The organism is Paenibacillus sp. SSG-1, assembly GCF_002224835.1.
Lineage (GTDB): Bacteria > Bacillota > Bacilli > Paenibacillales > Paenibacillaceae > Paenibacillus_AQ > Paenibacillus_AQ favisporus.
The window spans coordinates 2,623,584-2,681,254 of the sequence record NZ_MBRK01000001.1 but is presented as its reverse complement, the minus strand read 5'-3'; the positions used below and the strand labels follow the sequence as shown (position 1 = coordinate 2,681,254).

The 57,671-nt window shown below is 50.9% G+C and carries 50 protein-coding genes (2 of these 50 cut by a window edge); 13 read left to right on the top strand and 37 right to left on the bottom strand.

What is annotated here, in order from left to right:
* The 10 genes from BCV73_RS12390 to BCV73_RS12345 form a co-directional block, all read right to left on the bottom strand.
* Positions 1-746, bottom strand: the 5' portion of a protein-coding gene (locus BCV73_RS12390; RefSeq protein ID WP_076165466.1) for a carbohydrate ABC transporter permease. 121 nt of this gene lie to the left of the window's left edge; only the first 746 of its 867 coding nucleotides appear in the window; the start codon lies at positions 744-746; its stop codon lies off the left edge, out of view.
* Positions 747-767: 21 nt separating this feature from the next.
* Entirely contained in the window at positions 768-2,099 is a 1,332-nt protein-coding gene (locus tag BCV73_RS12385) for an ABC transporter substrate-binding protein (protein ID WP_089547328.1), read from the bottom strand.
* A gap of 167 nt (positions 2,100-2,266) precedes the next feature.
* Positions 2,267-3,781, bottom strand: coding sequence for a response regulator transcription factor (locus BCV73_RS12380; protein WP_179231977.1), 1,515 nt, complete (start codon positions 3,779-3,781; stop codon positions 2,267-2,269).
* On the bottom strand, positions 3,756-5,585 hold the full coding sequence (locus tag BCV73_RS12375) for a cache domain-containing sensor histidine kinase (RefSeq protein ID WP_089547326.1): 1,830 nt from the start codon (positions 5,583-5,585) through the stop codon (positions 3,756-3,758). Before BCV73_RS12375 ends, BCV73_RS12380 begins: the two co-directional genes overlap by 26 nt.
* Before the next feature lie 291 nt (positions 5,586-5,876).
* Positions 5,877-7,289: an MDR family MFS transporter gene (locus BCV73_RS12370; protein ID WP_089547325.1), complete on the bottom strand. Its 1,413-nt coding sequence runs from the start codon at positions 7,287-7,289 to the stop codon at positions 5,877-5,879.
* A 156-nt stretch (positions 7,290-7,445) separates the two neighbouring features.
* Positions 7,446-7,913: a MarR family transcriptional regulator gene (locus BCV73_RS12365; RefSeq protein WP_089547324.1), complete on the bottom strand. Its 468-nt coding sequence runs from the start codon at positions 7,911-7,913 to the stop codon at positions 7,446-7,448.
* 94 nt (positions 7,914-8,007) lie between these two features.
* On the bottom strand, positions 8,008-8,439 hold the full coding sequence (locus BCV73_RS12360) for an SRPBCC family protein (RefSeq protein ID WP_076165478.1): 432 nt from the start codon (positions 8,437-8,439) through the stop codon (positions 8,008-8,010).
* Positions 8,440-8,498: 59 nt separating this feature from the next.
* Positions 8,499-9,413 carry a tetratricopeptide repeat protein gene (locus tag BCV73_RS12355; RefSeq protein ID WP_089547323.1) on the bottom strand — a complete coding sequence of 305 codons (915 nt, stop codon included), beginning with the start codon at positions 9,411-9,413 and terminating at the stop codon, positions 8,499-8,501.
* Positions 9,414-9,621: 208 nt separating this feature from the next.
* On the bottom strand, positions 9,622-10,359 hold the full coding sequence (locus BCV73_RS12350) for an SDR family oxidoreductase (RefSeq protein WP_076165482.1): 738 nt from the start codon (positions 10,357-10,359) through the stop codon (positions 9,622-9,624).
* 118 nt (positions 10,360-10,477) lie between these two features.
* Positions 10,478-11,194 carry a MerR family DNA-binding transcriptional regulator gene (locus tag BCV73_RS12345; protein ID WP_089547322.1) on the bottom strand — a complete coding sequence of 239 codons (717 nt, stop codon included), beginning with the start codon at positions 11,192-11,194 and terminating at the stop codon, positions 10,478-10,480.
* A gap of 203 nt (positions 11,195-11,397) precedes the next feature.
* Between BCV73_RS12345 and BCV73_RS12340 the strand changes: the two genes are divergently transcribed.
* Positions 11,398-12,474: a GntR family transcriptional regulator gene (locus BCV73_RS12340; protein ID WP_089547321.1), complete on the top strand. Its 1,077-nt coding sequence runs from the start codon at positions 11,398-11,400 to the stop codon at positions 12,472-12,474.
* Positions 12,475-12,673: 199 nt separating this feature from the next.
* On the opposite strand, the gene BCV73_RS12335 is transcribed toward BCV73_RS12340, so the two are convergent.
* Positions 12,674-13,240, bottom strand: a complete 567-nt coding sequence (locus BCV73_RS12335) for a dihydrofolate reductase family protein (RefSeq protein ID WP_089547320.1) — start codon at positions 13,238-13,240, stop codon at positions 12,674-12,676.
* Positions 13,241-13,321: 81 nt separating this feature from the next.
* Positions 13,322-14,296: a ketopantoate reductase family protein gene (locus BCV73_RS12330; protein WP_089547319.1), complete on the bottom strand. Its 975-nt coding sequence runs from the start codon at positions 14,294-14,296 to the stop codon at positions 13,322-13,324.
* 162 nt (positions 14,297-14,458) lie between these two features.
* Between BCV73_RS12330 and BCV73_RS12325 the strand changes: the two genes are divergently transcribed.
* Positions 14,459-15,013 (top strand): TetR/AcrR family transcriptional regulator, encoded by a 555-nt coding sequence (locus tag BCV73_RS12325; RefSeq protein ID WP_076165501.1) that lies wholly within the window; start codon positions 14,459-14,461, stop codon positions 15,011-15,013.
* Between the two features lie 102 nt (positions 15,014-15,115).
* Here BCV73_RS12325 and BCV73_RS12320 read toward each other — a convergent pair whose 3' ends face one another.
* Positions 15,116-15,973, bottom strand: coding sequence for a LysR family transcriptional regulator (locus BCV73_RS12320; protein ID WP_089547318.1), 858 nt, complete (start codon positions 15,971-15,973; stop codon positions 15,116-15,118).
* A 151-nt stretch (positions 15,974-16,124) separates the two neighbouring features.
* On the opposite strand from BCV73_RS12320, the gene BCV73_RS12315 reads away from it, so the two are divergent.
* Positions 16,125-17,000, top strand: coding sequence for an NAD(P)-dependent oxidoreductase (locus BCV73_RS12315; protein WP_089547317.1), 876 nt, complete (start codon positions 16,125-16,127; stop codon positions 16,998-17,000).
* A gap of 388 nt (positions 17,001-17,388) precedes the next feature.
* Positions 17,389-18,672: an MFS transporter gene (locus BCV73_RS12310; protein ID WP_089547316.1), complete on the top strand. Its 1,284-nt coding sequence runs from the start codon at positions 17,389-17,391 to the stop codon at positions 18,670-18,672.
* A 107-nt stretch (positions 18,673-18,779) separates the two neighbouring features.
* Here the strand turns inward: BCV73_RS12310 and BCV73_RS12305 are convergent, their stop codons facing one another.
* From BCV73_RS12305 to BCV73_RS12220, 18 genes are all read right to left on the bottom strand, one after another.
* Entirely contained in the window at positions 18,780-21,092 is a 2,313-nt protein-coding gene (locus BCV73_RS12305) for a beta-L-arabinofuranosidase domain-containing protein (RefSeq protein ID WP_089547315.1), read from the bottom strand.
* A gap of 1 nt (position 21,093) precedes the next feature.
* Positions 21,094-22,338, bottom strand: coding sequence for an NAD(P)/FAD-dependent oxidoreductase (locus BCV73_RS12300; RefSeq protein WP_089547314.1), 1,245 nt, complete (start codon positions 22,336-22,338; stop codon positions 21,094-21,096).
* On the bottom strand, positions 22,338-22,670 hold the full coding sequence (locus BCV73_RS12295) for a (2Fe-2S)-binding protein (protein ID WP_089547313.1): 333 nt from the start codon (positions 22,668-22,670) through the stop codon (positions 22,338-22,340). The genes BCV73_RS12300 and BCV73_RS12295 overlap by 1 nt, the downstream gene beginning before the upstream one ends.
* The gene (locus BCV73_RS12290) at positions 22,670-22,942 is read right to left on the bottom strand and encodes a (2Fe-2S)-binding protein (RefSeq protein ID WP_089547312.1); all 273 of its coding nucleotides are present in this window, start codon (positions 22,940-22,942) and stop codon (positions 22,670-22,672) included. Before BCV73_RS12290 ends, BCV73_RS12295 begins: the two co-directional genes overlap by 1 nt.
* A gap of 10 nt (positions 22,943-22,952) precedes the next feature.
* Positions 22,953-24,392 carry an aldehyde dehydrogenase family protein gene (locus BCV73_RS12285; protein WP_089547311.1) on the bottom strand — a complete coding sequence of 480 codons (1,440 nt, stop codon included), beginning with the start codon at positions 24,390-24,392 and terminating at the stop codon, positions 22,953-22,955.
* Positions 24,393-24,420: 28 nt separating this feature from the next.
* Complete coding sequence (locus tag BCV73_RS12280; RefSeq protein ID WP_089547310.1) at positions 24,421-25,320, bottom strand: dihydrodipicolinate synthase family protein; 900 nt, start codon at positions 25,318-25,320, stop codon at positions 24,421-24,423.
* Positions 25,321-25,363: 43 nt separating this feature from the next.
* The gene (locus BCV73_RS12275; RefSeq protein WP_089547309.1) at positions 25,364-26,362 is read right to left on the bottom strand and encodes a proline racemase family protein; all 999 of its coding nucleotides are present in this window, start codon (positions 26,360-26,362) and stop codon (positions 25,364-25,366) included.
* A 27-nt stretch (positions 26,363-26,389) separates the two neighbouring features.
* Positions 26,390-27,391 (bottom strand): proline racemase family protein, encoded by a 1,002-nt coding sequence (locus BCV73_RS12270; protein ID WP_089547308.1) that lies wholly within the window; start codon positions 27,389-27,391, stop codon positions 26,390-26,392.
* Entirely contained in the window at positions 27,388-28,584 is a 1,197-nt protein-coding gene (locus BCV73_RS12265) for an NAD(P)/FAD-dependent oxidoreductase (protein WP_089550219.1), read from the bottom strand. The genes BCV73_RS12270 and BCV73_RS12265 overlap by 4 nt, the downstream gene beginning before the upstream one ends.
* Positions 28,585-28,606: 22 nt before the next feature.
* Complete coding sequence (locus BCV73_RS12260) at positions 28,607-29,677, bottom strand: M24 family metallopeptidase (protein WP_089547307.1); 1,071 nt, start codon at positions 29,675-29,677, stop codon at positions 28,607-28,609.
* Positions 29,678-29,805: 128 nt separating this feature from the next.
* Positions 29,806-30,636, bottom strand: coding sequence for a carbohydrate ABC transporter permease (locus BCV73_RS12255; RefSeq protein WP_089547306.1), 831 nt, complete (start codon positions 30,634-30,636; stop codon positions 29,806-29,808).
* Between the two features lie 5 nt (positions 30,637-30,641).
* Positions 30,642-31,532: a carbohydrate ABC transporter permease gene (locus BCV73_RS12250; protein ID WP_179231975.1), complete on the bottom strand. Its 891-nt coding sequence runs from the start codon at positions 31,530-31,532 to the stop codon at positions 30,642-30,644.
* 39 nt (positions 31,533-31,571) lie between these two features.
* On the bottom strand, positions 31,572-32,951 hold the full coding sequence (locus BCV73_RS12245) for an ABC transporter substrate-binding protein (protein WP_089547305.1): 1,380 nt from the start codon (positions 32,949-32,951) through the stop codon (positions 31,572-31,574).
* A 112-nt stretch (positions 32,952-33,063) separates the two neighbouring features.
* Entirely contained in the window at positions 33,064-34,854 is a 1,791-nt protein-coding gene (locus BCV73_RS12240; protein WP_143811851.1) for a cache domain-containing sensor histidine kinase, read from the bottom strand.
* Between the two features lie 32 nt (positions 34,855-34,886).
* Positions 34,887-36,410, bottom strand: coding sequence for a response regulator transcription factor (locus BCV73_RS12235; protein ID WP_179231974.1), 1,524 nt, complete (start codon positions 36,408-36,410; stop codon positions 34,887-34,889).
* Between the two features lie 158 nt (positions 36,411-36,568).
* Complete coding sequence (locus tag BCV73_RS12230) at positions 36,569-37,114, bottom strand: helix-turn-helix domain-containing protein (RefSeq protein WP_076165536.1); 546 nt, start codon at positions 37,112-37,114, stop codon at positions 36,569-36,571.
* 246 nt (positions 37,115-37,360) lie between these two features.
* Positions 37,361-38,287 carry a VanZ family protein gene (locus BCV73_RS12225; protein ID WP_089547302.1) on the bottom strand — a complete coding sequence of 309 codons (927 nt, stop codon included), beginning with the start codon at positions 38,285-38,287 and terminating at the stop codon, positions 37,361-37,363.
* Positions 38,288-38,480: 193 nt separating this feature from the next.
* A complete protein-coding gene (locus BCV73_RS12220) occupies positions 38,481-40,613 on the bottom strand; it encodes a GMC family oxidoreductase (protein WP_089547301.1) in 2,133 nt (710 codons plus the stop codon).
* 327 nt (positions 40,614-40,940) lie between these two features.
* Here BCV73_RS12220 and BCV73_RS12215 point away from each other — a divergent pair, with 327 nt between their 5' ends.
* Positions 40,941-41,552 (top strand): nitroreductase family protein, encoded by a 612-nt coding sequence (locus BCV73_RS12215; RefSeq protein WP_089547300.1) that lies wholly within the window; start codon positions 40,941-40,943, stop codon positions 41,550-41,552.
* A 154-nt stretch (positions 41,553-41,706) separates the two neighbouring features.
* On the opposite strand, the gene BCV73_RS12210 is transcribed toward BCV73_RS12215, so the two are convergent.
* From BCV73_RS12210 to BCV73_RS12195, 4 genes are all read right to left on the bottom strand, one after another.
* A complete protein-coding gene (locus BCV73_RS12210) occupies positions 41,707-42,093 on the bottom strand; it encodes a RidA family protein (RefSeq protein ID WP_089547299.1) in 387 nt (128 codons plus the stop codon).
* Between the two features lie 112 nt (positions 42,094-42,205).
* Positions 42,206-43,732 carry a Na+/H+ antiporter NhaC gene (nhaC, locus tag BCV73_RS12205; protein ID WP_089547298.1) on the bottom strand — a complete coding sequence of 509 codons (1,527 nt, stop codon included), beginning with the start codon at positions 43,730-43,732 and terminating at the stop codon, positions 42,206-42,208.
* Positions 43,733-43,766: 34 nt separating this feature from the next.
* Entirely contained in the window at positions 43,767-44,942 is a 1,176-nt protein-coding gene (locus BCV73_RS12200) for a MalY/PatB family protein (RefSeq protein WP_089547297.1), read from the bottom strand.
* Positions 44,943-44,983: 41 nt separating this feature from the next.
* Complete coding sequence (locus tag BCV73_RS12195) at positions 44,984-45,655, bottom strand: helix-turn-helix transcriptional regulator (RefSeq protein WP_089547296.1); 672 nt, start codon at positions 45,653-45,655, stop codon at positions 44,984-44,986.
* A gap of 464 nt (positions 45,656-46,119) precedes the next feature.
* Here BCV73_RS12195 and pdxR point away from each other — a divergent pair, with 464 nt between their 5' ends.
* The 8 genes from pdxR (at position 46,120) to BCV73_RS12155 (ending at position 56,493) form a co-directional block, all read left to right on the top strand.
* Positions 46,120-47,538, top strand: coding sequence for a MocR-like pyridoxine biosynthesis transcription factor PdxR (pdxR, locus tag BCV73_RS12190; RefSeq protein ID WP_089547295.1), 1,419 nt, complete (start codon positions 46,120-46,122; stop codon positions 47,536-47,538).
* A 145-nt stretch (positions 47,539-47,683) separates the two neighbouring features.
* Positions 47,684-48,562 (top strand): alpha/beta fold hydrolase, encoded by an 879-nt coding sequence (locus BCV73_RS12185; RefSeq protein WP_089547294.1) that lies wholly within the window; start codon positions 47,684-47,686, stop codon positions 48,560-48,562.
* A gap of 260 nt (positions 48,563-48,822) precedes the next feature.
* On the top strand, positions 48,823-49,779 hold the full coding sequence (locus tag BCV73_RS12180; RefSeq protein ID WP_089547293.1) for an ABC transporter permease: 957 nt from the start codon (positions 48,823-48,825) through the stop codon (positions 49,777-49,779).
* Positions 49,780-49,792: 13 nt separating this feature from the next.
* A complete protein-coding gene (locus tag BCV73_RS12175) occupies positions 49,793-50,722 on the top strand; it encodes a carbohydrate ABC transporter permease (protein ID WP_076165561.1) in 930 nt (309 codons plus the stop codon).
* 82 nt (positions 50,723-50,804) lie between these two features.
* Positions 50,805-52,301, top strand: coding sequence for an ABC transporter substrate-binding protein (locus tag BCV73_RS12170; protein ID WP_089547292.1), 1,497 nt, complete (start codon positions 50,805-50,807; stop codon positions 52,299-52,301).
* Positions 52,302-52,460: 159 nt separating this feature from the next.
* Entirely contained in the window at positions 52,461-54,221 is a 1,761-nt protein-coding gene (locus BCV73_RS12165) for a sensor histidine kinase (RefSeq protein WP_089547291.1), read from the top strand.
* Positions 54,196-54,957: a response regulator transcription factor gene (locus BCV73_RS12160; protein ID WP_089547290.1), complete on the top strand. Its 762-nt coding sequence runs from the start codon at positions 54,196-54,198 to the stop codon at positions 54,955-54,957. The genes BCV73_RS12165 and BCV73_RS12160 overlap by 26 nt, the downstream gene beginning before the upstream one ends.
* Before the next feature lie 36 nt (positions 54,958-54,993).
* Positions 54,994-56,493 carry an ABC transporter substrate-binding protein gene (locus tag BCV73_RS12155; protein ID WP_089547289.1) on the top strand — a complete coding sequence of 500 codons (1,500 nt, stop codon included), beginning with the start codon at positions 54,994-54,996 and terminating at the stop codon, positions 56,491-56,493.
* An 89-nt stretch (positions 56,494-56,582) separates the two neighbouring features.
* On the opposite strand, the gene BCV73_RS12150 is transcribed toward BCV73_RS12155, so the two are convergent.
* Together BCV73_RS12150 and BCV73_RS12145 are read right to left on the bottom strand one after the other, a co-directional pair.
* Positions 56,583-57,134: a GNAT family N-acetyltransferase gene (locus tag BCV73_RS12150; RefSeq protein ID WP_089547288.1), complete on the bottom strand. Its 552-nt coding sequence runs from the start codon at positions 57,132-57,134 to the stop codon at positions 56,583-56,585.
* A gap of 138 nt (positions 57,135-57,272) precedes the next feature.
* A protein-coding gene (locus BCV73_RS12145) for a WD40/YVTN/BNR-like repeat-containing protein (protein ID WP_179231973.1) crosses the window boundary here: on the bottom strand, positions 57,273-57,671 show its end. The gene runs 1,611 nt beyond the window's last position; the window shows 399 of its 2,010 coding nt (coding positions 1,612-2,010); its start codon lies off the right edge, out of view; the stop codon is at positions 57,273-57,275.

The window sequence follows — 57,671 nt, the reverse complement described above, 5'->3', positions numbered from 1 at the left end:
TTGTAAATAATGGAGGCGATCAGGTCGGTCGTAAAACCGGGTCCGCCCTTCGTCATCGCCCAAATCAAATCGAAGGAGCGCAGGCCGCCGATGAATGCAAGAATAATGACGGAGTTCATGGCCGGCCGGCTCAGCGGCAGCGTAATGTTCCAAAAAGCGGAATAGTTGTTCCCTCCGTCGATCTTCAAGGCTTCGTAATATTCCTGGGGAATCGCCGATATCCCTGCGATATAGATGACCGTAGCGACGCCGACGCCCTTCCAGACATCGACCATCGCAACGGACAATAACGCGATTTTTGTATTGCCCAGCCAATCCGGACCGGTGATGCCGAGAGAGGCCAGGACGGTGTTGAACATCCCGTGCGATGGGTGCATCATCGTGGAAAATGCGATCCCCACAGCGATCGTACTTAACAAGGTCGGAAAGAAAATAACCGAACGCAAATAGTTTTTGAACAAAATCCTGGACGTAAGGAAGGCACCTAGCAGAAGACCAAGCACGACTTTTAACCCGCAGGTCACGACGGCATACACGAGCGTGTTCCGGAATCCGATGCTCAGCGACGTTTCGGAGAAAAACGTGGCATAGTTCTCAAAGCCGATATACGTCCATTTTGTTAAGGTCCATCTCGTCATGCTGAAGAAAAACGACAGGATGGTAGGGAGCAAATAAAAGACGAAGTAAATGATGCCGGCTGGCAGTAAAAAGAAATACGAATACGTTCTCATCTTGGTTTTGGTCATGAAGTTCTCCTTTCTCGGCGGTTACCAGCCAGGAAGGTTCAGCTGCTGCGCCTGTTTCTCCACGTCCTTGTCGTAGTCTTCGGCCCCTTTCTTGCCTGTGCTGATGCCGCTGCCGACAGCGACCGTAATGTTTTCGAGGTTCGGCCCTTTGACCGGGGAAACGAATTCAAGCGCTGGAGCAGTGTGCCCCTCGTCGAAATAATGCTGCATGTCTTTCACGGCACCGTAAGAATCGTCCGGCAGTGTGGCGCCTTTGATCACGTATGGTCCCGCCGCTTTCACCTTGGAAGCGAATACGGCCTGACCTTCCGGAGAGACAAAATAGTCCACCCATTTCTTTGCCGCGTCGGCATTTTTAGTGTCTTTGTTGATATACAGGCCGCTCGGCATCCATATGGTCAGCCCGTTTACGTCCACGCTGTCGCTCGGCTGGGCGAAAAATCCGATGTCGTCGATCTGGTCCGGCGTATTGGCCATGATCGTGTCGAGTCCGCTGGACAGCATCGGGTAATGCACGCCTTCGCCGGTGGCCAGCATTTTCAGCGCCACGTCATAGGTCGTTGCCAGAAAATCCTTATTCATATAGCCCTTCTTGTACACTTCTTCGATCTTTTCGAAGCCGCGAAGAGCCGCAGGCGTGGTTGCATACTTGACCTTGTTGGCCGTGTAATCCGTCGCGAAATTCGGCACTTGCGCCTGAACGTTATAGAAGTCGGCCAGCACAAACAACTGTGAAGTCCAAGTATCCTTGTAGGAAGCGAGAACGGCGGTTTTACCGGCTGCTTTGATCTTCTCGTTGTTAGCCATGAATTCATCCCATGTTTTCGGTACGGATAAGCCAAGGTCGGCGTAAACCTTTTTGTTGTAAAGAATGCCCCCTGCATTGGTGGAGCCCACAGGAGCACCGTATACTTTACCGTTGGATGTGACGACCGTCTTGAAGGAATCGAGCACATTCGCCATAAAAGGTTCGCTCGTAACATCCATGAAGTGCTCTTCCGGATTTAGCGCCAGAAAAAGCGATCCGGTGTTATATACGAGCAGATCATCCATATCGCCGGTGGCCAGGCGCGTCTTGACCAGATTGTCGCCTTCCCCGCCGTCCGGTTTAATATCGAATTCGATAGCGATATTCAGCTTTTTCTCGGCCTCTGCCGCTACGGCTTTCAGCGCCTCCAGGGTTGTACCTGTATTGCCGACCATCAACGTCAGCGTCGTCTTTTTCGAAGTCGAACCGGCGGTTCCAGTATCGCCTTCGGCGGCATTGCCCCCTCCCCCACAGCCTGCAAGCAGCGTCATCATCAACACGATACTGGTAACGAATGCAAGCGGTTTGCTCTTCGTCGTCTTCATGTTTATACAACCTCCCTAACTGATTCCTTCATTGGATCCTGCGGATTGCTCAAAGGTTGAATGCGTTTTCGATGGGAGAAACGATGCAGCATCAAGGGCCCGGGTTCCCTCGTAAATTAAGATTAGATGGATTACGGATGGGTGAACACCTGTGCTTTTGCCCATTTTTAGGGGGTGAATTTTCTTTTTTGCATTTGAGCGTATGTTTTAGGGGGGGCGCCGACGATTCGTTTGAATACTTGGCTGAAATGCTTTGGATCCTCATAACCGACAAGTCTGCTGACATCCGTGATGCGGGCTCCCTCACTCAGCAGCGTTTTGGCTGCTTCGATCCGGTGCCTGATCAAATAGTCTGAGAAGGTGTACCCCGTTTGGGTTTTAAACAGGCGTGACAAATAACCAAGGCTTACGTGATGTTCCGCGGCAAACTGCTGAAGTGAAAGATCATGCTCATAATTCAAATGGATATGATTTAACAGAATGGGGACAAGTTCCTTGGGTTTCTGATCTAAAGGTGTCTGCCCGCCGAACAGCCCGAATACTTTACGGGTGAGCCAGCCGGACAGTTCATCATACGTAGTGAATTCGTGAAGTACATGCATGTCGTCATGGTGCGCTGCGATCCGGGTGTCCCGCTTGGTAGAAGCATGAAGGTTATATTTGAGCGAATAGAAAAGATCACTAATGAACAATGTCAGCTGCTTCAAAGTCAGTTGATGATGCTTCAATTCATGAACTATGCTCTGAATCGTATCTTTCCCCTTTTGAATTTCTCCCTGTGCGATAAAATTTTGGAGCAGCCTGGCACGATCCCATATTTCGCCGATTTCAGCCTCTACACTGCGTGTGTCCGGCGTTACGTATGTGGACATCCCGAACTTCCTCTGCTCCTCGATCATTTTGTTCAGTGCCGTATAGCTGGAGTGCAGGGACTCCCCCTTCATCTTGATGACGTAACCCATGTGCACTTGAATTCCGGAACGGATCAATTGTTGATAGAGCATTTGAAGGCAGGACGTACAATATGCAATAAGCTGTTCATCCTCTAAGGCTGCAAGCAGAACCTTCCGCTTCGCGCCAACGTCGATGCCGTAGAGGTCTTGTTCCCGCAGCCGCTTGAGAAATACCGATCGTACGCTGCCGAGCGCCGTATCCTTCCCGCCCTCTTCCGAAGCATGACCATCTATTTGCAGTAATGCTGCAAAATATAGGCTCCCGGTAACCGATGCCGTATACTCATTCTCCGGGGTCTCTGAAGACAAGAGCATCTGTGTGACGGCTGCATGCATACGTTCGGTTTTTCTTTTCGTATCGTTTGTAATTTGAAGAAGCGTTTGATCGATGGCCGCGTATAAAACCTCCTTGCGCACAGGCTTCAGCAAATAGTCGATGACTCCCATTTTCATTCCCTGCTGGGCATAGGTAAACTGGTCATGTACGCTCAGCACGATCGCTTTGAGGTCTGGGTGGACGCCGATTAACGCTTTGATCAATTCCAGCCCGTCCATTCCCGGCATCGTGATGTCGGTCACTACCAGGTCGGGCGTGTTCTCATAGGCCGCGGCCAACGCTTCATCTCCGCTGCCAAATGCAAAAATGCGGTGCTGCGCCTCATAGATCCGGAACAATTCGACGAGCTCCGCAAGCGCCCAATGCTCATCCTCCACCAGAAATATATTCATCCGAACCCTCCTCCTTATTCCAGCTGTCGTGATCCCTAAACGGTAACGTAATCCGGACGATCGTCCCTCCACCCTGGCTGCTCTCCAGCTCCATCCCGTATTCAGCCCCATAGAACAACCGAATCCGTTCACGGATATTGCTGAGTCCGATGCCATACGGCTGGTCTTGAATGCGGCGGCTCGATTGTGCAGCATGCTGGAGTGCGCTCCGCAGCCCTTCCAGCTGCTCCTTGTCCATGCCTTGGCCGTTATCGGACACCTCGATGACGAACGAGCTGCCGTTTTGCATCGCCCGAAGGTCAATCCTTCCGCCGGACTTCATGTTACCCAGTCCATGGATGATGGCGTTTTCGATCAGAGGCTGTATCGTTAATTTCAATACCGATGCATGGAGCAGATGCTCAGGGACGGACACGTGAAGCTCGAACCTGCTGCCGAAACGGTGATGCTGGATGTTCATGTAATTTTCGATATGGTTCAGTTCCTCTTGAAGGGGGACCGGGTGCTGTAAATTTTTCATGCTGTATTGGAACAGCTCTGCGAGCGATTCCGACATTTCGGCAACCTCCTCGATACCCCGGACACGGCTGATTGACTTCATGATGTTCAGGGTGTTGTACAAAAAATGAGGATTGATCTGCGCCTGCAGCGCCGATAACTGGGCATTTTTCTCCGCCAATTTGGATTCGTATACTTCGTTGATCAGGCGGGAAATGCTGTCCAGCATGTTGTTGTAAATCCGGCTCAGCCTGCTGATTTCGTGATTTCCTGTTACGGACATATACTGGCTGAAATCGCCCTGCTCGACCCGCGTCATTTTCTTCATCAAGTTACGCAGCGGAATCGTGATCTGGTGAGACAAAACATAAGACACCAAGGCGATCAGGACTGTGGCGAGCAGCCCGGCAAGAGCGAGAATATACTGCGACTTCTTCTGCTTGGACAATAAAAAGTCTTTCGGCGTAAGAATAACCGTATTCCATTTGGTATAATCCGAATGCTCGATCGTGTACAGGTAACGCTGCCCCATCCACGTCAGTTCCCCCGAGTGAGGCGAATTCTGAAATGCGGACTTGCCCAGTCCCGAATGGGTGTTTCCGGTCAGTTCGTCCTTGTCGTCGTAAACGATGTCTCCCTGGTCCGTCACAATGAGAACCCTCATGCTCCGTTCAAATTCGTTGGCATCGGACATGACGAGCATGTCGTTAATCACGTTCACATTGATGTTGATCTTCATATACGCGAGGGTGTCCCGATAAGGGATGCGGTTGATGTTCCGCACAAATGAGATAACCTTCTCCCGGCGGTCTCCTCCGGTATTTTCCTCACAGACAGGCAGTAAAATGAACTTGTTTGTCATGATTTCGGCTGTCCGGGGATACCAGATTTCATCTTCCAGATGAAAACTGACTTTAGGTCCGCTGGCTTTCGATACAAAATAAGCATTATGGTCCAAAGTAAACAGGTAAATGCTCTGCAATTGGGATCTCGACTGTAGATGCGTGAACAGCCGATTGTTGATCGTGAGCTCGATTTCGTTCTGTTCCACAGGATCGTCGGTATGGTAATGATCGATCAGGCTGTTTTGGATGATGGAATCCCCGATGATCGACACGGATAATTTTTCAATGTCCTGAACATACAGCTCGAACGTCCTGCTGAACTGCCTCGTAATCGTATCCGATAGTGCGAACGTTTGGCTTTTGATATCGCTTACATTTTTGTAGTCAAACATCAGGCAGGTCAACGTCACGATAAACAGGGATACCGCCGAGAATGCGATAAACATTTTTGTTTTCAGCAAATAGTCGTTCCACCGTTTGATAGGGCTCTCCTCCCTTTATCCATGCCATGTTCTTGAGGAAATCCTTGTGGAAATCCTCCGGTTCAGATCGTTCTGATCAGATCACCGCCTTCCTCCAAATACTTCCGGTTGTCTTTCTTTGGATGCCTATGCGCCGGATGATTGTCCTGTATTCGCTAACCGCCGTCTGGAACCCTTGTCACGCAAAAAAACGAATGCCAGGTGGCATCCGTTCCTTATGGAAGCTGTCTGAATGGCATGCATCCGCCTTTGAATGTGAAGAGATGATCGTTATGATGCGCTTTTTTTATGGGTAAGGAATAGACCCGGGATGCAGATTACCGCAAGGACAACGGCGGATACCAAAAATCCTGTATGATAACCCTTTAATCCGTTCGCTATCGTTGGCTGCATTCCTTGCAGGGCCGCTGCGACGACAGTTGCGATAACCGCTGAACCAAAGCTTGAACCCAGGTTTTCAATCATATTGATTCCGACACCTGCTTGCGGAAGTTGTTTGCTGTCCAGTCCTGTATAAGCGTCACTCGTAAGCGGAAGCATAATTCCTCCAAAACTGGTACCCCGGATAAACAATACGATGGAAATCCAGATCATGCTTGTATGATCGGTGATAAAGATCAGCGGAATGGAACCAATAAGCGATATGACAAGGCTGACCAGAACTACGTATTTCGCGCCGATCTGATCAATCATTTTTCCGATCAGCGGCCGGGTAATGAGCATCCCGACACCTTGGGGAATTAACGCAAGCGCGGCCTCAATGGCGGTAAAATGCCGGAAGTTTTGGAAGAACAACGGCAGGATGATCATCGGACCCATGACGGCAATATTCGCCAAAAACAAGCCGATACTCGCAGCCGCGAAGCTCTTGTGTGCAAATAAATTCATTGGAAGCACGGTTTGATTTTTTCGGATCCGATTATATACGAAGTAAAAGACGGCTAAGGCAAGACCCATGCCCACCCACAGGATAGTTTCACGATTGTTAAAGGATGCATGGTCCGCTGCTTTCGTAATGCCGTAAATCAGGGCCGCACTCATGAAGGACAAATCAATAATTCCAACAACATCGAGTTTACTGTCTTTGTCAAACGGTTCAAAGTCGGGAATCTTTTTCATCATCAGGGGCGCAGCAATCAGAACAATAAACACATTGATAAAGAATATCCAATGCCAAGAGGCGCCTTGAACGATAAAGCCCCCGATGACTGGCCCTAGAATTGGTCCAAAAATCATAGGCGTGCTGACGATGGCCATCACTTTCCCCACATTTTCAGGACCTGCTGTTTGAACCAACAGGGTGGACATGAGCGTCGTTATGATTCCCGCGCTGAACCCTTGAAGCAGACGAAAAAAGATGAAACTGGAAATATCCCAGCTTACGCCTACTAACACCGAAATGACACCAAAAGCGATGACTGCTCCGATAAAGATTTTCTTTCCGTTACATGTATTCATAAGCCATCCGGATACCGGAACCCCAATCGCAAGGGCTAAAACATACCCTGTAATGGACCAATGAACGATATCCAGCGTCGTATTGAAATCCTTGGTTAGCTGGTCGATGGCGATGTTCACCATCGTTGAGTCCAGCATTGGGGCAATGGCTCCGAGAGCAATCGCCCAGGCGGCAATAAGCATTTCTTTGGGCAATCCTGGTTCCTTGGCTTTGACTTTTGCCATGTTCATCACCTCACAGAAGGTTGTTGTTTGTTTCCTTGTCAACAATAACGCAACTTTGTTTCCCTGTCAACAAAATAATCATAACAAAAAAGCAGCCATGCTCCATAGAGCCCGACTGCCTGCGGTTTTCTTATTCATTATTCGAATGGGTCCATCTTAATGAATACTAATACCCTGTTTCATAATTTCGGCATCCAAATGCCTGCTGTACGTTTGGATGAAGCGAAGCATAGCGTCAAATTGCTCCTCGGTTACCTGCTCAAACACGGCTTGATCCCGCTCTTGAAACTCTTGGTGCAGTACCTCATGGATGTTAAAAATGACCTTCCCCTGCTCCGTAAGCCTAAAATAGATTTCTTTTTTGTTATCCGGCTTCTGGTAGCTTTCGATCAGGCCTTTTTCCATAAGCTTCTTCGTTAATTTACTTAGGGCACCTCTCGTCATATAAAGGGATTCCGCAAGTTTGGTTACGTTGGGATCGTCGTTTTTTCCGATGGCTTCGATGCAATGGACTTCAGAGGGCTTATAGCCCTTAAGACTGTCTTCCATCTTGGATTTATTAAGCCAAGCCATCTTGTTAAATAAGTCCCTGAAATCCATCATGACCTGTTCTTGTTTATTCATGGTCTGCCCTCCCGCCCGTTGGTGCATGACCCTATTATATGGAGATTTTGTTTCTATTTCAACAATATCGGCGGCTGTGCAAGCATTTGGCTAACTATTTGATCAGGGAGGCTCTCAATTGAACGCCATATTCCAAATACCCTTTTAAACAAGTCAACATATAGACCCATCCTTCTTTATTATCCACTAATTGACGTATCCAGTTCTGCTCGTTTTCGTTAAACCCTTCTTCCGTCACCTCGACGATACTTTCGGAAATTCCCGATTCAGCAATCGTAATGGTAACTTCATGCCCTTCTCCATCGGCGCCCCATTGAAACACGATTTTTTGGTTTTCTTTGATTTCCATGATCTTGATATCGCCCCGGGCATCGTATTCGTCGTAACTTAATGTAATCGTTTTGCCTTGTTCCCATCTTTCAGAGCTTGAAGTAAACCAGAAATTCCCTATTTTAGCTGGATCAACAAAAGCTTCAAACACCTCACTGACCGGTTTGCCGATCTTCATTTTGGTAACGTTGTTCATGCGACCCGTTTCCTTTCATTTTGGAGTTTGTCCACATCATTATAGCCTGATTTCTCATTTCATTCATGATACTCGGGATGTTGATGGCGCTCGCATCCGAACAAGTAACAGCCGGACCGCAAGGAAGTATCGTATTTCATGGGAGGAATATAGCCTGCCGAAATACGCTGGAGCAGCCCCTCATACGCCATCTGTTCCTCAGCCAGTTTCTGAATATACTCGGCCTTTTCTTCCTCCGTCCAATCGTCGTCAAAGGCCTCTTTGTTTGCGTCGCGGATGTCCTCAGCTTTTTGCTGAATGACCTCACTTAGGACTTCATGTGCGCGTGCGACCTTGTTGATTTTCAGTAATGTGTACACAAAGCGGCTGACCCAGTCGGGTGTCTTCCAGTATAACTTCCATCCTTTTTCAAACCATTCTACAGCCTGCTCAAAACAGCCCAGTTCAACATACAATTCTGCCATTTCAACCTGGCCGACAAATTCTTCGTCTTCTTCGGAAAAGGCGTCCAGTTTCCTTTTGGCCTCCTCCACTCTCCCAAGCTCGATCAAGCATTTAATGTGGCTGTACATCGCATAATCAGAGGGCTGAGCACTACGCTGAAAATAGTCGGCAGCGCTCTGAATATCTCCCAAATGATACCTCGCGATCGCCAGGTTATTGTACGCTTCCTCCGAAGGTTGAATCGCTAGGGACCGGGCCAGTATATCCGATGCCTCCGGCCACTTTTCCATGACAATATAAACCTCACCCAACAAATTATATGGAAAATAAGATGCCGGTTTTAAAGCGATGACCTCTTGGAGCAATGCCAAGGCTGCCTCGTGATCTTCCTCTTCATGCACATAGATCCACGCAAGATTGGTCAAAGACTGAACGTCCCGTGACTCTTCCACAGCTTGTTTGAAAAGCGCTAGCGCTTCGTCGTATTTATTTTGTTCAAGGCACGCGATGGCCCTTTGATTCGTGTTCAATGGGTATTTCTCCTTTGGTCTTAGGTGATAGTCATCATGCAGCAAATCGATCGCTACACAAAAATGTTATGCGCTATGTCCCTCTGTGACAAGCTAAAAAATGATTATAGATAGAATGAACCAAATATAGCCAACAAGGAAAAAAGCTCCCGCTGCCGGAAGCTTTAATCGCCAAGTCCATCCGCTAGCGCGGATGACTCATCATTGTTCAGTTGAAACCGCCGTTAACGCGAATCGTCTGTCCCGTAATCCACCGTGCTTTGTCACTGACCAGCAGCTCGACCGCATTCGCAATGTCGTCCACTTCTCCAAGTCGACCGAAGGCGTTCATGCGGCGAAAGGAATCGATCAGTTCCTCGGATTTTCCGTTCAAGAACAGATCCGTTGCTACCTGTCCAGGGGAAATGGTGTTAATCGTGATTCCTTTAGGACCGAATTCTTTGGCCAATTGTCGGGTGATCTGCTCTACGGCACCCTTGGTTGCCGCGTATATGCTGTAACCCGGGAGCATGGCTCCTGCAATCGAAGTTGAAAAATTGATGATCGTCCCGCCTTGCGCCATATGCAAGTTCGCTTGCTGACAAGCGAAGTACGTTCCTTTCACGTTGATTTCGAAATGCCGGTCAAACATGTCTTCCGTCACTTCCGCGATTGGTGCCAGTCCCATGATCCCGGCATTGTTGACCAGAATGTCCAGGCGTCCAAACCGCTCCAGCGTCTCCGTGAACAGCGCTTCGACTTCATTCAAACGGCCTACATTGGCGCGGATGGCAGCCGCTTCGCCGCCGGCCTGCTCAATCGCCTGTACCACCTCAACCGCTTTTGCCTCATTGGAGGAGTAATTCACGACGACCTTCGCGCCGGCATCTGCCAATTGTAACGCAATTTGTCTCCCGATCCCTCTCGATGCTCCAGTAACGATGGCAACTTTTCCATTCAAACTCATATCCGTTTCTCTCCTTTAGAATGTATTGGCCGTGCCGTTTCTCCCGTGCCCGACCTTATGTACTCATTATAGGAAAAGGGGGGTGGGCATCGTTAGAACATACCTATTCAATTCTTGCCTAATTCTCTTCGAAGAAAGAATGGAGCTCAATGTATCTCATCATTTCGGATATGCCGTTCATTTGGTTTTTCAACTGCTCATTCAGCTTTTGCAGTGCCACTTTGAAAGAGCGTTCAATCGCAGCGAGATCAGATGTCTCTAAAGCGGCGAGCAGCTGCTTCATATTTTCGATAAAATAGACGGTTTTCCTTAGACTGCTCAGTACGATGATCTTTTTTAATTCCCCTGACGTAAAGACCCGATACCCGTTTTCCGGGTTCCTTTTGGAGCGAATAAGCCCCTCCTTTTCCCAATGGCGGATGGCGGAGGGGTTTACACCAGCAATCGCGGCCACTTCCCCGATTTTCATTTCTTCTGTTACATGTACATTTCTGTACTTGGTGAAATCGGTTTTCTGGATTAGGCCCATGATTTCTTCCACGCGTTGTTTCTCTACTTGAATATGGTATTGATGGAGATTGATTGTCCATAGTGCCTGTTCGACGTGCCCTTTTTTTAGCAAACTCATGACATCGTAACTGACCGGTATTTCGAATCCTTTGATTAAGGCGCGTAAAGCAATGAAAGCTTGTACATGCAGCGGCGTGTAATATCTTCGATTACTGGCTGTGCGAGGCACATCCGGCACCAAATCGAGTTCTTCATATCTCCGCAAGGTGGTGGTGCTGACATGAAGTCTCGTGGCCATCTGCTTCGGCGAGTAGTTTTTGTCCATGGACGGTCCCTTTCCTTAATGTAAAACCTTAAACTAGGGTAACCATATTATAAGAATTACGGGCCGGACCTACAAGGAAAGTTGGGATATCAGCATGCATACGGTATCTGTCGCAACTTGTTTCAAGCCTTGCAGTGCAGAACCATATATTTTACCCCGATGTACGATATAATTAGGGATATGTCTATAAGAGGTGAACCTACATGAGCAAGAACGACTCAACACTGCCGAAGTACCAGTTAGTGAAGGATTATGTGCTTTTGCAAATAGAAAATAAAGAGCTTGGCACCCATGACCGAATTCCGAGCGAATCCGAGTTCTCCAAACTGCTTGACGTCAGCTCGATTACGGTGCGAAAGGCGCTGGCGGAGCTGGTCAATGAAGGAGTCATTTACCGCATTCGGGGAAAAGGGAGCTTTGTCGCCGATCCGGCCGTTTCTGTACATAAAACATCCAGTTACGTCACTTTTATGATTTCCGGCAACGAAATGTATGACGCTTCGTATATGCAGATCATTAAAGGGATTCAGTCGTTCGTAAACCAGCAGGACTGCAGGCTCATCATTGAATTTGTGGAAAACGACGTCGATCAGGAGCGTGAGGTCATTCAAAAGCTGATCCAATCCGAGAACCGGGGACTGCTTATTTATTCCGCGCATCCGGAGTTGGCCAAGGGATATCTGAACGAGATTCGCCGACAGTCGATTCCCTTTGTCATGCTCGATCGTATTCCTGCAGGTTATCCCGTCAATTGCATTACGTGCAACAACCACGACGGCGCCTACGAAGCCGTGGAGTATTTGATTGCCCAAGGTCATCGGAAAATCGGATTTGCGGCCTATGATTTTCATTTGAGCACCGAGGTTGACCGGTTCAACGGGTACCGGAATGCCATGACTCACGCCTCCCTTGCCCCGGCTGACGAACTGTTATACCTGGAGCGGGATTTGGACTATACGAAGCTATGCAGACAAATTCAGCAGGGCGAGCTGACCGCACTCTTCTGCGTGAACGACCGGCGGGCGCTCGAAATGATCGGGCAGCTTACCCAGCGGGGAGTCAACATTCCCGATCAAGTATCCATCATGGGCTTCGACGACATCGAAAGCGCCAAATACGCCAAAGTATCGCTGAGCACCGTCAAGCAGAATTTTGAGGAACTCGGCTACGAGGGGGCAAAGCTTCTGTTCGAGAACAGCAGCAGTGAAACGCTCAACAGTTACAAAAAGATCTTGCTGTCCACTCAGCTTGTCATACGCGAATCGGTCAAGAAGCTATAGTCTTCCTGCGGCCGGCTCCTAAAAAAATAACAACCCGAACGGCTAAAAGCAAGGGTTGTTGTTTTTTTGTTCATATAAGGTGTGCCTTATCAATTTAATCCGCTTGACCGACGTGCCTGCCGCGTTTGTGAAAAATAGCTGAAAAACACACGAATGGAACTCGGCCTGAAAAGGAACCTGCGGATTTTCTGCTTATTCATTAAATATGTTCCGTTTTGTACTGTAAACCAACGACTCCGTTGGAATAGGTTTTGGTTTGCGTCAACTGCAGCGACTGCCGCTGTCCGGCCTGTGCGAATAAATGCTCGCCTTGGGATGCGACGACCGGATGAACCAGCAGCCATAATTTGTCGTAAAGCCCGTGCTCGATAAACGTTTGCCACGTTTTCACGCCGCTTTCCACTGAAATTCGCTGCACGGCTTTCTTTCGGGCTTGGAGTTCTTCATGAAGGGAGTGCTCGTCTTTCACCAGCAATAATTCCGAGTTTCTCCAGGATAATTCCACATCGGCGTGCGATACCACCAGTTTAGGAATGTCGTTCATCTTTTTGGCAATGGCCTGCTCCAATGCATCGGATGAGTTCTCCGCCTGCTGCCAGTATTCGGCTAATGAGGCGTACGAGTTTCTGCCGACGATGATCGCGTCGATCGTCTGATAATAATCCAGATAATCTTCAAGAATTTCCCTGCTAAGCGTCATCCAAAGATGCTCGTCCGACACAATGCCATCCAGCGAGACCTGCATGGTAAGAATGATTTCACCCATATCAATAACAACCTCCTATAAAAGCGTTGTAATTAAATGCATTATATCAGTGATCCCAGGAGCATGTTTCTCACCGATTGCTCATTCTCCAACTCGGTCAATTGAAGACAGTTGGAGGTGTTGGCTGTCAGTATTTTTATCGAAGAAAAACTGTTTCTCAAGATCGTCCAGCCGGGGAGTAGGTATGCCCGCATTACGCTTCCAATCACCGAACGCTTCGAAGAAGGCGGCGATTTCCTCGAAAGATCCGTCCACCAATCGGGCTACCGGCACGCTGTGGTAAATTTTCAGCGCCAGGCTGGCCGTCCGTTTATGGTTGCGGAAAAATGCTGCTTGACCGGCAGGTGTAATCGTATATCCCAAGGCTTCAAGCACCCCGAAACCTTCATCAATCGCCGCAATGATCTGCGTACGTATTTCTTTATCCTTCGCTATTTCTTGCAGCCTTCCGCCTTTGGCAAACAAGGCAGCATTCATCGCCAAAATTGGAACGATGTGGCTCTTTAACCAAGCGTCCATATCCTTGTGAAACACCAGCTTGTATTTGGTGCTTTCGAACGCTTTTTCCAGCAATGACCGAAAAGAAACCGGCCCGTCAATCCCGCCCAGTACCATTTGCCCGCCTGCGCGGATGCAGACGATGCGTCCATTTTCCCTCCGCCCCGCGCTAATCTGAAAACCAAAGGCGACCTGTTTATCGGTCCGGCTCATTTGCTGCAGTTCATGCTGCATCCTGCGAGAATCCGCATTATTTCCTACCAGAACGATATGACGGCTCTGATTCGCAGCCAGTACAGGCAGCACGGATGGAAAATCCGGATAGGTCATGACGACAAAGATGAGATCGAAGCTCTCCTCTGCGTCCAAAGAACGAATAACCCGGATCCGGTCGACCGTCGTTTTGCGCTGAAAATAGTGGCGGATGACGAGGCCGCTCTGCTCCAGTTCCTCCGCCCGTTTGCCTCTGGCCAATACAGTCACATCATGACCTCCGCGCACCAGTACGTGCGCCAAGTAGCTGCCTAAGACGCCTGCCCCGTAAACCAATATGTTCATAAATACTCCTCCGCTCCATTATTTTTAACAAATATTGATTTATCAACAAATGTTGATTAGACTTAGCATATCAATGCGATAAGACGGCATCAATCGGTAATGTTCTTGCTTTTGTCGATAAATCAACAAACACATATCGAGTGTTCAAAAAAAGGAGAAACGATGGATAGACGGATTGCAAAAACGCGGGAAGCGATACTCAAAGCCTTCGTCGAATTATTGGAGGAGAAAAAAATCGAGCATATTACGATCAACGAAATTGCGGATCGGGCCAATGTGAACCGGGGGACCATTTATTTGCACTATGCCGACAAATACGACTTGCTGGATCAGTGTATCGACAGCTACTTGAAGCAATTGTACGAGACCTGCATGCCTGGAAAAGACACAACCTTGTTTGCGTCCGATGGCCCGCTGCTTGAAACGTTTGAATATTTGGAACGGCATGCGCACATCTACGAAACGTTGTTGACAAGAAAAGGAACCCACGCGTTCAGAGGCCAAATGATGACTTTCATCATCAGGGGTGTCGAGGAGCAGGTCCAAACTTATGGCCTTCCGCAAGGAGCGAATCGGGAGATCACGGTACAATTTGTGGCGGCTGCAATCACGGGGCTGGTGGAATGGTGGATCGTAAATTCGATGCCGTATCCGCCAGAAGTGATGGTTAAACAATTGGTGATGCTGCTGGAACAGCATCTGCCGACGGTATCCTGATGCAAACCAGACACGCATACAAGCAGCAAAAAAGCCGCCTGATTGGCGGCTCTTCGTGTGTACCTCCTATAAGGACGCTGTCTGATTTTTTCCCCTCCATCATTACACAGCCATGGATTCGAGTATCAACTTGGAGAATGCTACGAAAGCTTTGCTGGAATAACGATCTTTGCGGCGGATAAGACAGGTCTGCGTATATCTGTACTGTTCCGGAATCGGAAATGCCCCAAACGCCGAGTAGTCCCCTGCTAAGACGGAGGCCGGCAGCAGCGTGGCAGCAAGTCCGGAGCGTACGCACCCGATCAGCGTCTCCAGCGAGCTGAATTCGATGATATTATCGAAAGAAACTCCCTCGCTTCGCAGCCAATCCTCCAATGCCCGCCTGAATGGACAACCTGCCGGCGACACGGCCCATCTCGTCTGTGACAAATCCGGGAACCCGCGCATATGTGACGGGGTTACCAAAGTTAACTCTTCGCGCTGGATATGTTCAGATACCAGGTGCGGAGAAGCAAATTCGCCGGTCACGAACGCTCCATCCAATTGATGGTCCAGCACTTTAGTCAGAAGATCCGGTGACGTCCCGGACCAAATGGACAGCGAAACATCGGGATACCGGCGTTGAAATTCTGCCAGGGTATCCATGAAATCCAGACAAGTTACGCTGTCCACCACGCCGATCGCAAGCGGTCCGCTGGGAAATTCCGTTTCTTTAACGACTTGCACCGCTTCTTCCGACAAATTCAGAATACTCTTCGCGTATTCACTGAAGGTCACTCCTTTATCGGTCAACGTTACTCCTTTAGGATGTCTGTAAAATAAGGGAAGACCTAGCTCTTCTTCCAACTTGCGAATCCTTGCCGTCACATTCGATTGTACATAGCCCAATCGTTCGGCAGCCCGGGAAATGTTCCCTTCTTCTGCGATGGCCAGAAACACCTTCATATCCGATAGCTCCATGTACGACCAACCCTCATTTCGGTATCAATAATAATGATGCTTGTATGATTTTCAATCATTATACGCCAAATCGATCCTGCCTTACAATGAAATAGCCGAGGGATTACAAACACGAATAACGGCAAAAAATCATGGGGAGGAATGAACAAACATGAGTGATATAACGGTTATTGGGGCGGGTCCTATGGGTTCAGCGTTAGCCCGGACCTTGCTGCGCAGCGGCAAGAAGGTGACGGTCTGGAACCGGACAAGCGAGAAGGCAGAGGCTCTCGTTCAGGAAGGAGCGGTTTTTGAACCCAATGCCGCACTTGCTGTGAATGCCAGCCCAATCATTATCGTATGCGTGGCAACCTATGAGATATCGCGGAGCATCTTGGGATCAGAGGATGTCGCCGCTAGAATGGCCGGTAAGTTAGTGGTGGAACTCAGCACGGGGACTCCTCAAGACGCAAGGAACAGCGAGACGTGGGCTCATGAGCAGGGTGCCGATTATCTGGACGGTGCCATTATGGCAACACCTCCTCAGATAGGAATGCCTGATACACCTTTATTCCTGTCAGGCTCGGAAAGCGCATATCGGCGGAGTGAGCCGGTTCTTAGAATCTTGGCCGGAAACCTGATATATCTGGGCGAATCGGTTGGATCCGCCTCTGCATGGGATTTGGCTGCCCTTTCCACGTTATTCGGATCGATGTTCGGCTTCTTTCACGGCGCGCGCATTCTTGAATCCGAAGGTCACCGGGTCGATACGTTCGGTTCTATGATAGCCGACATCTCCCCTGTTTTCGGGCAAATGATCAAGCATGAAGGAGAACTGATTCAGTCGGAGACTTATGATCAGCCCCAAAGCTCGGTCAAAACCTGCATGTCAACGGCAGAGTTATGGGTGAAGCAGGCAAGCGAAGCACGGATCAATCCGGATTTCCCCAATTTCGCCAAGGGATTATACGAAAAGGCGATACAAGCCGGATACGAAAACGAAGAGCTTGCTGCGGTCATTAAAGTTCTCCGGACGGACAATGAATGAGGCAAACGGAATCCCTCGAGTGCAAATGAAATTTTATTTACATCGACACCTAAGTCATATTGTCTGCAGAAATTCGGCGTGATAGAATATGTACACTTACAATCGGTAAAAAGGGGAATCGACAGGATATGCTCCTCACTGGTCGTTCTGAAGTGCAGGCTTAATCGCATACGAAAGCAGGAAATCTCCATCTTTGACGTTCTGTCAATCCGCAGAGCTTTGATTCGATGCGCCTTTTTCCTGCTTCCCACTTCAGAACATCAGCACAACAAGCAGCACTTTGGTCGGAGGCAGGCGCTCTTTCGCGCTCCTCAGTTCCGAAGTTACAAGCTTCCGTGGATCTGTAGTTCCATGGGAGCTTTTTTGCTGCCATAAAAGGAGAATAGCCATGTACCCTTCTAAAGCTTTACCTTACGTTTTTTTCGGTTTGCAGGGTTTTTCCATGTTGGGAAGCCGCATGACCTCCATTGCGATCGGGCTAAAATTATTCCATGAAACGGGTCAATCGACTCCCTTGCTGCTGCTGGCACTTTTCAATGAGCTTCCCCTCTTGTTCTTGGGCGGCTGGATCGGCATCGCTGCTGACCGCTGGAAGCGCAAAACGGCCATTATTGCCGGAGATACAGGCCAGGCGGTCTGTACACTGCTGCTCGTGATATGCCTGATGAACATCCATTCCACGCTGTGGCCGGTCTATGTTATTGCTGCCGTGCAGGGATTTTTTGTAGCGCTGCAGAGCACGGCAACCTCCGCCATGATCCCGCTTATGGTGAGGGATGAAGAGCTGGATCGCATAAATGCCATGAAAGAGCTGCTCTTTCCGCTTGCAGGGGTGATCGCCCCTTCGTTGACTGGTTTACTCTACGAACCGTATGGAATTAGCATCATCTTGGCGGCGGATCTGTTCACCTTCCTGATAGGAACCGGCGTGGTCGCTTTTCTCCCGCTGCCTGAAATGAAGCACGAAGAAAGACCGCTGGAGAAAATTCGCATATGGAACGATGCCATTCAAGGTTTCCGATTTTTGTGGCAAAACAAACCGCTGCTCTATCTGCTTCTGTATTTTGGATGGTGGAATTTTATTCTGAACGGGCCGCTTGAGCTGGCTATCCCTTTTTTCCTGCAGCGCACAGGGAGCAGCGATGCCTTGACCTTGCTGTTGGGAGCAATGAATGCCGGTGCTTTGGCCGGTGCGGCTGCCGCTGTATGGTGGGGACATTTTCGGTATAAAATCAGGTTCATCTTCAGCGGCTCAATCCTCACCTCCTTGATGTTTGTCCTGCTCGGAACGAGCACTCATGTCATTGTGCTGGGAGCCGCCGTATTTTTGCTTATGCTTCCACTCGCGATGACAGGGGCTTTGTTTTACTCCATTTTGCAGCGTAAAACTCCCCTTTCCCTTCAAGGACGAGTATTTGCCGCATATGGCCAGTTATGTGCCCTCATGGCGCCCATGTCCTTCCTTATTACGGGACCGATGGCCGATCAATGGCTCGAAAGGTTCCTCCTTGGGACGAAGCTGTCCCCTTGGCTTACCTGGATCATCGGATCAGAAAATGCGACCTCGATTGGGCTCATCTTCATCGTAAGTGGTCTTCTGCTGCTCCTCGGGACGATGTGGACGCTACTCTCCCGCCAGGTTCGCCGTTTAGATTCAGACATCGACCTATAGGATAGAAAATTTAACGCCGCCGGTATATTACCGGCGGCGTTAAGATTTTAATCTGATTCGATTAATCAATTTATAACTCCTATTGTGACTTGCCGTATTTTGTTTTATCACCGATCCATGGTTGAACCTTCGGCCAAGAAGTAAACGTGATAGCTCTCGTTGTGGACATCTGCCAGCGGAATAAATGTTACATCGTCCTTTATATAGCGGAATTGGAGCCCTTCCGGTCCGGTTTCCTTGACGAATTGATTGTCCAGATCTCCTTCCTGAAGCGGAAGACGCAGGTACTCTTTCGAGTCCGATACCGCAGCCAAAATATAAGGCCCGTAAGCAAGCGAAACGCAATCTTTGCGGTCAGGAGCCGATTCAAGGCGAATTCGGCAGATGAGCCTCAAACGAATCTCATCGCCGTCCTTCCAATCGCGGTCCAGGGACCAATAACCGTCTGGCCCTGGCATATCATCGACCTGCAGGCCGTTGATCTCCACGACGCCGCCTTCCGGGCTCCAGTAAGGTCGGCGGATTTTCAAAATAAACCTACCATCACCCTGTATCCGCAGTGTAATCTGCCCCGGTTCATGCTTCTGCGCAGAAAGTGCTATGGTTATCCCCTTCTCCGCCCAATCCAAGGTGGAAGACACAAAGAGATTGACGAACAGCGACTTCTCATCGTAAAAATAGATCGCTTCAGGATACTTAAAATGATTTTCCAAGCCGGTGCCATGGCAGCAGGTGTTGCTTGTCGAATCGAATGACTTTCTGCCTCCTGGCTCTAGCGGCATGAAGTACGTGCTTCCTCCCGTTGGTTTGCTGTCGCCCGAAGCCAGGATATGATTAAACATCGTCCGTTCGTAATAATCCATGTATTTCGCCGCAGGTTCATAACCGTACAATTCCTTCGTCAGCTTTAACATATTATAGGAAGCGCAGGTTTCAGCGGTTTTATCGCTGAGGTATTCCCCGATCTTGCCCGCCTGCCGAAACATTTCGCCTTCACCCGTTCCTCCGATCGAATAGATGTGGGCATTCGTCACCGCATGCCAAAAGAAATGCGCGATCTCATAATATTTCTTCTCGCCGGTAGCCCGGAATATGTTCAGGGCACCGATAACCTGCGGTATATGCTGATTGGCGTGAAGCCCGCCGAGCGCATCGATGCGCTCCAGCATCGGAACGAACAGCCGGTCATTGTCAAACCATTTAGCCGCCGCCAGATGGCTTGGTTTACGGGTCAATTGGTACAGCTCCGCAAGCGAATCGTTCATGCCGCCGAACTCGCCGGCGATGTACATGCTCCACATCGTTTTCAGCACGTGGTTGGGCAGCCTGCCTAATCGGTGATATACCCAGTCGCCGAGACGGCCGGCGATCCCGAGTGCGGTGTCGCTGTCAAGAAGACGATGAACGTCAAGCAATCCGGCGAGGATTTTATGCAGCGTATAATAAGGCGCCCAAATTTCCGGATATCTCGTAAATGATTCCAAGCGGTCAAATTGCTCCTCGGAGTAACCGCTCAGAAATCCCTCATGATAACCGGGTTTTGCAGAAAAAGCCTGCTGGCATTCCTCTAACGAGCCGATCATATATTCCGCCTTTTTTTTGATGTCTCTATCCCCTGTTGCCGCGTAGCAGAGTGCCAGGGCGGACAGGTAATGCCCTGTCGTATGTCCTCTGAGCAAACAATCCGGCGAATCCCAGCCGAGCATTTCCGGGGCATCCTTCGTATCCAATCCGGCAGCAGCCCGGAAATTATACAGCATCTGATCGTCATTGACGGATTTCAGAAATGCCAAGCTTCGGTTTTGGGCAGCCTGAAAGGCTGTTTCGCCGCCAAGCCGGACTGCACCTGGAGAAAAGCTTAGTACAGTCGGAAGCGGATCCATCTTGTCCTGTTCAATTTTGGCTTGAACCAAAATTTCCGCAGTGACCGGAATTTCCGTATCCTTGAGAAAGCCTCGTGCGGCTGCAGGTCCGGTTTCTTGAAACACGCGTTCTTCTCCGCCTACCCAATGCACAGCATGGGTTATGACCTCGTGCCCTTCGGTTTCAACCACCGCGACGGAAGGCAAATATACCACCTCACCGAGTTCAGCCCTCAGGGATATGGGATGAATCCGTGAAACTTTGATGTTATTTTCTTCTTCCAAAATGGTCACATGATACACTTGTTCCTTTACGCTTTCTCCATAGCGGAACGTCGCAATAAGCGGAACGGTCCGTGTGCCGAGACCGTATTTTGGACGGGCCACCTTGCCGTCATCCTTGATGAACCGGCTGTCTCCCGACTGCCAGGAGATCTCCGATCCGTACTTTCCTTTCCTGGGCAGGTTGATGTCGAATTCGACTGTGCCGAGATTACCCAGATACAGGGCTTCCATGTCTTTTAAGACGATCATTTCGTCATCGTGATTGGAACTCATGTCATCCCTCCTTCTTTATCCCGTGTTTCTCCCTCTGAAACCTGCCCCACTTCCGGTAAAATTGATCCCTGGCCTCCTGGATGCCCGGCCGGAATTGAATGAGCGCGGAGGCGCGCACGCGTCGCACATCCTGCATGGCTTCCAGCACTTCGCGCTCATGATGTTGACCGGGAAGGCCAGTGTCACCGCAAATCGTGGCGGCCGCAAGGCGCCCTTGAGCCATGGCCACCAGCGCGCTCTCGATTCCGGTAATATTTCCGGCTACGTACAGCCCTTCCACCGGAGTCCGCATTTGCTCATCGTGAACCGGTACGTGGCCCCCCAGCTCTTCCGCATACACAAACGGACAGCCGGCTACCGACGCCAATTCGGCCAAAGGGTATAACCCTCCAGCAATCGCCACAAAATCAACAAGCTCCTCCCGCTGGCTTCCCGGAATAACGGCGCCTTCTCCGTCGACATCCGCAAGTGTGACCGATTGAACCTGGCTGCGCCCGTTAATGGATACGGCAACGGTTCGCAAACGTAAGGGGATATCCCAAATCTTGATCCCGCTCCTTGGAATGAACCTCGATACGAAACCCGCTATCCCCAAAGCGTTTGCAGCTTTTCCTCCGATCCTCATCAGCGGTGACGGCGCCAAATGGGCCAACCCCATCAGTTCCTTCAGGCTCTCTTTTGGCGATGCTTCCTTGCCGGTTATCGGCCCAATCCCGGGCAGGACGATGCCTGCGATCGAAACGCCGCTCACCGACAGCTCGCGGGAGATCGCCATGGCGAGCACATTGACGCCTATGATCAAGCCGCGGCGTCCCGGTTTGACGTAATGGACATTGGCCATCACCTGTGCGGCGCCGATCGACATGACACCCGGCAGCGTCCATCCCGGCAGGGGATGGGGAATTTCGGCACTTCCGGTAGCGAGAAGAACGTTCCTGGCCTGCATGGATCCTTCGGAGGTCTTCAGGACCCAAACGGCGCCGCTTCGCAGGATGCTGTGGACAGATACTCCGCATCGAATCTTCACTCTTAGTACGGAGCACTTGTCGAGAAGCTGCTCGGCCACCTGTCTTCCGACCCACCAATGCCCTTTCTCCTCGTGAAACTGCCCTAACATGCGGCCTCCTGGTTCGGGAAATTCGTCCACCACGGCAACGCGGAGACCGCGGCTGGCAGCTTCCACAGCCGCCGACAATCCTGCCGGACCGGCACCGACGATTAACAGATCAAAAGGAATCGCCTGCATCACGGAAGCCTCCTCCCCGTAATCTCATTGGGAAGCCGCTCCCCTTCCGAGATGCACATCCCCGCTTCCAAAGGAGTCAGGCAGGCTCTCACCGAACCTTTGCCCTGCACGTTCACCCGGCACTCCATACAGTGGCCGATGGAGCAGTACAGACCGCGGGGGCTGCCGGACTCCTCATGCCAACGCAGTGTTCGTATCCCAACGGCAAGCAGCGCAGCCGCAATCGGCTCGCCTTTCAGCCCGGCCCATTTCTCCCCGTTAAACGTAAAATCTACGGGTTCCCGCTTTGTTTTCCTCGGCCCCAAGATCGGATGATTTTCAATTCTGTCCATTACACCTCTCCCTTCGCCAGCTGCCCGAACGTGACGGGACGGATCGGCGGACGGTAAGACAGCTGCTCCGCATCGCGGGGTAACTGCGGGTTCTTCATATGAACCCAGGCGTCGAGCATCTGTCTGCATACCCGGCCCTGGCAGGCTCCCATTGTCGCTCTCGTCCTCATTTTGATCTGCCTGGCTGTATAGCAGCCCGATTGGTAGGCTTCCTCCAATTGTTCCAAGGTCACTTCTTCACAACGGCAAACGATCAGGTTTGATGTACTCATAGCCGGCCTCCTACCAATACCGGATGGCGCAGGTTTTCAGCTCGGTATAAAAATCGAGCGCGGCTTGCCCCTGCTCGCGCGAATGTGAGCTCGACAGCTTCAAGCCGCCGAACGGGGATTGATATTCCACGCCGGCTGTTTCCTGGTTGACGCGGACCATCCCGGCCTGAGCCTCATCCAGGAAACGATGTGCATAAGCCAAATCCCGGGTAAATAACGAAGCGCTGAGTCCGTATAAAGATTGATTGCATAATGCGATCGCCTCGTCGAAATCGGCTGCCTTCATCATCACGGTAACCGGTCCGAAAATTTCTTCCTGAATCAATGGATGGCCTGGATCCACGCCGGCTGCTGCGATCGGCGGAATATAATATCCTTCTTCTTTCACTTCGGCAGAGCGGCCTTCGGCTACGATTTCCGCCTGCTCCCGCGCAAGCTTCACATAGGACCTCACCGTTTCATACTGGCTTGCAGAAGCGACAGGTCCAAGATAGGCCGACGGATCCAGCGACGGAGCGAGCTTAATTCCGTCGATCGCCTTCTTCATCGATACAACAAAAGTGTCATAAATTCCGGATTCAATGATGATTCGGCTGGTTGCCGTACATTTCTGGCCGGCTGAACGATAAGCGCCGCTCACAATCATCGGGACCGTTTTCTCCAGGTCGGCGTCATTCAGGATCACGGCCGCATTTTTCCCGCCCATTTCGGTCTGATACTTGATGTTTCGTTTCGCACAAATTTGGGCGATGCGGGTTCCTGTTGCCGTGGAGCCAGTAAAGCTTACGGCGTCAAGGGAAGTCTGCTCCAGAAGAGCGTCGCCGATCCTGCTTCCTTTGCCGACCACCAGGTTCAGGACGCCTGGCGGGAGACCTACTGACGCAAAAACTTCGCACAGCAGGGTGGCGGTCAATGAGGCGTTCTCCGCCGGCTTCCAAATCACCGTATTGCCGCAAATGAGCGCAGGTGCGATTTTCCATAACGGGATCGCCACCGGGAAATTCCATGGCGTAATGACACCTACCACACCCAAAGGAACCTTCTTCGTATGCTGGAGCACGTTTGGCTCGCTTGCAGGGATGACCACTCCGTTAGAGCGGACGCCTTCCGCTGCGTAATACCGAAGCAGGTTGACTCCCCGGATGACTTCGCCTTGCATTTCGGTAATCGGCTTCCCCATTTCCATGCTGGCGAGGCGGGCAACATCCGCGGAGACGGACTCGAGCGCAGCCGCCATGCGATACAAATGCTCACCTCGGGCGGCACCGGTCAAACGGGACCAGGAACGATATGCGGCACGGGCTGCCTGCTCCGCCTGAGCGATATGCGATGCATCCGACAGATGAAGCACCCCGATCTCCTCATGAATGTTGGACGGGTTCTTCACGGCCAGCTCATCCGACGCGGGGGTGATCCACTCTCCGCCAATCCAATTTCGGCTGTGTACCATACGCTAACCCTCCTTTTTCAATCTCTTCTTATGAGCTCTTCGCTTCACCGGCAGGTTGATGGTTAACGGCATGCTCAAATGCCCTTTGAATCGCTTCATACTCAGCTTCCGGTAGCGGAAGACGCGGAGGTCTGGTCGGACCAACCGGGAATCCGGCAAGCTCCATCATGTACTTGATCGACTGCACTAACTGGGGACTCGCATCATAATGGAACAATGGGAGCAGGCGGCGGTACAGCGCAGTCGCTTCCTGAACCTTCCCTTGTCTCGCCAGGTTAAAAAGCTCCACGCCTTCCTTAGGCAGCGCGTTTGGCACCCCGGAAATCCAGCCCACAGCCCCCATCAGCGGACCTTCCATGGCTAAGTCGTCGACACCGATCATCACATCCAGATCGGTATATTCGAGGATGTCGTGCACCCTGCGGATATCGCCCGAAAACTCCTTCACCGCCACGAGATGCTCCAGTCTCGAAAGCTTGGCGAGCAGCTGCGGCGTCAAATCAACCTTATAATCATGCGGATTATTGTAGGCGATCATCGGCAGGCCGACTTCATTCAGCGCTTCATAATGGGCAATGACCTCATGCTCCAGCGGACGGTACTGGATCGGCGGCAGGGCCATAACGCCTGCAGCGCCCGAATCCTTGGCATGCCGGACCCACTCGACGGCTTGCTTCGTGGATGGCGCCGCTGAGCCGACGACAACCGGTACGCGTCCCGCCGCGGCTTCTATGACGGTATGAACGACCTTTGCCCGCTCCTCATTCGTCAACGTGGCATATTCCCCTAGCGATCCTGTCGGAACCAAACCGTTGACGCCCTGCGTGATGAGCCAGTCACATAGCTCAGTTAGACGCTTGTAGTCCACATCAAATGTGGCCGTAAACGGTGTAACGATCGCCACATAAACCCCTTCAAATTTTGGCATATCAAGCTGTCTCCTCTCATGGTTCAAGTTGATATTTGTAAGGCTAATTCAGTACGAACCCATCCGGTAGCGGATCGTCCGGATCCAATACGAAATTCATAAAACCAAGTACATAGGCGGTTCCCGTCAACTGAGGAATGACGGTTTTATTGCCGGCCAGCAGGCCGTCCCCGGCGATGCTTCCTATGACCTGAACCCCGCTGATCCCTTGATACACGGCCTGCTGTCCGGGTTCGAGCCGTCCGCGGGAGTCAAGGACCGCCAAATGAGCGCATACTCCGGCTCCGCCCGGCGACCGGTCAAGCTGCTCTCCGGCAAAGACGCATGCGCTGCGGAAGAACAGACGATCACGCTCATCCCGCTGATAAAAGAACACGCCGTGAATACCAGATATCCAATCCAGCTGCGGATGCTGAAGTTCAAGCCGCCTTTCAGCTTCACTGCGGATCATACCTGCCCATTCCCTAAGCTGATGGGGCTCAAAGGAAGTCGCTCCGAACTCGCCTATATCCACCACGGCAAAAAATTCCCCACTGAAAGCGACGTCCACCCGGATTTCCCTTCCTTGGATCGTCACAGGAAGTCGCTCCGTGTGCACATAACTGGGCACATTCCGGTACGACACCTCCCGAACCTCGTCTCCCTCCACATCAGCGACCACCTGGACAGTTCCCGACGGGCAATCGATCTGTATACCCGCCACCGCATCGGACGGGGCGATTTGCCCCGTCGCGGTCCAAGCCGTAACCGCGGCGATGATTCCGTGTCCGCTGACGGATGCAAGACCTTGCTGGTTCAGGAACAGCAAACCGAATCGTGCTTCCGGCGTCACGGGCTCTGTAACGATGGCACCGGTCATTGCATAGTGGCCGCGCGGCTCCGACATCAGCAGCTTCCTTGCGTCATCATGATACTGCTGGAAAAACAAAGCCTTGTCGCGCATCGTCAAACCGGCCAATGGCGGCAGGCCGCCTGTGATGATCCGCAGCGGCTGTCCGCAGGAATGCACATCAATCGCCGCATACCATTTTTTCGTTTCCATACTGCTGGCCCCCCGTCGTAATGATGTTTAGAGCAGGAAGAACCCTGTATTCAGTTCATCCCGTTCCTGAAGATTGAATTGGTGAAAGCCCATCACCCAAGCCGAGCCGGAAATCTGCGGAATTACGGCTGGCAGATGGCCGACCGTCGTATCTTCCAGGACACGGGCGCGGAACATCGAACCCACGATGCTCTCATGGACGAATTCTTCACCGATTCCCAGTTCGCCCTTGGCACGCAGCACGGCTACTTTGGCGGATGTGCCCGTTCCGCAGGGGGAGCGGTCAATCCCCCCGGGAGGGACGACGACCGTATTCCGGCAGTGGGCCACTGGCGATACCGGATCGCTGTAGAACTCAATATGGGTCAGTCCGCGAATGACGGGAATTTCGGGATGTACAATTTCAAAGCTGTCATTCACCGCGTCGCGGATCCGGACGGCGGTGAGGACGATCTCGGAAGCCCGCTGGGGAACCAGAGGCAAATGCAGGGATCGGGCATCGACGAGCCCGTAAAAATTGCCGCCGTAAGCAAGATCCAAGGAGACCTCACCGAGATCGCCGACCTGCACCCGGACATCCTGCTTGTAGAGAAAAGAAGGAATATTCGTAAAGGTGACCTGTCGGACCTTTCCTCTCACGATCTCGAGCCTGGCTTCCACAAGGCCGGCCGGCGTGTCGAGCCGGATGATGTCCTTAGTTGCCGGATAATATCCCGCCTCGATCAGTGCCGTACAGAGCCCGATCGTATCGTGGCCGCACATCGGCAAATACCCTCCGGTTTCGATAAACACGACCCCCATGTCGGCCTTCTCATCGCATGGCGGAGTCAAGATGCAGCCGGACATGACCTCGTGCCCGCGGGGTTCGAACATCAGAGCTTGGCGGAAATCGTCATGATGCTCGGACATGTAGACCATCTTTTCGGTCATCGTTTTCCCGAAGAGCTCCGGACCCCCGGACATAACGGTCCGGGTCGGATTCCCGCCGGTATGCGTGTCGATCGTGGTGACTATCTTGGACCATCTCATCGAATCACCTCCTGGGGGTGCGGCATGCTGCGGAAGCGGTCATATCGAAGACGGTCCACCGGAATGCAGGTCTCCGATCCGCTCAGCATTTCGCTGATCACCTTCCCGGTTACGGCGGCCAGGCTGATCCCGTCCCCTTCATGCCCCGCGGCCACATAGAATCCGGGGACTTCGTCGATTGCGGAAACGATCGGCAGATGATCCGCCGTCCACGGCCTCAGTCCCGCATAGGTTCTCAGGAGCGGAATCTGTTCCAGCACGGGAAAAAAACGAATAGCTCTTTCCGCAATCAAGCTGATGACCTGCTGATCTACGCTGCTGTCCATCCCGACAAATTGGCGGCTGGAGCCAATCAGGAAGTTTTGCGAAGCGGTAGGCTCGAAGACGAGCGCAACGCCATATCGGTCGAATTTGGGGTCCACGGTACGGGTGCCGCCGAATTTACTCATCAAATATCCGAACTCCATCACCTTCCGTTTCCCAATGTTCGCCCATCGGGATGCGACAAGAATATGTCCCTTGCGGGGCTCGATCGGAATATCGATGCCCACCATCCGTCCGATATGCTTCGCCCATACCCCGGCCGCATTAATGACGATGCTCGTGCGGATTCTGCCCTCCGAGGTTTCGACGGCGCGTACTTTCCTTCCCTCGTCAAGCTGAATGCCGGTGACGGGCGTATGGGTTCGAAGCCTTGCCCCATAGCGCCGGGCTGTGGACGCCAGCGAGTAGGTCAGCAGCACCGGATTGACCGTTGAATCCGTCGCGCATTCCAATCCGCCTGGCAGGTCTTCGGCCATGTATGGCCATTCGTCCCTTAGATCCTTTTGATCAAGCATGCGGAAGGGCAGGCCGGCTTCACGCTGGCGTGCGACCCAGGATTCGGCAGCGATCATTTCTTCGTCCGACTCACAGACCAGAATGCTTCCGGGAGCCCGGTATTCGAACTCCTCATCGAGATCCCGTACCCACTCCTTGACCAATTCCTGCGACTTCAGCGACATCTGGCTGTCGAAGCCCGGATCCTTGTCGATGGCGAGGATGTTTCCGTCGCATTTGGAAGAGGTACCGCCGGCGATTTCCCCCTGTTCCACGACGAGTACGTCCATGCCGGCTTTCGCGGTATAGAAGGCAATGGACATGCCGATGATCCCTCCCCCGATGATGACAACTTCTGCGGTTTCATCACGCATGGATGCAATCACTTCTTTCGTTTTATAGGACAATCAGCTCTTTGTTTGATTTCGTCAGCACTTCAATCCCGGTGTCCGTCACGAGAATGTCATCCTCAATGCGGACGCCTCCAAAGCCGGGCAAATAGATGCCGGGTTCCACGGTCAAAACCATGCCGGGCTCCAGCCGATCCTCCGTTTTTTCGGAAAGGCGCATCAGTTCATGGATCTCCAGGCCAAATGCATGACCGAGCCCGTGTCCAAAATACTCCGCATACCCATATCCGGCAATGCAGTCTCTAGCCAAAGCGTCCCCTTCCTTTCCGGTCATCCCCGGCTTTAAGCCTTCCAAGGTCTTTCGATTGGCTTCAAGCACAATCCGGTAAATCTCTTGATGCCGCTCCGTCGGATCACCAATAAAAACCGTCCGCGTCAGATCGGAACAATATCCCTCGTAGCTCGCGCCGAAATCGAGCGTCACAAATTCGTCCCTTCCCAGCGGCTTGGAGCTGGCCAGACCATGCGGCAGCGCCGAACGGACACCGGAAGCCACGATCGTCGGGTACGCGGACGAGACGGCACCGTTTTTGCGCATAAAGTATTCAAGCTTCGTGGCAACGTCCAATTCGGTAACGCCCGGCTTCATGAAGCCCAGAATGTGCTCAAAGGCCAAGTCTGTAATTTCGATCGCCTTTCGAATGTGCTCCTGCTCGCGCTTATCTTTGATTCCACGCAGCTTTTCCACAATATTTTGCGTCGGGATCAGTTCAAAGCCCTGAAAAGTTTCAATATAGGTTTGATATGACTCGTAAGTGAGATGATTTTGCTCAAAGCCGAGCTTCCGCACTCCTGCAGCACTCAGCTTCTCCCGGATCATTTCAAGCGGCTGGCCCGTATGCTGTTCAACCTGATACTCTTTGGCCTGTTCCGACGCTTGACGGGTATAGCGAAAGTCGGTGATCAGCAATGCTTGATTTTTCGTAATGGCGACAAAGCCGGCTGTGCCTGTAAATCCGGTTACATATCTGCGGTTATACGGGCTGGAAATCAAAAGTCCATCGATACCTTGACGCTCAAGTTCTTCCCTTACCTTGATGAGGCGCTTTGCTTCCATGTTAGGTTCACGCTCCTTATTCACCCTCGCAGCTGCAAAGAATGCAATGGGTTTCTTTAAAATCAATCTAATGTAACAGGATTCAACATTGTTGAATGACAACTGTACTTATCTGCAAATTTACTTCCTTATCCCTTCATGCCAGTCAGCGTAATCCCTTCGATAAAATACCGCTGGCCGATGAAAAACACGATAATGACCGGCAGGATGACCACGGTGGAGGCTGCCATAAGCAGATGCCACTGTGCGCTGTGAAGCGACTGGAACATTTGCAGTCCAAGGGCCAGCGTAAACTTGCTTTCTTCGTTCAAGTACACAAGCGGTCCCATGAAATCGTTCCACGAGTTCATGAACGAGAATAGGCCGATGACGATCAGAGGCGGTTTGGATAATGGGATGATGATCCGCCAGAAAATCGTCCATGGGCCCGCACCATCCACATAAGCCGCTTCATCGAGATCTCTCGGGATGCCGGCATAAAACTGCCGCAGCAAAAAGATGTCGAATGCGGAACCGAACCAAACCGGCAATATCAAAGGTACGTAAGTGTTAATCAGGTCGGCAAGCCTCCACCCGATAAAAGTGGGTATCAGCGTGACCGCGCCGGGAAGCATCATGCTGGCGAGCAGCAGTCCAAAGAAAAACTTCTTCCCCGGCCAGTCAAGCCTTGCGTAGCTGTATGCCCCGAGCGAGCTGCTGATGAGCGCTCCGATCAGGCAGCTGGCGGTAATGGTCAAGGTGTTCCGAAAAAAACGGAGAAAATCGATGGTCGTCAGCGCCTCCGTATAGTTTCGGAACCGGAACGGCGAGGGAATCCATTTGGGCGGCATCTCGAAAATCTGCATGGACGACATCATAGAGCTGCGTACTAACCAGAACAATGGCAGCAAACAGAAAACACTCCCCAAGATGAGAATGGCGTATACGACGATTTGCGAGACCCGGCGGCTTTTCCTCATGGGCGCTACACCTCACTTTCGTAAAATACCCAGGACTTGGATGTCCGGAAAAAGATCGCCGTGACGACCAGGATGATGATAAAGAGGATCCAGGCGATGGCTGAGGCCTGCCCCATTTCGCCGAACTGAAAAGCTTGACGGTAAATATAGTAGTTGTAGAACAAGCTGGCGTTATTCGGTCCTCCCTGCGTCATAATTAAGGCTTCCGTGAATACTTGGAAAGCCCCGATCGACCCCATGATCAGGTTGAAGAAAATGATCGGCGTCATCATCGGAATGGTGATATGGCGGAACTTCCGGACCGCCCCTGCCCCATCCACGATGGCCGCTTCATACAGGGATCTGGGTACACCCTGGAGGCCTGCCAGGAAAATAATGATCGTGCTCCCCATTCCCCACAGGCTCATGATCACAATGGAAGGAACCACCGTATTTTCAGAGTACAGCCAATTTAGGGTAGGCAGGTTCAGCGCTTCTAGGAAGCTGTTGAACAGTCCGAGGTCCGGGCTGAACAGCCAGATCCAGATCATCGAGGACGCAACGGCCGGCACGATCGCCGGCAGATAGAAGATCGTGCGGAACACCGATTTGCCGCGGATAAATTCCATGTTCAACAGGAAAGCGGCGATAAATGAGACGATCAGCCCGAGCGGAACGCGGAGAATAACGTATTTAAAGGTCACCCACAGCGAATTGTAAAAATAGGGATCCGTTCCGTCGAAAAGCCGCTTGTAATTCGTAAACCCGATGAATTTGGGCGTATTCACGATCCGGTAATCCGTAAAGCTGAGCAACAAGCTGGTGAGCATGGGCAGAACGACAAACAGCATAATGCCAAAGATGCTGGGCAGGGCGAAGAGAATGCCCGCCACGGCGATACGGCGTTTGTGCAGCATTGGAATCCCTCCTTTCTGGATCGGTTCGTTCGGACGGGGTTATTTGCCGTAATAGCCTTCAATCAGCGGCTGCACTTTGGGTTCGATCTCTTTCAGTGCTTCCTCCGCTGACTTCTTGCCGGTCCATACCAAGTCAAGGGCAGGGGTCACCAGCGCATTGATTTTATCCAGGTTCTTCACTTCAAAGCCCGGAGTCCGGATGCCGTTTTCAATCGTCTGTTTCATGTAAGCATCTGTGTATCCCTCCGGGTGAGCCTTGTTCCCCGACGCCCATTTATTGATGAGGTCCGGATTCGTATACCACTCTTTCTTGAGCGGCATCCACAAGCCGCCTTCGATCAGCGGCAGCACCGATTCCGGATCCGCCATGTACTTATACAGCATCCATGCCTCTTTCGGATGCTTGGTCGATTTGAAAATGACCGTCGGCGCGCCGTCCAGCAGCGTATTGCTTTTCATTAATTTAGGCAGGACACCGACGCCAAGATTGAAATCCTGTTCTGCAAAAGCCTGAAGCGCCCAGTTGCCGGATACGGTCATGGCGACCTTCTTGGTTTGGAGCGCCATGTCAGGCAGGCTCTTGGTCTGCAGCGGCGTCGGCGATACGTGGTGCACATACATCAAGTCCGCCAGCTTTTGAATCGCGTCGATCGCTTCCGGCTTCGCCAGGCCGAATCCCTTTCCGTCTTCCGTCAGGAAATTGCCGCCATTCGAGACCACCGCAGCCATCATGTTGTACGGGTCGTATTGGAGGCCGAACTGCTTGATCTTATTCGGATTAAAATTAGGGTCGAGCGCATTTCGTCCCTGATCGTCCAAGGTCAGCTTCTTTGCGTACTGAATGAACGTGTCCCAGTCCCATGCCTTATCTGCCTGCGTTGGAGGAAGCTCCACACCTGCTTCAAGGAGCATATCCTTGTTGTACATGAGTCCGTAACCTTCTACAGCCGTACTCATGCCGATCGTGTTGCCCGGTTCGATTTCATACCAAACTTGATCCAGGTAATCTTCCTTCTTGAATTCCTTGTCCTCCTCGATCAGCGGAGCCAGGTTCAGCAGCTTCCCGTCTTTCCCCCAGCTTAATGCCGCTCCGGATGATAAATATCCGAGGTCGGGTGCGACATTACCTGCGACCATTGTCGTCAGCTTGGTCAAATAGTCCGCCGGAATGTGCATAGGCTCCACCTGAATCCCGGTTTTTTGCTCAAAGCTTTCGAGCGCTTCCGTGACCGTCTTCTTTTCGATCGTGTCTCCCCAGAAAGCAAACTTTAGCGTGACCTTTTCTTCCCCGTTGCCCCCATCCTTGGTGCCACCTTCACTTTGGTCTGATCCTCCGCTGCCCGAACAGCCCGAAAGGGAAACGGTTATAGCCAGTAAAGCGGGTAAAGCGATCCCAGCGAGAAATTTGGAAATTCTCATTCTTTTACCCTCCAATCACATGGAATTGATGTTTGTAAATTCATTGTAAAAAGGCGGAGGTTCAAAGAAAATTCGAACATTTTTGGAATGGTGGACAATTTTTATGTGTTGTTCATCTCGGCATTTTAATAATGACAGTCGTTCCCCTGCCTTCTTCAGAGGTTACGGTCACGCCGTAGGAATCGCCGTAGATGAGTTTGATTCGCTGATCAACGTTTCGGATGCCGATGGAGCGGCTCTCTTCCCGTGTCAAACCAGCCAATTTGTGATGCGGGATGCCGATTCCGTTATCCTCCACCATGAAGATCCGCTCGTCCCCAATAAGCCGCCCACGGATCACCATCTTTCCACCGCTGTGCAGGCGGGCGAAGCCATGAACGATGGCGTTCTCAACAAAGGGCTGCAGGAACAGCTTCGGTACTTTGAAGGAATACAGATCAGGCGAGATGTCATAGGTTACCGTGAATTTGCCTTCAAACCGCTGCTCGGTAATCGAAAAATAATGCTTCAACCAATTCAGGTCCTCCTCCAGGTCGCCGATGTCCTGATTGCTTGCGGAAGTATACTGCAGCATAGAAGACAGGCTGACGATCATGGCGCTCAATTCGCTTTGCTCGTTTTCGAGCGCCGTCCAGTTCATGATGTTGAGCGTGTTATACAGAAAATGCGGATTCAGCTGAATGTTCAGAGACATAATCTGGGTTTCTTTTTCTCTCAGCTTCACCTTATAGTTCTCTTCGATCAGGTTGTTGATTTTAACATTCATCTGATTGTACTTGTGGATGAGCAGCCCCATCTCGTTATAGGACTTGACCGGGATGCGGGTATCGAATTCCCCTTCTCCCGTTTTTTTGATCGCTCGAAGCAGCTGTTGAATGGGCTTGGTGATGGAGCTGGCCAGAAAAAATGCCAAGAGAAGCGAGAGCAGCAGAAGGATCAGCGTCAAATAGAACGTGTACGACTTCACCTCCGGCAAAAAGGCGCTGCCGAGCGCCTCCGGCGAGATCGTGACACCGGAAATCCAGCCGGTCACATCGGAAGTGTCGAAGCATACGATGAGCGGATTTCCGTTTCTTGTGATCGTAAGAGTGCCGCTTTTCATCTCCGCCATTCTTTTCAATGAGGTTTCATCCATCGTGGAATCCTTTTCCTGCGAATCGGCTACCCTCTGACCGTCCCGGCTTATGATAAAAAAAGAAGCCCCGGTGGATGGGAGCACGCTGGCGAAGCGGGAACGGTAATAATCGGGCTGATAGGTAATGACCAGCACGGGAAGCTCGGCTGCACCCTGCAGCTCGATCACCTCCCCGTTATTGATCCGAAACAATTTCAGCAGACGGACGCCGGCCAGAAGCTGAACGTTCTCAGAGGGCACGGGAGAACCGGCATCCCGATGAAACATGTCACCAAACGAAAACGTCGGGACCCAAGCCATTCCCCCATCCGCTTGTACGGCAGCCTGATATAGGGCTGTTTGGTTAAACCCTTCATAAGGGATGAAGGTCGTAGCACCGGTAGGCCCAATGTCTGAATAGCTGGTGATTAAGTGGATGGAGTATATGTGCTTCAAGTCTGGAAAATATGTATTCAGCGCCCGGCTTACCTTTTTCTCCATCGTGAACATTTGGTATTCGTCTTTCGGGACGGCGGTGAGGTATTGTTCGTACAGAACCTGCTCCGCGATCAAGGCGAGGCTGCTGTCTTCGACCCTGGCGAGCTCGGCGTCCATAATTTCGTTGTTCTGCTTCACAATGGAGTACAGGTTCTGTCTGGCAAAGTCGGAAATAAACCCACTGCTCGACACAAAATATCTATAGCTAAGTATCGTTAGGGGAATTGTGACGATGAGGGCATAGGATAACATCAGCTTGGTTCGATAGCTCAGATCCTGAAATCGCGGCATCCATCGGCGGCTTCTCAATGAACATCCCTTCCTTATATGCGGGTAGCGGATAAATGGCGGTATTCATCCGGACTTGTGCCGTACTCCTTCCGAAACAGCCGGATAAAATATTTCACGTCCCTGTAGCCTACGTTCTCGGCCACTTGATAAACTTTCTGGGAGGTATGCAGCAGCTGGCTGGCCGCCGCCCTCATTCGGATATGGGTGATGTATTGGTGGATGGTCATACGGGTGTGGTTTTTAAACAGAATACAAAAATACGAAGGGTTAAAATGAAACTTCACGGCCAGCGTGCTCAGGGACAAATCCTCCTCACCATAGTTGGCTTCAATATAGGCTTTGCAGCTGTCCACCACGGTCTCACTTTTACACTGTCTCCGTTGGTCTATATGATTGGCCATCTCTAGAATCCACTGGAAGGCTGTCTCCCGTAATTCGTCCATGCGGCTGCAGCGCATCAGTGCTCCTTCAAAAGCGGCATCGGGGAGATGAGAAACTCCCTTTTCCCTTAAAAGTGAAGTGATATGGTAAATCGAGGCGGCGACGGAATACTTCAATCTGGAAGGATCGGGATAACCCTGGGCCAACGTACGATCCAGTTCGGTCTTCAGACAGGCATGAATATCATCCTTTTTGCCGGATAGAATCGCTTTGGCCAGTTTGCCTGCATTTAAATGGATGATCGCGGACGGATCTTTAGGGTTCTGTTGGTCAGACTTATACAATTTCCCCGGCCCGTCGTAAAATAAGCTTTGAAGTGCAATTCGGGCCTGCTGATTAGATGAATGTGCTTCTTGCCCCCACTCCGTAAAATACTTGCCAAAGCCAAATGTTAGTTCCCTCTCATGGTCATTTCGAAAATGATCGATCAGTTCCTGCAGTTGCGCTTCAAGCGAATAGGTGATGTCAAAAGATACGTCGGCGCTAAGGATCACCCCCGTCAACCATTGATCCGTAACGTAAAAGGCATGGGCAAGTCCGGCTTCCTCCATGATGTGGGCAAGCATGCGTTTAAGCAGGGACAACATCCGCTTCCGGTCCGCTCCGCTTGTGTGGATCACGGCACCCAGCGAGATTCCGCGTCTCCAGCCTGAAAAGGATCTCTGCAGCAAAGTGATGTCTGCTTCGGCAGGACTTCCCTCCAGCAATTCGGACAAAGCCGATTCGATGGTCGCCTCACGAAGGGCTCCCGCCTTATGTTCGGCTTTCTGAAGGAGAGGCGTAACCTTCTGGGCTTCCACCGGCTTGAGCAGGTAATCGCTTGCCCCGAGCTGCAGCGCGCGCTGTGCATAGGCGAAATCCGAGTAGGCGCTCAAAATCACCACGCTTTCGCTCCCCCCGCGGCGGGTCAAATGCTCCACGAATTCGAGGCCGTCCATGATCGGCATCTGGATATCGGTAAATACCAAATCGATCGGATGGAGCTCCATCCTTTCCAGCGCTTCCGCACCATCCCGGGCATTAAAGATGTGATACTCTGGCCTCAGATTTTTCAGCATCCGCGACAACCCTTGTCTGTGCTTTGGTTCGTCGTCAACGACTAAGACGTTCAGCATATCCAATCCCCCTTGCGTATGAATGGTACAAAAAATGCCCATCCGGGTTTCAAGTAAATTGAAGGTTATGGCGCTGCCAACCGTTTACAAGAATCCTGTATGAGCATGTTACAACAAGGACAGACATCAACTTACCGGGCATTGTCGGTTAGACGGACTCAAGCTTTGGAATCCGAACAGAAAACCGACAAGTACTTTACTTCATCCGTGATGGGCGTATATTTATGATTTTCGTAGGAGTCGAAATACAGGCTGTCACCGGCATGCAGTGTATAAGCTTCCTGGCCGACATAATAAATCATGGTCCCTTCGAGCACATAAATGAATTCCTGCCCGACATGGGAGACCGTTCGCTTCTCCGTCTTCCCTTTTTTCGCTACAAAATAAAAGGGCTGCATCAACTTCTCGGGCCGCTCGGCCGCGATGGCCGAGAACGAATATCCTTTCTCCGACGTGACCATCTTATCCAGGGTCCCCGACATTGTGGTATACACTGTCCCGTTTTGGTCGCTGTCATCAAGCAAGATGGATATTTTGGTTCCAAGCGCCTCGGCGATTTTGATCAGCGTGCCGATGGGCGGCACCGTTTTTCCGTTTTCGATTTTGGACAGCAGGCTTTTGGTAAAGCCGCAGGCATGGGCGATTTCGTCCAGGGTCCGATTTTGGTCCTTGCGAATTTTTCGGATCTTACTCCCCAATTCCATCAGATTGATCTCCTAAATAGAATGAAATTCAACTTAGTTTAATAAAATGAAACAATATTTAATGACGATTGTCAATAAAATTTTCCAATGTATTCAGGCATTTTTGCTGTGTGCGAAAGGACGGAAAACCACCATTTACAGCAAAAAAACAAGGAATATCCGCAGCAAGGACACTCCCTGTTCTCGATAATTAATCACATAAATGATTAATATAATGAATCATAAACTTTCGCGCTTCAACAAGCACTAATTCCAGAAATACTTCATTTCCCTGTAACCGAGATCCCACAATCTCGCATTTCCCTTAACGGTGATCGTTAGTTTATTCGCTTTCTCAATTGGAATTTCGTACGTTTCAGCAGTTCCCTCTTGATAGGTTGGTGCTTCTGTCAGCAGAAGCTGCTGCCCATCGACCGAAATCGCAAGCGTTCCTCCCAGCTTCCCCGTTGCTCCATACTTGAAGTAGAGGATGATATCTCTTCCCCTTAGTTCAGAGGTGTAAACTGCTGCAGTTTGCTCTTTGAAACTGAACACATTGTACTGAGGCAGCACCTGTTCGCGGCCCAACTCAAAACGATATGGTGCTGTGTGTTGAACTGTATTTCCACTGGCGTCCTTCACTTCGTTGATTGCAATGAATGGTCCTTCTTTTTTTGTCAGCGCCGTTTCGATAACTTCGCAGCAGCCCCATACGGCAGCGAAAATGAACAATGCGGAAAATCCGGAAATCACAAGCTGCTTCTTTATCGTTTTTGCGTTTGATCCTAATTTGTAAGCTGCGTATCCGATGGAAGCCCCTATTGAATTCTGAATCGCGTCGTTGATATCGCCGCTGCCCAGATAAGAGAGCATCTGCACCGTTTCGACCACCATGATGGACAAAAAGAACAATGTAATAAATCGAACGTAGCGCATGGGAAACAACATCGGAATCAAAAAGCCGAAAGGAATAAATGCAGCGAAGTTCCCAAAACCAAACAGAGCCATTAAGGAAAATCGAAACAAATCTGACAAATCCGGTACATGATAAAAATCAATGGGCGTAAAAATAAATTCGTACTCCGTAATCTGGTGTGATGCCTCAATTCTGCCAAAAGCAAAAAACATAAAATACAAAATGAGCACTGTATAAAGGATGGTGATGATCAGGATAACCTTGCGATTCTTTGCCATAAATTCTGCTCCCTACTGCGAAATGAGTGGATATCTCATGCAAGTTTATCCCAAGATTCATACTTCTCCTAGGGTTCATTCTTACACCAAACTTACACGGTCGTCATGAAAGGGAACATTGGGACGCAGCAAAAAGAAGAGCATCAGGTGAACTCTCACCCGTTGCCCTTCTTGAATGTTACCTAGGACCGTTTTAGCCCTGCTTCACGATGTTTTCCGAAGTTCGAAATGCCAAAGCTAGAATCGTCAGCACCGGATTCACTCCGCCGTTGGTTACATGCACGGATCCGTCGCTCACCCACAGGTTGTCGTAACCGTGTACGCGTCCCATCGGATCGGTGACCGAAGTGGCGGGATCATCCCCCATCCGAAGCGTGCCTGCCTGATGCTGTCCGCCGCTAAGCCCGGTTCCCGGAGTCGTTCGCCAAACCTGGCGCGCACCGGCAGCCCAGAGCCACTTCTCGGCCTGTTCGCCCAGCATCGCTGCCGCCCGAAGCGACTCCGGATGGACCTGGCCCGAGAGCTGGGCGACTGGCATACCGAAACGGTCCTTGACCGTTCGTGAGAGACGTACTCTCGATTCCGACGTCGGGATCTCTTGAATCGGTCCCTGGATCTGACTGGTGCGCAAATAGCTGTCACGCATCACTTCTTTGCCTGCCAGCCCCCATCTCGGAGCGTCTGGAGCAAGTGCCCTGTACCAATGGATAAGAGGAAGCCGGGTAAATTCGTTGGCAAGCAGTCCGCCACCGATCACGCCGCCGCCATTGTCATGGGCGAAGCGAAGCGTAGCGATGCTGACACCAGGGCCCAGACCGTCCTGGATCAGATCGTCCATGAGACCGTACGCGCCCGTGTAGACATGCCCCTGCAGATTCCGGCCGACTTGGCCGGAACGGTTGCCGATGCCGTCCGGCTCTGCATCGGTAGCCGAGTTCAGCAGCAAACGCGCGCTTTCAATCGCACCGGCGGCTACGATGACTTGACCGGCTGCCACCAGTTGACGCCGGATCTTCCCGCCTGCTTCCTGCACCAGCCGTACCCCGGTGGCCCGCTTCCCGCCTTCCGTCTCAATCCGCTCCACCATCGTATCGCAGATGATATCGCAGTTACCGGAGGCGGCCGCCCGGACGAGCATCGTGTTATGTCCCCCGTTTTTGCTGTTGGTTGGACAAGCGAAGCCAACGCATTGGCCGCACTGTCCGCATGCCGGCCTGCCGTCCCGTTCGACCGAGTTGATCAGCAGCGGCACCGATCCGGCGTCCCATCCCAAACGGGCTGCCGCTTCCGCCAGCCGCCGCGCTTCCGTCGTCAAGGGCATAGCCGGCATCGGGTAAGGCCGGCTCCGCTTGGCATGCCCGGTGTGGGCGTTCCCGTCACCGGATACGCCCACCTCCCATTCGGCCCTCACATAATAAGGTTCCAGATCCTCGTACGAGATCGGCCAGTCGCTGAGGGAACTCACGTCCGGGATGCCGTAGTGGCTTGCCATTCGAAAATCCTCCGGATGGAACCGCCACGCCTGAGCGCCGTACACCCGCGTACCGCCGCCAACCGTCATGGCATTGTTGTGGTAATCTCCTTCATGCGGAGCAGTGATTCTCTCTTCCCCAGCCCCAGCAAGAAACGTACGCGGACTGCCCTCCAGATCAGGTCCGGTGTTGTGGCCGAATTTGCTCAGCCGGTGGTTGCGCAAATGGTCCCGGCCTACCTGGTCATACCGAAGCCAACGGCCGCGTTCAATGACGAGAACGCGCATGCCCGACTCAGCCAGCCCCGCCGCCGCTACCGATCCGCCCGCCCCGGCTCCGATCACGACGGCATCGTAGCGGTCTTGTAGTTGATCGAGTGTTCGTAAAGGCAAATCGGCTTCGACTGGTGGTCCCTGTTCGCCGGAAACCGGACCCGGCCGAAAACCGATCATTTCCCATGATTTACCCTCGCGATTCCCGCCGGATTCAGGATTTCCATAATAGCCTTCGACGACAAGCTCCAACAATGCGTTGAAGAACATTGCGGACGAAACAGGCCAATCGCAGACCCGGTCATGCTGGACATCCTGCAGCAATCCATCCTGTTGATCTTCGGACAGTTCTGAAAATGCGTGCCCATGCCGGGCCGACGCTTCCGACTCGAGTGCGCGGAGGCCGGGTTCGATCAGCTTGTTCCAAGCTGAAGGATCCTCATCTGCCCTACGTTCCATATAGACGAGTGCTCCTCCGCTGGCCGCAGACGGCCATTCATTTTCCGGGATAAACCGGTTAGAAACCGCTTCCAATATTGAATGCCACTCGACTAACCGGGATGTTTGATCGTTCTGATTCATTTGCTGCCACCTTTCTTCTCGTTCGGATATTCGCTTCTTGGTTTTTCGATACAATCGTAGAGACTACAATTGATCTTCATGCAAAATTGCCGGTTCACCGTAACCGTTCTCACTCTAAGAGATGCATCTAGAATTCTCTTTATTCGTCTCTAAACCCTGCTTGCAGCCATGGTCATTCTGCAAATATACCTAATCATCCATTAAAGATTTTGATTTGACTATATCCAAGTTAAGTCATATATTTAATTATATTTAATTAGTACGTAAGTTTAAGTAAGCAGCAATGACAACACTGCAGATATTTATAAAAAAGGAGAGAAATCGTATATGAGCAACGTTCAATCCATCGTCAATGAAATTTTGCCGGAGGTGCAAGGACAGCGCAAATCCGAATACCCGGTAAGCCCGCTATTTCTAAATCGCTGGTCTACACGGGCTTTTTCCACCCGTAAAGTCAGTGATCAGGACCTTTATACCATCCTTGAAGCCGCACATTGGGCTCCTTCTTCTTATAATGATCAGCCTTGGCGCTTTATCGTCGCTAAAACCGAAGAGCAGCTCAGCACATTTCATTCATTTTTAAACGAATTCAATTTAACATGGGCATCCAGTGCGCCAGTTCTCATTGTAGTCGCTTCCGACAAGCTTAGAGAAAACGGCGACCCGAACGGTGCGCACGCCTTCGATGCCGGCGCAGCCTGGGCTTCCTTGGCGATTCAAGCGACGATCCTCGGTCTGCATACGCATGCCATCGGGGGTTTTGACCGCAATAAAGCCCGTGACATATTGAACGTACCGGATCACATCGAGCTTCACGCCGTGATTGCCCTCGGCTTTCTGGGCGATAAATCCGTACTTCCGGAAGCGATCCAGCAGCGCGAAGTGCCGAATGACCGCCGCCCACTGAACGAACTTGTTTTTGAAGGGAAATTCGAGTAAAGTAAGCCGCTCCATCGCATCTATTTAACCAATATGTATACACCTATTAAAAAGCTGGCCGATCTTGGCCAGCTTTTGTTGTGCTGCATTTAATCCCGTGAAAAGAGAACAACCCCTTGGAGAACCAAGAGGCTGTTATATCTACATTTTCAAATTAAGCCCTGACGGCAATCACTTCGATCTCCACCAGACCACCCTTTGGCAGCTTGGCTACCTGAACCGCACTGCGTGCCGGATAAGGTTCTGTGAAGAACGTGGAGTACACCTCATTGACTTTCTGAAAATCGTTCATATCCTGCAAAAATACCGTCGTTTTAATCACATCGTTCATGGTAAAGCCCGCTGATTCGAGAATTGCTTTTACATTGAGGAGCGATCGCTGTGTCTGTTCTTCTACGGATGCTGGGAACACGCCTGTTGTGTCCATACCGAGTTGTCCGGATGTAATCAGCATATTACCGATTTGAACTGCCTGGGAGTATCGTCCGATAGCTCCCGGAGCTTCGGTCGTTGCAATAGTTCGTCTCTTTTGTGATGTCATGGTTTCTCTCTCCTTGTCGTGCTTGAAGCACGTTTATGTTTATGGGAATTGCAAAAACTTGGCGTGTATCAACCGTATTTTTGCAAGTACCTGAACGAAAATAAGGTTTCGGTTAATTCGTATGGGCTGCCTTCGTCGGAGCCGTTGTATTCGAATTCAACTCTTCTGCATTCGGACGGTCATATTCTTGCAGCATTTCTTGTTGCTGTTCCGGCGTCAGTTTGGCGATCCCAAAACCGGTGAAGCCCCAGATCATGGCGAAAATGATCCCTGTCCAGCACAGCATGGCCCATGGCAGATAGGAGAGCGTTGCGACGCCCAGCGTACCGGCCATGTAGGCGCCTGCTGCCGTCCATGGCAAGATGGGTTCCGTAATCGCAGCGGAGTCTTCGACGGTCCGCCCGAGATTTTTTGGATGCAGTCCACGGCGGATGTATGCTTCGCGCAGCATTTCGCCCGGCATCAGGATGGACACTTGGCCGTTGCTTGTGACGCCGATCATTGTCAATCCGGTCACGATCGTTGCAACGATCATGGACCCTGTCGAGCGTACATGCTTCAGGATTCGGTTCACGATCAGCTCAAGCGATTTGGTGAGCGATATGGTGCCGGCAAACGTAATTGCGCTGAAACAGATTAACAATGTTCCCATCATGGAGTTCATTCCACCGCGGTTCAAAAGCTTCGGTACATCCGGAATGACCGCAGCCGGATCGAATCCTTGGACGTGAACCATCGCGATATCGAACCCGTTCAATACAGAACTTACGACATCATGCAATGTGAAGCCCTGGAATATCAATGCGTTCGCCATGGCAAAGGCTGAAGACAGCAGCATGACCGGCAGCGTAGGCTTTTTCCGGATCGAGCCGTACAACACGATGAGGATCGGGACGATGAGCAGTAAATTCCAGTGGTAAATCGTGCCCAGCGTATCCATAATGGTCCCTACTTTTTCAGGGATACCTGCACCTGCCGTATGTGTGTTCAAACCTGTGATGACATAGACGATTCCGGCTACGATAAACGAAGGCAGCGTCGTGTACAGCAAATGACCGATATGCTCATACAAGTTTACGCCTGTGGACAGGGCCGCGATATTCGTTGTATCCGATAGCGGCGACAGTTTGTCGCCGAAATAGGCACCGGCAACCACCGCACCGGCAACGGCTGCCAGATTCACATCCAGTCCGGCGCCAACGCCCATAAATGCTACCCCGATCGTTCCTGCAGATCCCCATGACGTACCGGTACAGACCGATACGACCGACGTCACCAAAAAGGCGGTGATGAGCAAAAACTGCGGGTTAATAATTTTAAGCCCGTAATAAATCATCATCGGAATCGTGCCGCCCACCATCCATGCCCCGATCATCAACCCTACGGCAATCAGGATTAGAATAGCCGGCATCGTTTTGGCTATTTTTTGGGCAATGGAATTCAAAATATCGTTGTAACTGTGCCCCAGCCTAACTGCAATGATCCCCGCGACAACCGTTGAAGCAATAATGAGAGGTTCAGGCGGCAGCTCGAACATGACGTATCCCAAGCACAGCAGTACCACCATCGTTATGATCGGAAGTAAGGCCAAAAACAGCGTCGGTTCTTTGATTTGTTTTCCCTTCGTTTGCTCTGTCATCGTTGTATTCCCCCTGGGATAAATGAATTGTGAACTACTTCTCGTGCAAAGGATAATGATCTGCCATACGCTGCAGCGCATCCCGAAGAAGAGACCTCGGAGCGGCAACGTTCATGCGGATATAGCCTTCGCCAATCGCCCCGAATGAGGTTCCGTAGCTGACACTAACCCTGCTCTTGTTTTGAATCCAATCCACTAAATCGCTTTCAACCTTCCCGCAGGCGGTGCAGTCCACCCACAATAAATAGGTACCCTCAGGCTGAATGACTTTAAGTTCGGGCATATGGGCCTGTATAAAATCGATCGTATAGGCGATGTTGTCCGTTATATATGCGCGAAGCTCGTCCAGCCATTCATCGCAAGCCGTATAAGCCACTTCCAGGGCAGGCACAGCAAAAAAGGTCGGATTATGAATCCCTGCCTGCTGCAGTCCATCTTTAAAGCGTTTCCGCAGCTGATCGTTAGGAATAATGATGTTGGCGATTTCCAGACTCGCGAGATTGAACGTTTTTCCCGGGGATGTGCAAATGATCGAACGGTCTGCCACCTGCTCCGTCAGCTTGGCGATCACGGTATGCTCGTGCCCCTGATGGATGAAATCCGCATGGATGTCATCGGATACGATCAGCGCATCGTATTGGATGCACAGCTCACTGATCCGCTCCAGCTCATGGATCGTCCACACCCTTCCGGTGGGATTATGCGGGGAGACTAGCATGACCATTTTCACGCCATCCTTCATTTGCGCTTCCATATCTGCAAAATCGATCTCATATCGTCCGTTCACAAGCAGCAGCGGACTTTCAACCAACTGCCTGCCATTGATCGCTACCGCCTTCGCGACGGGTTGATAAGCAGGTGTATGAATGAGGATGCGGTCACCCTTCTCCGTCAGGTTCTGAATCAGAACCGAGACGGCTTGTACGATTCGTGGGCAGAATACGATCCATTCCTGCGGCACCTGCCAATCATAAGCTTTGGACAGCCAGCCTTGTACCGCTTCGTAATATGGCGGGAACGGATCGGTGTAACCGTAGATGCCGTGTCTGGCCATTTCCGTTATTCGGTCCACCACGGCCGGCGGCGCCGGCAAATCCATGTCCGCGACGGACAGTGCGATCATGTCATTCCCCTGGGATTGGGCCATTCCGTCCCATTTGGCGCTGTTCGTTCCGTATCTGCTGATGATGTGGTCAAAATTATATTTCATGGATGTCACCTTTCCTTAATCCTGCGTATGCCAGTTCCTGATTACTTAAGCTTCTGCAAATAACGGTAGACAGTAGGCTCGGATATCGCTAATGCTGCGGCGACTTGGGAAACGCCGCCTTTCAGCAAGAATACCCCCTGCTCGTTTAACTCACGCACGAGCTCGATTTTCTCTTGTGAGGATAACCGGTCGACAGGAATATTTATTTTGCTGATGACGGATGCGATCATATGAGTAAGCAGATCATCCGCGTTGCCCTGCAAATATTCCTTGGACTGCTTGTCTTCCTGCGGAGCCTCAATTGAAGCTGGAGGAAGCGGCGAACCGCCTTGTAAAATATGCTGAATCCATTCTGCGGCAGCCTCCATGTGGGTGATGTCAATGTTCAGACACATCAGCCCGACGAGCTCGTTGTCGTCGTTTTTGATAAAAAAGGTGGACGATCTGAAGCTTTGCCCCATCTTTCCCGAAGCCTTATAGTTGGCGATAAACTGTTCTTCCCGGTATGCTTCCGCTTTCAGCAGTTTCAAGACCAAGTCCGTGGACGCGTCTCCTACCTTACGCCCGCTGATGTGACCGTTCTCAATAAAAATAATAGATCGTTCCGGATCACTGATGTCATGGACTACGACCTCGCATTTGGGCCCAATAATAGCCGCAATAAATGAGGCAATTGGAAAAAATTTCTCAAGGAACTGCCGGTTATCATTCATGTACGGATGGTCTCCTTCCCTGTAAACCTTATGTGTTGTTATAAAATTTATCAATATAATAATTTATTATCGTGATAAGAGTATATTACATTTTTAAAACGGTTTCAATCATTATTTTGCAAAAGTGCGCGAAACATGTCGGAATTTGTTTTTTTGATAAGGACATGGATTACCCATGCTTTAATAGCGCAAAAAAGCCGCAAGGCAGGCGGCTTCAGCATGATAAATTTTTATCAAATTAGCTTTAGTTTACATAATATATCTTACGTTAATCAATCTGGAAGTTCCTCTTCTTTCAAAGCCACAAGCTCGGCAATCTGCCCCACTCGGCATCCATTGCACGTTTAAACATCCTTTCACCCCCTTTGTGCGTGTTCTTCAGCTTCCGTATAATGGTGATAATTGGTCATCATAAGTGCCGAAAAATTGTATATAAGAAGAACCAATGTAAGGGAGACATGGCTATGTTCGGATTTAGAGCTGCTGCAGGGGCAGGTTCGGTCACCAAGCAGTTATGCAGTTACCTGCGTCAGGAAATTGAGAGTGGTGCACTCACACCCGGTCTCCAGCTGCCGCCGACGCGCCGGGCAGCCTTGGACCTTGGGATAGCGCGCAACATCGTGATCGAAGTGTATGAGCAATTGACCGCCGAAGGGTATTTGACGTCCAGAGCCGGCTCCGGAACGTTTGTCGCTGAGGGCATCGAAACCCGCAAAGCTATGAAAATCGACCCTATGCCTTCTTCAGCATCAACCGCTCAATCCGAGTCCGTCCCTAAGAAACCGAAGCTCATCGACTTTGACGGAGGTCTGCCTGATTTGTCTCATTTTCCCCGCAGGCTTTGGAGCAAATACGTACGGGAAATTACCGATTCGGCGGTGGAAGACATATTTTCGTATGGCAATATTCAAGGGCTGCCTGCACTGCGTGAAGCCATTGCCGATTATTTGTACCGGGTCAAAGGTATGGCGTGCAGCATGGACCAAATCGTCATTACGTCGGGAACCTCCGAAGGAATCCTGCTGCTGGCGTCTACCCTCTCGGACCGTTTTCATACGGTTTACACCGAAGAGCCGACGATCGGGTTTGTCGGTGATATTTTCCAAAGATTAAACTATACCATCCATCCGGTCGAGGTTGATCATCAAGGAATGCAGATCCAACGGATTGAGCATAACTTCCCTGCCGGTCTGATCGTGCTGACGCCTTCCCACCAATACCCGACAGGAAGCATTCTCTCGATTCAACGGAGGCAGATGGCTATTGCTCTGGCTGAAAAAGCTGGTCACTATATCATTGAGGATGACTATGACAGCGAGTTCCGGCATAAAGGCGGGCCGGTCCCTCCGCTGCAGCTTCTTGCCCCGAGCAAGGTCATCTATGCAGGCACGTTTAGCAAAACACTGTCGCCCGCCTTGCGGATCGGATTCCTCATCGTCCCTCCGGAACTGATCGAGCCGGTCATTCGCACCAAAACGGAGCTAAACCTGACAACTTCCGGTATCATGCAATCGGCACTTGCGCGTTTTATATTGGACGGGCATTTTGACAGGCATATTCACAAAATGAGAGCGATATACAAACGAAAACGCGTATATATCGCGGAACAATGCCGCCGCTTATTCGGTGACCGCGTTGAACTGCTGGGTGACGAAGCTGGAATGCATGTCCAGCTCCATTTTAAGCAGGATGCTTACGGGCCGATGGACTGGCACAACATGGAAGGGCTCGGCGTCCGCCTCTCATCTTTTGAAGACTATGCGGTGTTAAAAGGCCGCTCCCCCGGTAAGGTGGTACTCGGATACGGAAATCTGACAGAGAGGGAAATAGCTGAAGGGCTGCGAAGAATCCAGCAATTTACGGAATCTTGGAGAACGATCTGAGATATAGTTTAAAGTTGAACCTTCAAGTGCTACAACAATATACTTTTGCAATAAGTTCAAGTATATCAAGTAAGTTAATCACCGAAACCGAAAGATTGCATGAATGTTATATGATGACTGTATAAACCATTGGGGAGTGAAATAAATGGAGAAAGTCATCAGGCTCAAGGATTCATCCGAAATCAAAGTTGGTTTGGCAGGACGATCCGGAGGCAAAACAATCATGCTGCCTGTCGCCAAGGAATCTGTGTACGGCCAAGAAGCTGAGAGCCTGAAGCTGTGGGGGGTCGACCCCGAATCCGGACAGCATTTCGTCGAGGGACTGGCTGATATGTTCCAAGTCTTGTACTTTGACTATGAAGGCCATCGCATGAAGCACCCCAATCCCGACCATCTGACACCAGAGCAGATCGTAGAAGATCTGCTGTTCATCGCCAACGAAATGAATGTCCGCCATTTTAGCTATTATGGTTACTCCTGGCTGGCGCTGGTCGGTCTGCAGCTGGCTATCCGTACGGAGCGGCTGGAGAGCTTGATCATGGGCGGATTTCCGCCATTGGACGGGCCCTATAAAGAAATGATGGTGGTGACCCGCAGTACTTATGAACAAGCTGTACGCAATCAAAATACCCCTATAATGAAAGATTGGCAGGATTCGAGCAGTCCGGAAAAGGTGGATTGGGACCAGGTTCAGGTCAAGATCGACGCGAATCAGACCAAACAGTTTATGACGCTGTACCAGCATTTGATGGATTTTGACGATCGGGCGGTGAGTCTGAACCCGGCCGTTCCGAAGCTGGCTTTTGCCGGAGAGAAAGATACGATCGTGTATGGGGAAAACTTCGGCGGCGTCACTGTGGACATTGCCGGGATATTGCAGAGAAACCAACAAGCTTTGGAAGAAATGGGCTGGGACGTTCGTATCTTAACGGGAGACGGGATGGACCATACCAAAGCCATGCACCCGGAGACCGCGCTTCCGGTCATCAAGCCCTGGCTCGTGTCTAATTTGTTGGACGGATAGAAGATGTTCCGCTAACGATTTTTAAGATGATCCCATCGATTATCATTCAAATAAGCTCCTTAATTCACCATTTAAAAAAGGCATCCGGTCGTAGGAACCGGGTGCCTTTATGCGTTTATTTCGACAAAATTTCATGTTCACCTAACGTTTTTTGACTATAGTATCAAGTTTGTTATCTGGAAGCATGGAATCTTCCTTTTATACAATGAATTTACGAAGAGCAAGCTGCAATAGAGAAACCACCGGAAGGAGTGACTAACATGAGTTCAAAAGCCGAGCAAAGCCACAAACGTAAGCGCTTACGTCCGCGTTGGCACAAGCAGGATACAGAACTGACCCTGCTCGCCTTGCCGACGACCATATGGTATATCCTCTTCTGCTTTCTGCCTATGTTTGGGATCATTATCGCCTTTAAAAATTTTAGAATTAGCGGCGGATTCCTGAGCAATGTGTTCAACAGCCCGTGGATCGGCATCAAAAACTTCGAGTTCCTGTTCAAATCGAACGATGCTTGGATCATTATCCGCAACACGATTGGATACAACCTGATCTTTATCGTTCTAGGCATCGTCCTCCCTGTTCTATTCGCCATTATGGTAGGACTGCTGCACAGCCGGAAGGCCAGCAAAATCTATCAAACGATGATGTTCCTTCCCTATTTTTTATCTTGGGTAGTCGTATCCGCCGTAGGCTGGGCTTTCCTAAGCTTCGATAAGGGGATCGTCAACCAAATGCTCGTCAGTATGGGCAGCGATCCGGTGAACTGGTACATGGAACCGAAATATTGGCCGTTCTTCCTGATTCTCTTAAACGTCTGGAAAGGCCTTGGCTACGGAATGATTATCTACTTGGCCACCATCACGAGCATTGACAGCACGTATTACGAAGCCGCGGTTATCGATGGCGCCTCGATCTGGCAGCAGACGAGATTTATTACACTGCCGATGCTGAAGCTGGTCATCGTCATGATGTTCATCTTGGCGGTCGGGCGCATTTTCTACACTGATTTCGGCTTGTTCTACCAGGTCACGCGGGACTCCAATTCCTTGTTCAACGTGTCTACGACCATCGATGTCATGGTATACAAGCAGCTGAAAACAGCTACTGTCGGGATGGCCTCCGCTGCTGCATTCGTGCAGTCCGTCCTGGGCTGTGCCACCATTCTGATCGCTAACTGGATTGTCCGCAAAATCGATCCGGAAAGCGCAATGATGTAAGGAGGTAGGGTCGATGTCAACAAGAACGGCTTACGATACGGGCTTGGAGAAATTTAATCGTACCCACAGAGTCGTCGACGTCATTTTCCATCTGATATTTATCGTCTTGGCGCTGATCTGTGTCATTCCTGTCGTTGTGGTTCTGTCCATCTCATTTTCCAGTGAAGACTCGATCCGTGAGACGGGATATCATTTACTGCCGACTGTACTATCGGGTGATGCATACGCCTATATCGCCAAGCAGGGGACGACAATTTTGAGGGCGCTCGGTGTGTCGGTTCTTGTCACTGTGATTGGGACCGTGCTCGGCGTCCTGCTGACCGCATCTATGGGTTACGTCATTTCCCGCCCCAACTACAAGCTGAAAGGGTTTCTGACCTGGATCGTATTCATTCCGATGGTGTTCAACGGCGGTTTGGTGTCCAGCTACTTTATCAATACGAATTTATTGGGTCTGAAGGACAGCATCTGGGCTCTGATTCTGCCGCTGGCCGTCTCATCGTTTAACGTGATCATCTGCAAAACGTTTTTCAAAAGCACGATTCCCGACGGACTCATCGAATCGGCGGAAATCGACGGCGCGAGCCAGCTGCGGATCTTCTTCTCTATCGTCCTCCCGATCTCGCTGCCTGTGATCGCGACGATTGGATTGTTTCTCTGCTTCGCCTACTGGAACGACTGGTTTCAATCGATGCTGTATATCGACAACCAGAACCTGTACTCGCTGCAGGCCCTGCTCAACAGCCTGATGAGCAATGTCGATGCCCTGGCAAAGAATGCCGCAAGCATGGGCGTCAGCTACGCCGTACTTGTTGCGACGATGCCGAAGGAATCCGCGCGGATGGCTGTGGCGATCCTCATCGTTTTGCCTGTAGCCTGCGCCTACCCGTTCTTCCAGAAGTATTTTATCTCCGGACTTACGGTCGGTGCTGTTAAAGGATAATGACGAAATAAGCCAAGACATCTTGGTTTATGATAAATCACTGCTAATCACGGTGATTCAACATCTATAAGGGGGATTTGGAATGAAAAGATCTTTCAGGTTCATATCGACGCTCTGTTTGCTGACCCTGTTGGCCACAGCTCTGGCGGCCTGCGGCGGTTCGAAGCCCGCTTCTACAGCCGATGGATCGGAGACAACCACGGAGCCGTCGAAGGAAACTTCGACAACGACCAAGGATGTTCCGACGCTGGTCTGGTGGACGATCGGCGGCCAGGTACCGAGCAACTTCAGCAAGGCGGTTGACGCCATGAATGCCTACACAGCCGAAAAGATCGGCGTGAAAGTGGACATCAAGGTTGCCAGCTGGGGCGAATGGGATACGAAGATGAACACCATCGTCAATACCGGCGAGCCTTTCGACATCATGTTCACGAACAGCGGAAAGTACAGCAAGCAGGTTGCGATGGGCGCTTTTGCCGATATTACCGATCTGGTTCAAAGTGAAACGCCTGACCTGTATAAGCTGATTCCGCAAAACGTATGGGACGGCACCAAAATCGGCGGAAAATATTATTCCGTACCGACTTATAAAGATTCCGCGTTGACGCAGTATTGGGTATTCGATGACAAGTATGTGCAGAAGTACAATATTGACATCAACAACATCAAGACGCTGCAGGATCTGGATAAGCCGCTTCACGATATGAAGGCCGGGGAAGGTAAAAGCTTCTACCCGCTGCCGATGACCCAAGGCGAAGGCCTGAACGGATTCTTTAACGATTATGACGATTTAACGCTGGGCTTCCCTCCGATCGGCGTGAAAGCGGACGATGCATCGCGCAAGGTCGTTTCTGTTCTTGAACAGCCTGACGTTATGGCTAATCTGAAGCTTTTGCATCAATGGTATCAAGACGGCATCATCAATCCGGATGCTCCGACCAAAACCGAAGCTGATAAAGGCAGACCTTTCTTTGCGGCACAAGCCTTCCCTGGCGCCGAAATCAGCTGGCAGATCAATGATAACGTCCAGAAATACGACATGGTTCAACATTACGGACCGATCTATACCACGAGTACGATTCAAGGTTCTCTGAACGCGATTTCGGCGAATTCGAAATATCAGAAGGAAGCATTGAAGTACCTTGAACTGGTCAACACCGATCCGAAGCTGCGCAACATGCTGGCCTTTGGCGAGCTGGGCGTAGACTACAAAAACGTCGACGGCGAAAAGGTCATCGAGCGTACAACCGATACTTGGCCGCTGGCTGCTTACACCCAAGGCACGTTCTTTAATCTGGCGGTGACGAAAGGCGCTCCGGAAGATCAATGGGAACAAGTTAAAAAGTTGAACGAAGCGGCCTCCTCCTCCACGATCCTTGGCTTCGCGCTGGACATCAGCAATCTGCAGACCGAAGTAGCGAACTGCCAAGCCGTATGGGACAAATACAAGTATGAGCTTATTACCGGCGCATCCGATCCGGAGAAAATGGTGCCGAAAATTACGGCTGAACTGAAGTCGGCCGGCATGGATACGATTATGAAAGCGGCTCAAGAACAAATCGATAACTACTTCAAGTAAAAGAAATGGAAGCGCATCCCTTAATGAGACTCTCTTAAGGGATGCTTTTTCCTTCCTATCTATGAAGTTTCGTACTAATCGTGGTACCTTTGCACTAATCGTGGTACATTGGGATTAGCATTCATGCTTTCGACGAGTTGCTGTCAATCGAGGTGTCTTATGGGCTCTTTTTTGCAAATCAAAATTTACCGCCACAAGTTTATCGCCTATGTCATCTTCGTCGTGAGCATCGGACTCACGCTGGGCACACTGACCTGTGCCATGCTGCTCAACCAATGGGTCGGCAATGCCCGGATCGAGGCGGCGAACGCATTCTCGCGCGTGGAGAATGAACTGCAGTATGACGCCGACCGTATCGAGGCTTACATGCAGCGGATTTACTCCAATCCGGGATTGCTCGACGATGCCAGAAGCTTTGCGAGCAGCAGCGCTGAAGGTTACTTGACCAGCAGGCTGGATCACAGCATCTACTCGCAGCCGCTGGTTTCCTTTCCCGAAGATCTTAAGACCTACTTATACAGCTGGGCGCAGGGCGAGATCACGCAGATCAGCCTGCACAACGGCGAATACGGCAATGTAGTACGCTTTAATGATAACGGTATCGCCAGTTACACATTCGGACTTCCGAATAAAGATGAGGCTTTTCATGACACGATTACGAAAGGCTTCGTATACCGCAAGAAGCTGTCGAATCCTGCGCTGGGCTCTCAGGAATTCGGAGAGCTGCGCTTTTTGGTCAGCAGTGAGCAGGTTTTCAGATCGGTCCAAAATTTCCGGGTTGGCGAAGCTGCGGCCGTCAGTGCTGCCGGCGATATCTACCTGATCGGCGGACACGGCGAAGATTTGGAGCAAATGTCCCGCCTGGCTGCGGCAAATGGACGCACACACGGCATTATTTCAAGGGGAATGCTGAAGCCGATATTTTATGTCACCTTCGCCTCCACCAAGTTTAATTTCAAATTCGTCAGCATCATCGATTTGTCCACGCTGATTCGTCAGCATGCCGGGATGCTGATCACCCTCTTCCTGATCGTGCTGGCCGCGATGGTCAGCGTACTGCTTCTCATTGTCTACAATTTACGGGATGATGCCCTCTTCCTTCACCGCATTATCCAGTCGATCGGACGCGTCAAAACGGCCAATTTTACGACGAGCCGCCCGGCCCGGTACCGGAGAAACGAATACGGAATGATCGCCCGTGAGTTGGATGATATGATACAGCAGCTGGATAAGTACATCCGCAATGAATATTTGCTGAAAATAAAGCAGCAGGAAACCGAAATGAAAGCGCTTCAGAATCAGATTAATCCGCACTTCCTGTACAATACGCTGGAGGTGATCCGCTCTACTGCGCTGGTCAACCGGGACACAGATACCGCCGATGCCATTGCGACTTTAGGGACGCTCTACCGCGAAATCGTGAAGAAGGAAAATATCATTTCGATCGCCAGCGAGCTGGAACTGCTGCAGAAATACTTGGAGATTATGGAGTTTAAGTATCCGGGACGTTTTTATTATCAGGTCAATGTCGAACCGGCCCTCCTCTCGATCCCGACCGTGAAATTTTGGATGCAGCCGCTCGCGGAAAATTTCTTCATCCACGGCTTTGATGCCGGTCATGAGTTTAATTTGTACGTCGTTAATGGCTGGGAAGCTGATGACGGTTATGTGCTTGAATTTGTGGATAACGGGCAGGGAATCCCGGCGGAGCGTTTAAATACCGTTCGGCGCACGCTGTTTAACCAGGATGACGCTTCCTCCGGAAGTATCGGGCTCCGCAACGTATATACGCGGCTGCATTTCTTCTATGGGGACGGCTGTACGATTGAAATCGCGAATAACGAGGAAGCCGGGGTCAAGATAGCGGTACGGATATCAAAAGAGGTGATTGAACATGTACAAGTTGATGATTGTGGATGACGAGCCTCAAATTTTGGAGGGCATGAAACGGATACTGGACTGGAACCAATACGGGTTTGGCCGCATTGAAACGTGTGAAACGACTGAGGAAGCCATGACCAAAGTGGTTGACCTGCAGCCGGACGTGGCCATCTTTGATGTCTGCATTGGCAAGACACTCGGGTATGAGACCATCAGCAGGCTTAACGAATTTAAGATCCCGACGAAATACATTATTATGAGCGGCTATAGTGAATTCAAATATGCTCAGGAAGCCATCCGCTGCGGTGTCAAAGACTATCTGCTCAAACCGGTGGAGCGCACCAAGCTGCAGCAAGTCATTGAGAAAATCATTGTCGAGGATCTTAACGGTACGATCGGCGATAAGAACAGCGAGAACCTGAACAGGGATCCCGTATTAGGGGTTCAATATGAGCACCTTTCCAAGCTCGTCAACCGCATTTTGCTGATGATCAAGTTGGAATACGCCCAGAACATAACGTTAAAATCCGTAGCGGAGCGCTTCCAAATGAACAGTACTTACCTGGGACAGCTGTTTCTTAAAGAAACCGGTATGAAGTTTTCGGAGTACCTCATGGCATACCGGATGCTGCTCGCAGAAGACCGAATCCGTTCAACCGAAGAGAAAATATCTTATATCGCGTTTTCCGTCGGCTACAACAATCTCAATTATTTCTATACGCACTTTCATAGCTTTTTCGGAAAGTCTCCTTCCGATCTCCGCGGAAAAGCTTAAGCTGCGTACTTTTCGGAAAGGAGGCTGCTGGTGGTCATGAATGATAGACGCAAGCCGCTCTTAATGACCCTCTCTCTGATTTTGCTGCTCTTATCGTCGACAGGCTGCTTTCGTCAGTCCGGCCAAAATAGCGACTCCGATGAAGGTGCACCGGTCAATCTGATTTATTATACAATTGGAGAACCTGATAAGGATTTGCAGCTCGTCAACGATAAGATTAACGAAATCATGGCACCCAAAATCGGCGTCACCGTCACGTACATCAAGGTCGGTTGGCAGGAATATGAAGATCGGCTGCACACGCTCATATCCGCTGGCAGTCCATTCGACATCGCCTTTGTTCCCGATTACGCCCCCACGGCGATGCGCGGTGCCTGGCTGAGGCTGGATGACTACCTTCAGGGACTGGGCAAGGAGATGTACGACGAGGTTGATCCGATCTTTTGGCAGGGAGTTCGCATGAATGACGGTGGCATATACGGCATTCCGACTAATAAGGAGCTGGCTGTGCGCGATCAGTGGATGTACCCTGCTTCTATCGTGGATAAATACCATATCGATATTTCCAAGTACGATACGCTGCAATCGCTTGAGCCTGTTCTCCGGATGATTCAACAGAAAGAACCGGATTACGTGCCGATGGAGCTTGATCGGGATTCGCACAATTTCTTTGCACTCGATGGCTATGAGTACATCATGAACAACAAGATTCCCTTAATGATCAAATCGCTGGATCCGAGTGCCGAGGTTGTCAATATATTCGAAACCAAGGAAGCGCGGCGGATTCTGGATACGCTGCGACGTTATTACAAGGAAGGCTTCATTAACAAGGACGCCGCGCTGCGGGAACCCGGAGGCTTGAAGCGGGGAGCCAAAGTATTCTGGAAATCCTCCGGCGGCGGTCCCCTTTCGGAGACGACCTGGAGCAAGGACCGCGGCTACAAGGTTGTGGCGAATCCCGTCACGCCGAGCGTTGTCACCACGGAATCGGTCCGGGGAGGTATTATGGCGGTCAATGCCAACACTAAGCATCCCGCCGAGAGCATCAAGTTTTTGAATCTGCTGAACACGGATCCGGAAATACGGAACTTATTTAATTACGGTATTGAAGGCGTGCACTACACGCTTGATGCCAAAGGGCAGGTTGTCCCCATCTCCTCAAAAGATAAGGATGGAGCCGATGGCTCGTCCCGTTATGCTGGAGTACAGTATACTCAAGGAAATTGGTTTATCCTGAATACGATGGGCGGCGACTACCCGGATCCCCTCGATAAATGGGAGCAGTTCCGTCAATATAACGCTGGAGTCGTCAAGTCGGCCGTGCTCGGATTTACGCCGGATCTTAGCAAAATGACGGCTCAAACCGATAACATTGAGATGGTCTGGCAGAAATACTACCCCAGCCTGATGACGGGCTCTGTCGATGTTGGCGCGATCCTCCCCAAGTTTAATCATGAACTGAAGCAGGCTGGTATTGAAGACGTGCGTAAAGAAGTGCAGAGGCAGCTGGATGCTTGGCGTGCAATCAGCAGGTAGCCGTTTGCAAATTCAACTTTGCGCGTACAATCCGTTCTTTAATTAGTACTTTCCGGCAGCCGATCATGCAGCATGTGACCCGCTGCCGGTCATTTCATCGAAAGATATTCCTCTTTCAACAGTCCATAATACACAAGATCCTCGTATTTCCCCTGCTTTTTAGCATGCTGTCGTAACGTGCCTTCATATTTCATCCCCACCTTAGCCATCACTTTACCCGAGGCGGGATTCCTGCCAAAATGACGCGCAAATACGCGGTTTAACCTCATTTCTTCAAAGGCGTAACGAACGATTCCCTTTGCGGCTTCGGTACAATAACCATGATTGCTATAGGGCTTCCCGATCCAATAAGCAAGTTCGCCATGGTCAAATGGCTGATGGAATGCGATGCAGATTGCACCGACCACATATTGTCCTTCCTTATGTACGATAGCCAGCTCGAGGGATCGTCCCTGCTCAAACTGATCTTGGTGGGATGCAATCCAATTCTCCGCTATGCCATCTTCATAGGGATAAGGAATATATAACGTCATATCGGCGATGTAGGGATCCCCGGCTAATTCCTGAACAGCCTTGGCATCGTCTAGGCAAAAAGGACGTAATAGCAGCCTGTCTAGTGGAATGGTCGGCAATGCTTTCATGCACCAGTCCCCCTTTCTTCTTATTTACATTTAATTAGATTTTAGTTCAAGCGAAGGATAAAAAAAAGCCGCCGTTTGGCGGCAGCAAATGGGCACATGTTTTCAACTTCTCCGATGTCCGGCTAGCCCTGTCGATGATCACTGCTGAACGGACCAGCTCACCCCGCCATCAGCCGTCACGGCAGTTCCCTGCAGGAACTGAATCCAGCCATGCTGCGGATCGGAGAAGCCAATCGATCGGACGTCTACCATCTCGGCATCTGCGGGAAAAGGATGATCCGTCCAGGTTCGGCCCCCGTCATACGTCATCAGTAGGCGGGTAATCACACCGTCTTTGGCTTCGAAATCTTCAATAAGCATATACCCGTGCGTTTCATCGCTAAAATAGACAGCGTCCGGATACCAGTCCTTGTCCAGCGTCAATACCGTCTCCTCCGAATGGTCCGCACCGAACCGAATGAGCTCAAGACTTCCCTTGGTGTCCGTCTGCTTCAGCAGCCATCCACTGGTATAGGAGGTCAAGGAGACTTGCATCTC

Bases quoted from the DNA above. Each gene is read 5' to 3' on its own strand.
- BCV73_RS12360 (WP_076165478.1), bottom strand. From the start codon at position 8,439: ATGAACAACGTTACCAAAATGAAGATCGGCAAACCGGTCAGTGAGGTG.
- BCV73_RS12170 (WP_089547292.1), top strand. From the start codon at position 50,805: ATGAAAAGATCTTTCAGGTTCATATCGACGCTCTGTTTGCTGACCCTG.
- BCV73_RS12365 (WP_089547324.1), bottom strand. From the start codon at position 7,913: ATGAATAAACAAGAACAGGTCATGATGGATTTCAGGGACTTATTTAAC.
- BCV73_RS12150 (WP_089547288.1), bottom strand. From the start codon at position 57,134: ATGAAAGCATTGCCGACCATTCCACTAGACAGGCTGCTATTACGTCCT.
- BCV73_RS12155 (WP_089547289.1), top strand. From the start codon at position 54,994: ATGAATGATAGACGCAAGCCGCTCTTAATGACCCTCTCTCTGATTTTG.
- BCV73_RS12200 (WP_089547297.1), bottom strand. From the start codon at position 44,942: ATGAAATATAATTTTGACCACATCATCAGCAGATACGGAACGAACAGC.
- BCV73_RS12160 (WP_089547290.1), top strand. From the start codon at position 54,196: ATGTACAAGTTGATGATTGTGGATGACGAGCCTCAAATTTTGGAGGGC.
- BCV73_RS12230 (WP_076165536.1), bottom strand. From the start codon at position 37,114: ATGGAATTGGGGAGTAAGATCCGAAAAATTCGCAAGGACCAAAATCGG.
- BCV73_RS12385 (WP_089547328.1), bottom strand. From the start codon at position 2,099: ATGAAGACGACGAAGAGCAAACCGCTTGCATTCGTTACCAGTATCGTG.
- BCV73_RS12330 (WP_089547319.1), bottom strand. From the start codon at position 14,296: ATGAACATATTGGTTTACGGGGCAGGCGTCTTAGGCAGCTACTTGGCG.
- BCV73_RS12310 (WP_089547316.1), top strand. From the start codon at position 17,389: ATGTACCCTTCTAAAGCTTTACCTTACGTTTTTTTCGGTTTGCAGGGT.
- BCV73_RS12320 (WP_089547318.1), bottom strand. From the start codon at position 15,973: ATGGAGCTATCGGATATGAAGGTGTTTCTGGCCATCGCAGAAGAAGGG.
- BCV73_RS12265 (WP_089550219.1), bottom strand. From the start codon at position 28,584: ATGCGTGATGAAACCGCAGAAGTTGTCATCATCGGGGGAGGGATCATC.
- BCV73_RS12370 (WP_089547325.1), bottom strand. From the start codon at position 7,289: ATGGCAAAAGTCAAAGCCAAGGAACCAGGATTGCCCAAAGAAATGCTT.
- BCV73_RS12180 (WP_089547293.1), top strand. From the start codon at position 48,823: ATGAGTTCAAAAGCCGAGCAAAGCCACAAACGTAAGCGCTTACGTCCG.
- BCV73_RS12350 (WP_076165482.1), bottom strand. From the start codon at position 10,359: ATGAGTTTGAATGGAAAAGTTGCCATCGTTACTGGAGCATCGAGAGGG.
- BCV73_RS12255 (WP_089547306.1), bottom strand. From the start codon at position 30,636: ATGAGGAAAAGCCGCCGGGTCTCGCAAATCGTCGTATACGCCATTCTC.
- BCV73_RS12270 (WP_089547308.1), bottom strand. From the start codon at position 27,391: ATGAGATGGTCCAAGATAGTCACCACGATCGACACGCATACCGGCGGG.
- BCV73_RS12300 (WP_089547314.1), bottom strand. From the start codon at position 22,338: ATGCAGGCGATTCCTTTTGATCTGTTAATCGTCGGTGCCGGTCCGGCA.
- BCV73_RS12275 (WP_089547309.1), bottom strand. From the start codon at position 26,362: ATGGAAACGAAAAAATGGTATGCGGCGATTGATGTGCATTCCTGCGGA.
- BCV73_RS12280 (WP_089547310.1), bottom strand. From the start codon at position 25,320: ATGCCAAAATTTGAAGGGGTTTATGTGGCGATCGTTACACCGTTTACG.
- BCV73_RS12380 (WP_179231977.1), bottom strand. From the start codon at position 3,781: ATGAATATATTTCTGGTGGAGGATGAGCATTGGGCGCTTGCGGAGCTC.
- BCV73_RS12195 (WP_089547296.1), bottom strand. From the start codon at position 45,655: ATGAATGATAACCGGCAGTTCCTTGAGAAATTTTTTCCAATTGCCTCA.
- BCV73_RS12165 (WP_089547291.1), top strand. From the start codon at position 52,461: ATGGGCTCTTTTTTGCAAATCAAAATTTACCGCCACAAGTTTATCGCC.
- BCV73_RS12185 (WP_089547294.1), top strand. From the start codon at position 47,684: ATGGAGAAAGTCATCAGGCTCAAGGATTCATCCGAAATCAAAGTTGGT.
- BCV73_RS12295 (WP_089547313.1), bottom strand. From the start codon at position 22,670: ATGGACAGAATTGAAAATCATCCGATCTTGGGGCCGAGGAAAACAAAG.
- BCV73_RS12250 (WP_179231975.1), bottom strand. From the start codon at position 31,532: ATGCTGCACAAACGCCGTATCGCCGTGGCGGGCATTCTCTTCGCCCTG.
- BCV73_RS12340 (WP_089547321.1), top strand. From the start codon at position 11,398: ATGAGCAAGAACGACTCAACACTGCCGAAGTACCAGTTAGTGAAGGAT.
- BCV73_RS12215 (WP_089547300.1), top strand. From the start codon at position 40,941: ATGAGCAACGTTCAATCCATCGTCAATGAAATTTTGCCGGAGGTGCAA.
- BCV73_RS12345 (WP_089547322.1), bottom strand. From the start codon at position 11,194: ATGGACAAAAACTACTCGCCGAAGCAGATGGCCACGAGACTTCATGTC.
- BCV73_RS12210 (WP_089547299.1), bottom strand. From the start codon at position 42,093: ATGACATCACAAAAGAGACGAACTATTGCAACGACCGAAGCTCCGGGA.
- BCV73_RS12240 (WP_143811851.1), bottom strand. From the start codon at position 34,854: ATGCCGCGATTTCAGGATCTGAGCTATCGAACCAAGCTGATGTTATCC.
- BCV73_RS12175 (WP_076165561.1), top strand. From the start codon at position 49,793: ATGTCAACAAGAACGGCTTACGATACGGGCTTGGAGAAATTTAATCGT.
- BCV73_RS12290 (WP_089547312.1), bottom strand. From the start codon at position 22,942: ATGAGTACATCAAACCTGATCGTTTGCCGTTGTGAAGAAGTGACCTTG.
- BCV73_RS12325 (WP_076165501.1), top strand. From the start codon at position 14,459: ATGGATAGACGGATTGCAAAAACGCGGGAAGCGATACTCAAAGCCTTC.
- pdxR (WP_089547295.1), top strand. From the start codon at position 46,120: ATGTTCGGATTTAGAGCTGCTGCAGGGGCAGGTTCGGTCACCAAGCAG.
- nhaC (WP_089547298.1), bottom strand. From the start codon at position 43,732: ATGACAGAGCAAACGAAGGGAAAACAAATCAAAGAACCGACGCTGTTT.
- BCV73_RS12225 (WP_089547302.1), bottom strand. From the start codon at position 38,287: ATGGCAAAGAATCGCAAGGTTATCCTGATCATCACCATCCTTTATACA.
- BCV73_RS12260 (WP_089547307.1), bottom strand. From the start codon at position 29,677: ATGGAAGCAAAGCGCCTCATCAAGGTAAGGGAAGAACTTGAGCGTCAA.
- BCV73_RS12315 (WP_089547317.1), top strand. From the start codon at position 16,125: ATGAGTGATATAACGGTTATTGGGGCGGGTCCTATGGGTTCAGCGTTA.
- BCV73_RS12245 (WP_089547305.1), bottom strand. From the start codon at position 32,951: ATGAGAATTTCCAAATTTCTCGCTGGGATCGCTTTACCCGCTTTACTG.
- BCV73_RS12305 (WP_089547315.1), bottom strand. From the start codon at position 21,092: ATGAGTTCCAATCACGATGACGAAATGATCGTCTTAAAAGACATGGAA.
- BCV73_RS12335 (WP_089547320.1), bottom strand. From the start codon at position 13,240: ATGGGTGAAATCATTCTTACCATGCAGGTCTCGCTGGATGGCATTGTG.
- BCV73_RS12220 (WP_089547301.1), bottom strand. From the start codon at position 40,613: ATGAATCAGAACGATCAAACATCCCGGTTAGTCGAGTGGCATTCAATA.
- BCV73_RS12285 (WP_089547311.1), bottom strand. From the start codon at position 24,392: ATGGTACACAGCCGAAATTGGATTGGCGGAGAGTGGATCACCCCCGCG.
- BCV73_RS12235 (WP_179231974.1), bottom strand. From the start codon at position 36,410: ATGCTGAACGTCTTAGTCGTTGACGACGAACCAAAGCACAGACAAGGG.